This window comes from Candidatus Allofournierella merdipullorum (assembly GCF_048426865.1).
Taxonomy (GTDB): Bacteria; Bacillota; Clostridia; order Oscillospirales; family Ruminococcaceae; genus Allofournierella_A; species Allofournierella_A merdipullorum.
Genome location: NZ_DBFNWJ010000022.1, coordinates 1 through 40660, shown reverse-complemented (window position 1 = coordinate 40660; position 40660 = coordinate 1). Strand labels below are relative to the sequence as shown.

Genomic DNA, 40660 nt, shown 5'->3' with positions numbered 1-40660 from the left:
CAAGAAGAAGTTCGTGGGCGAGAACCCCAACATCCTGGCTCTGCCCCAGACCTTCAAGCTGGCGGCTGTGCATCTGTGCATGAAGGACCCCAGCCAGGACTGCATGGACGAGTACGGCAACCATCCCTGCTGCGGCTGAATTCCATTGAATAAACACAAAAGAGCGGTCCCGGCAAATGCCGGGGCCGCTCTTTTTACTTTGACTCAGCGATCCTTATGGATCCGAATGACAGTTACAGATTTCCCGGGAAGTTCGAAAGGCGTGGTGAAATCGACGACTATACGCCTCACCACCGGCCCAAAACATTCGGAAGCCTCGGGCGTCCTCGGCAACTCCGGCGTGTTTACCAGCGTGGATACGGTGCACACGGCGGAAGAAATACCCGCATCAACGGGGACATGCTGCGGGGCAGCGTCCAGGTTGACCAGCTTCACGATCAGGTCGCCGGTGTGCGAATCTTCGCCGCAAACTGCGAACACGGTCTTTTCATCGAAGAGCTGCTTGCCGTCTGTCCGCATGCAGGTCGTGAGGAAAACGCGGTCGCAGCGGTTGTCACGGAACAGCTTTTTTGCGTAGTAATGGATCGTTTTCCAGGAACGGCAGTTGGTATGGTAATAATAAGGGTTCAACTCACCGTTTACATAGTCCCAGTTTCGCATGAGAGGCCGGCCCGCAAAAACGGGATGCAGCTCGCCGTTTTTCTCCATCATCATAAGGAACAGCGACTCATACAGGATGTCGGACGGCTGGTTGGATTCGATGCCCAGTTCAAGGCACATCAGATCCGGACCGGTGCGGGAATATTCGTCAAAGCGGTCAAAATTTTCGAAGAACCAGTCGCCGGTCTCATAATAGTGTTCGTCGAAAATTTCAACGGTGGAGGGATCCACAAATTCCGAAAGATGAACACGCTTGTTGTCCCAAACAGAGTTGCGACGGTTGCCGATGATGCTGTTGGCAATGATCTTCAACTGCGGATACCGCTCTTTGATAGCGGTGTAAAAAGCGTGGTAATGTTTATAGTACCGGGGGCCGAAATCTTCGTTGCCCACCGAGACATACCGCAAGGGGAACGGAGCAGGATGGCCGCGCTCGGCGCGCTTTCTGCCCCAAACAGAATCAACGGGGCCGATGGCATACTCGATCGCATCCAGACAGTCCTGAATGTAGTCGTTCACGTCCACTTCGGGATGGGTGAAATCAGTGGAGTCTCCCTTTTGGAACACCCATGAGGTACAAACCAGGCCGCTGGGGGCAACGTACATTGCGTCAGCGCCCAGATATTCACACAGCTCATAAAACTCGTGATACCCGATCCCGTTCGACATGTAATGGGGCTGCCATTTGCTCCAGGTGCTCTTGCGTTCGCTGACGTCGGCAAGAGTTTCTTTCCAGTGATACATAGTATCCACATTAACGCCGTGGACGATGCAGCCGCCGGGAAAACGAAGGAACTCCGGCTTGAAATCAAGCATGTTCTGCATGATGTCGCTGCGGAAAACAGATTTTCCGCCGTCCCATGTGTCGCAGGGAAATAGCGAAACAAAAGACACGCGCATAACACCGACTTGCCCGGGAACGATCAAGAAGATGCCGTTGTCAGCGGAGCGCTCTGCCCTGATGACAAAGCGATGACGGCTTTTACCGGCATCGTAATGAACCGTGTGCATTTCGGTGAGAGGGGTCTGACCATCTGCAACGCAGACGGAAAGGAAGCCGCCGGCATCGCAGTTCAAAACCAGATCGACCCGATAAGACATCCCCGCGCGAACGCAGACTCCGAAAAAGCCCTCGTTGGCAACGCCGAACAGGCCGCTTTGCGGCAACTGACGGGTACGGATCTCCATCTCAAAGTTCCGTTCTTTTTCATCGATGGTGACGCGCCGGATGTCGATCCCGTCGGTGTTGAACACACTCCAGCAGTTGAGCTCCGGCAGATACTCCGGCGCTTTGTGCCGCGCTTCGGGGTGGGGAATGTTTTCATACATCCCATTTTTCACGGTCATGCCGGGGGCAAGGCCGGCCTCAGCGAAATTCCGGTTGCGGATCATCTCCGCATACAGGCCGCCATCGCCGATCATCCCGATCTCTTCATAGTGCCAGCCGTAGCAAACGGGCGACACGGCCTTTCCGGCGCTCGTGTCGACGCGCACGGCAGTGGATATCTTCGTGCTCATGAAAGACGCTCCTTTTCGTATGTGTGATGTTGTGTGGAACAGAGAGCATTTGTCCGACAGCACAACAGACGGCAAGGAGTCTGAATTCACTATACTACCTTGACAAAGTTCAGTCAAGAGACCCTTCCTTCTGGGAAGAAATCATACTGCGATATTTGCCGGGCGTCACGCCTTCAAACTTTTTGAACACCCGAATAAACGAAACGTCGTTGGTAAATCCGGATTGAAGTGCAATGGAGGAAAGAGTGTCGTCCGTTGTACGCATCAACTCTTTCGCAAAGGCGATGCGCAAGCCCTGAACGTGGTCCAGCAGGGTGCCGCCAGTAGCCTTTTTGAACACCTTGGAGACATATGCGCTGCTCACGCCGAGCTGGTCTGCCACATACGAGACTCCAAACATCGGATCTTTGAAATTCTGCTGCGTGATTTGTTGAATGCGCTCACTGACGGTTTCCTGCGTGGAGGAGTCCCAGACGAACTGCGAAAGCTGTTCAAATATGGAATAGTAGGTGTTTTCCAACTGATCGATGCTGGAGCAGCTGAGCAGCCGGTCTGAGAAAGCATTCTGCTCCCAGATCTCGCTGCTTTTGCTGCTCATGACAGAGATGGCGGAGATCGTGTGATCGATAAAGCTGAAGACCTTGCACTTGATGAACTGGAGCGGATAGTGGCCGTTCTTCAATTCGTTGAAAATCTGTTGCTGAACAGAAGAGGCCGCGTCCATGTTTTGCTCCACCAGGAAATTGTAGAACTTGTTGAACCAGATCTCGAACATCCGGTCGGCCCGGTCGTCCTGGCTGATTTTCCGCAGGTCAAAATAGGAGAAGAGCCCCGTCAGACCTAAAAAGCGCATGTGATCCAGAACTTTCTGCGTCTCATCGTACGCCACCGACAGCTGGATCAGATTGCGGTGCGGCGCGCTCACGGCAATGCGAAATTCGCCGCTTGTACAGACCTGTGGATAACTGCCGCAAAAATAATCGCACAGAGCAAGACCGCTTTCACCGAAGAACAAAAGCTTAAGGCCATGCACACCGTCGATGGCGTAATATGCATCGGGGGCCTGTGCGTGTCCCGCAATAAATTTTCGAACGGATTCCCGGATGCCCGGCTGATTGGAGTGGATGCAGACGAGCTGGACGCGCCCGTCAGGAAGCGTGAGATTGTATTTCTGCGCATACTCCTGCATCAGGGATTCCGAGAGGATCTCGCCATACAGCAATTTGTTGAACAGGTTGTCACAATACAGAGTGTGATGATTTCGATCCGCCTCGGCAGTGATGGTGCGCATCTTTACCAGCTCATCGATGGAACGTTCCAGATATTCCATGGGAGGAGAAGACGGCGTATCGTTGCCAGCCGCCTTTTTTGCCAGGTGCTGCAGCGGCCTGTAGTTGTGGACAGCGAGGGAGTAACTCAGAATGGCGCCGCCGATCGCAAGCAAAACAAAGCAAACGATGGTAACGGTCTTGCTGGTGGAAAGGATCGGGGCAAATTCGGAGATCGGGGTGGAGGAAACGAAGGTCAGAGGAAATTTTGCGTCGGGAAGAGCATAGAAAACCATATTTTCGGCAGTTGTCATTCCTTCCCCCGCAACAAAGGAGAAAGGAATGTCTTTTGCCTCCGGTGCGGAATAGAACAAGGCATTCCCGTCTGAGTCATACGCGGTGAGCAGGGAAGAGAGACCCGCCCGCGCGGAAGAAAGTGTGGGGTTGACCACAAATCCAAGGACGGCGGAAGGTTCGCGGGACACAACGGAGTCAATGGAATACAAAACAATGGTCTTGTCGCCCATGGTGCCGGAAAAGTGGAGAGGGAACATCGTTCCCGCGTGATGACGAAGCAGGTCATCAAAAAAGCTCATATCCAGGCCGAAGGAGCGGCACCAGGTCTCGGGAGAATATACCGAGGAATCAGTGATGACATAATTTGGGGCAGGAAGATAAAGGAAGATCATGTCCAGATATTCATTTAGGAACTTGTAGCTGCCGAATTTATCGATCACCTGGGGCATACCGTAGCGGATTTCAACAGGAAAATCTCCTTCACAGGCAATGTATGCGCGCAGGGAAGCGTCGGTGGTAAGCTCCTGAGACAGTGTAGACAAAGAGGTGAGCGCCCCTTCGATCGCACTCCGATAAGAAGCGACGGACTGTTTCGCTTCGGATTCGGCATAGACCGAGATGGATCGGATCAGCTGCTGAGACAAAAACAGCATGATGCCGCACAGGAACAAAAGAATCAGAAGATAAGAAAGGAAGAGCTTCCGGAAAAAGGAGCCGCTGCGCTGCATGAGGCGATGGAAGAACATGGAAAACCCTCCCTTGAGTTACGATTTGTAAGTCGGAAAAAAATGAAAAAAAGCAGCAATCCGCATACGAACGAGGAGATTTTTGTGGTTATAATGCACAAAAAATAAGCGAAACGAGGAAAAAACGTAAATTGATGTGCTGCAAAATGGAAAGTACAATAAGCATAGAGCATTTGGTCCGGTTAGTCAACAGACGATGAAAATGAGCTCCCGGGAGCTTACACAAGAAAGGATGTGAGGGGTGGAGAGATCCGTTCGAAAAGCAAACCACAAACGAAAGAGAGAGGGATTGCATAACATGAAAAAATCGAAGAAATTGTTAGCGGCAATGCTGGCGCTTGGTATGGTCGCCACCAGTTTTGCGGGATGCGGCACCGCAGCGCCCTCGTCGGCCGGCACCTCCGGCCAGGGGACCCCGGGAGAGGAATCTCCGAAAGAGATCGTATTCCCGCTGGAAGAAAAAGTCACGCTTACCATGTGGGCTCAGTTCGACCTGAACGCATCCAAGGTGATGAGCGACTACAACGGCAGCCGCACCTTTGAAGAGCTGGAAAAACTGACCAACGTCCATATTGAGTTCATCGCGCCGGCCCAAGGTCAGCAGCAGGAACAGTTCAACCTGATGCTCGCCTCCCGCGAATACCCCGACATGGTGATGGGCGGCGTGCAGTGGTATCAGGGCGGCGGCGATAAAGCCATCGAAGACGGTGTCTTTATGGACCTGACCGACCTGGTGGACAAATATGCCCCCAACTATACGGCGGTGCTGGAGGCAAACCCGGAGGCAATGAAAGAAGTCAAGTCGGATACCGGCAAGATGGCGGCGGTCTACCCCATTATGAAAGAGGACAACCTGTGCTGGCATGGCCCGGTCCTCCGCAAGGACTGGCTGGAAGAGACCGGACTTGACGTACCTCAGACCATTGCCGAGTGGGAAGAAGTCCTGACGGCGATGAAGGAAAACCATCCCGACGCAGTGCCTCTGGTGTTCGATTATGCGGGTCTGCCCAATGTGCGGTTCAAGGACAACGGCACCGACACCTACGGCGTTTTCATTTCGGCCTTTGGCATCGGTCCCAACCTGTACCGCGACGGCGAGACTGTGAAATTTGGCCCGGCGGACGAAAAGTTCGAGGCTTACCTGGAAGTTATGAACCGCTGGTATGAGAAAGGCCTCATCGATAAAGACTTCCCCGCGCGCGACCGTGATGGCATTTCCTCTCTGATCGCGTCCGGCCAGGCCGGCTGCATCGTGGCTTCCATCGACTACGCGAACACGCTGTTCAGCAGCCAGGGGATCGAATTCGTGGCGGCACCCTATCCTGTGATGAACGAAGGCGATACCTGTGAGTATCGCGCAAATGACTGGTGGGCTTCTCCGACCGGAAACGCGGTTTCCGTGACGACACAGTGCGAAAACCCCGAGATTGCCGTGGCGTGGCTGGATTACGCTTTCTCCAAAGAGGGCGAAATGCTCTACAACTTCGGCGTTGAAGGCGAGACCTATACCATGGAGGACGGCCAGCCGGTGTTCACCGATCTGGTGATGAACAATCCGGACGTGCCTCTGGAGAGTGCCATTTTCAAGTACAAGATGCACAACTTCCCCCATCTGCGGTGGGGCGCGAAGTCCAATCCCTCCACGCTGAGAAACGAGAGCATTCTGGAATATAAGCAGGCGTGGACAGATCAGGCGGGAGTGGACATGGTGATGCTGCCGGTCTCTCTGACGGCCGATGAGGCAAAGGAATACAGCAAGATCATGAGTGCGATCGATGTGTATCGCAACGAGATGACTCTGAAATTCATCATGGGCATCGAGCCTCTGGAGAACTTCGACAGCTACCTTGAGCAGCTGGACAAGATGGGCATCAACGATGCTCTGGCCATTCAGCAGGCGGCGTTGGATCGCTTTAACGCACGCTGAGATCCCGATGTAGCCTTGACGGCTGCGCCCAGCGGATGCTGTGCGCAGCCGATGCATCGGAAGAAAAAACAGGAGGTGCCGGTGCGGTGTTCTTGAAAAATTTACAGCGCGACTGGAAAAGAAACAAGTGCATATATTTGATGGCGATTCCCGTGATTCTTTTTTACGCGGTGTTTTGCTATATGCCGATGGCGGGAATTGTGATCGCTTTTCAAGACTTTGAACCGGCCAAGGGAGTCTGGGGAAGCGACTTCGTTTTCCTTGATAACTTCATTGCTTTTTTCACGGATTATCAGTTCCCGCGTATCCTGAAAAACACGCTGCTTTTGAGCGGCGGTTTGATTCTGTTCGGGTTCCCGGTCCCGATCATTTTGGCGCTTCTGATCAATGAGCTGCACTGGAAAAAATACAAGCGCGTCATTCAGACCGTCAGTTATCTGCCCCACTTCATTTCTCTGGTGGTCATCTGCAGCTTGATCACAGAGTTCACCAACAGCGACGGCGTCATCAACCAGGTGCTGGCGATGTTCGGTGTGGAGCCCACCACCTGGCTCATGCGCCCGGAACTGTTCAAGCCGTTGTTCATCGTATCCGACATCTGGCAGCACGCCGGCTGGAGCAGCATCGTCTATCTGGCTGCGCTTTCCGCCATCGATCCGGGCCTGTATGAAGCGGCGACCATCGACGGAGCCGGCCGTTTCAAGCAACTGCTCCATGTTACCCTGCCCGCTCTGATCCCGACCATCACCATTCTGTTTATCATGCGCATCGGCAACGTGATGAGCCTGGGATACGAGAAGGTGATCCTGCTGTACAATTCCACCACGATGGAAACCGCTGACGTGATCGCTTCCTTCGCTTACCGGAAAGGTATTCTGGATATGGATTACGGATTCAGTACCGCAGTGGGCCTGTTCAATTCGGTGGTGAACTTCGGATTCCTGTGGCTGGCAAATACATTCAGCAAAAAAATGACAGAAAACAGCTTGTGGTGAGGTGAGATGGGATGGTAGTGAAACGCAGTGTTCCGGAAAGGATCTTTGACGTATTCAACGTCCTGCTGATGGGCATTCTCGCCGTGATTTTTGCATACCCGATGCTGTATGTCCTGTTTGCTTCCTTCAGTGACCCCGCACAGCTGATCGCGCATACGGGAATCTTGTTCGGACCCAAAGGGTTTTCCTTGGATGGATACCGAATGGTGCTGAAGACCCCCAGCATTTGGACAGGCTATGCAAACACTATTTTTTATGTCTGCGCGGGAACGTTTGTGAACATCATCCTCAGCAGCATGGGCGCGTATGTTTTGTCGCGCAAAGGGTTTGCCTATCGAAGCGTACTTACAAAGGCCATCGTGTTCACAATGTATTTTTCCGGCGGCCTGATCCCCTTTTATCTGACGATCCACAACGTAGGGCTGTACGATACACGCCTGGCACTGATTCTGCCGGTGGCTATCAATACATGGAACCTGATCGTTATGCGCACTTCTTTCTCTCAGATCCCGGAAAGTCTGGAGGAGGCGGCGCGTATCGACGGCGCCAACGATTTTGTCATTCTGTTCCGGGTCTTCATGCCGGTTGCGAAAAGTACACTGGCTGTCATGGTGCTGTTCTATGCGGTCCAGCACTGGAACTCCTGGTTTAACGCCATGATTTTCCTGCAGGATCGGGACAAATTCCCCCTGCAGCTGTTCTTGCGTGAGATACTTTTGTCCGGAAGTATGATGGACGTTACCGCCGGAACCAGTGACGATGTGTCCAATGCACTTACAACTATGATCATCAAGTACTGCACGATCATCGTGTCCACACTTCCGATCCTGTGCGTGTATCCGTTCCTGCAAAAGTACTTTGCGAAGGGCGTTATGATCGGTTCGGTAAAAGAATAAACGAGCAATGCTGCTCAAAGGAAAAGAGCCACAGGCGCGGCTCTTTTCCTTTATAAGGGAGGAAATTATGGTTAGTGAACGGTTTATTCCCAAGGGTGCGGTCTACTTTCCGTCCAGGGCGTTCAACGCATACCAGACATACAGGGATTTTCGGCCGGAGGAGATCCGGCGGGATTTTGGATATGCGGAACAGGCGGGGATCAATGCGATCCGCCTCTTTTTAAGCTACGAGTACTGGCTTGCATTCCCCGAGCAGTTGTGGGAGAAATTCGACACCCTTCTGGAACTTGCCAGGCAGTCAAAGATCCGCGTAATGCCGATCCTTTTTGAAAACTGCGGGCGCCCGTCGTGCCCGGAAAATGCGCAGAACGGACACCCGCTCACGGCGGCATGTATGCAATCGCCGGGAAGGGTCGTCACGGGAGACCCGGCCTTGTGGGAAGGCCCTTTGTCTTTCGTGGACGCTTTCATGAAACGATACGCCGGCGATGACCGTCTTCTGGCCATTGAAGTGATGAACGAACCCAACGAGAACTCCAGCGATCTTCCCTTTGCGCGGCGAATGACGCAGCGGGCATTTGAGCAGAAAAAACAGATCCCGCTCACCATCGGGTGCATCCATCTTTACCACAACCTGTACTTTGCGCAATGGATCGATGTCTATCAGTTCCATGAGAATTTCCCGGGCAGTGTGCAGGAGATGCAGGCGAAGCTGGTGCAGGCGGCTGAGCTGCAAAGAGTCACCGGCAAGCAGGTGTGGCTGACCGAATGGCAGCGGGTCCGCACCGCGGGCCCCGGATGGGACAGCCCCGTGATCCCTCAGGAGGATACGGTGCCCGAACTGTGTTCGCTGGCAGACGCGGTATACGGGAGCGGGATCGGCAACTTTTTCTGGTCGCTGATGCTCAAACCGGCATACCTGCCGGCGCAGCGACCCAATGGGACGTTCAACGGCCTTTTCCACGAGGATGGGAAGGTCTATAGCCTGCAGGACTACCGGGCGGTCTGCCGGCGGCAGGACGCCGAACCGGCAGGGGTGCTGGCGACGAGACCTGCGTGGTTCACAGCGCTTTTGGAGAAAAGCGAAAAGGAACGGTGAAGGATGGACAGGCCCAACATACTTTGGATCTGCACAGATCAGCAGAGATATGACACGTTGGGGTGCACCGGCAACCCCTATGTGGAAACACCGAACCTGGACGAACTGGCCCGTGAAGGGATTTGCTTTCACCATGCATACTGTCAAAGTCCCGTTTGTGCGCCCAGTCGGGCGAGTTTTCTTTCGGGGCGCTATCCGCGTACCGTCCGGGTGCGTCAGAACGGCCAGGATATTCCCCGGGAAGAGGTTCTGGTGAGCCGCATTTTTGCGGACAGCGGATACCACTGCGGGCTGGTGGGCAAATTGCATGTTTCGGCGTGCCACCCCAGCGTGGAACCATTCATGGAGCGCAGGATCGATGATGGCTACAAGGTGTTTCACTGGTCCCATCATCCGGGCAGGGCGGACGAGCGGGCGCTCAACTGGCCAGCCAATGAATACAGGCTCTGGCTGAAGGAAAAAGGGGAAAGATTCACCGCTGTTCCAAGGCCCGAGACAGACCTTGTCTGCGAGGGGATGCCGGAAGCGTATCATCCCACGACCTGGCATGCTGACCGGGCGATCGAGTTTATACAGGCGAACAGAGCGTTTGACGCCCCGTGGTTTCTGTCGGTGAATTTCTATGACCCACACCATCCTTTTGATCCCCCGGCGGAGTATCTGGAACGGGCGCTGAAGCGGTCGATGAAGGCGCCGCTGCCCGGGCCCGGCCCCCGCGCGCCGGCGCCTTCGCCGTTCTTGGAAAACGAGTGGAAAAACGGGGCCTACAACCGACTGAAAGAGTATCGCTGGGAAAACCTCAGCCCGCAGGCTCATCGCTGCCTGAGAGCCGCCTATTGGGCGATGATCGATCTACTGGATCATCAGATCGGCCGCATTCTGGACGCACTGGAGAAAAGCGGACAGATGAAGAACACGATCGTTGTATTTATGTCCGATCACGGCGAAATGCTGGGAGATCACGGCGTGTATCTGAAAGGACCCCATTTTTATGAGTGCAGCGTCCGGGTGCCTCTGATCCTTTCCTGGCGTGGCAAACTGAAACCTGCGGTCAAAGAAAACGCGCTGGTGGAACTGACGGACGTGGCGCCCACCCTGCTGGAACTGGCGGGGCTGGAAGTGCCGGAAGGGATGCAGGGGCGCTCCATGAGGAGCTGGCTGACGGAAAGCTCTGGCGCCGACGAGTTTCGGAACACCGTATACAGCGAATACCTAAACGCCATGTCCTGGCATACCGAGCCCGCCGCCTATGTCACCATGGTCCGGAACGACCGGTATAAGCTGATCTGCCATCACGGCAGAGACCTTGGCGGAGAATTGTATGACCTGCAGGCAGACCCGGAAGAACTGCATAACCTGTGGAACGAGCCCGGGTGCGGAGAAATACGTTTTGCCATGCTCAAAACATTGTGCGACCGCATGGCTTTCGCCTGCGATCCTCTTCCGATACGCAGGGCCGATTTTTAAAGAAGGGAAGGGTGGAAGATGAAGAAGTGCCCCCGCGGCGAATATCCCCGGCCGATGATGGTGCGCGACCACTGGAAAAACCTCAACGGAGCGTGGGAGTTTTCCTTTGACGAGCCGACTTTTGACCGGCAGATCCTTGTGCCGTTTGTCTACCAGTGCCCGAAATCGGGCATCGGCAGGAAGGAAAACCACGAAACGGTCTATTATCGGAAGCGGTTTTCGTGGCATAAAGGGCAAGAAAACAGCCGGGTGCTGATCCATTTCGGCGCGGTGGATTATGAATGCGACGTATGGGTCAACGGGGAACATGTGTGTCACAACACGGGCGGCCACCTGCCCTTTTCTGCCGAGATCACCCGTTGCATAAAAGAGCACAACGAGCTCGTCGTGCGGGTCCGGGACGATCACGCGGACCTGGAAAAACCCAGAGGCAAGCAATGCTGGACGGAAAAGCCCGGCGGCATATTCTATACGCCGTCCACCGGCATCTGGCAAACGGTCTGGCTGGAAGAGGTCCCTGAAGAGTACATAGAATCCGTTCGCTGGGACACGGACTACGACAGCAGGACGGTGCGGCTTTGCTGTAAGACCAGCGCCGCCGGGACGATACAGGCGAAGGTCTCCTTTCAGGGCAGGCACATCTGCACGGTGTCTTCCGATGCAGCAGATAAGGACGGGGAACTCCTGATCTGTCTGAATCACCGTGCGCTGGGCCACTGGAATTTCGAGCGGTACTATGCATGGACGCCGGAACACCCCAATCTCTTCGACGCGGAGATCGAGTTTCTCTCCCGAGAGGGGCAGCGCGACCGCGTGCGCTCCTATTTTGGCGTTCGGACAGTGTCCGTCGAGAACGGGATCTTCTGCCTGAATCACCGGCCCTGCTATCAAAAGCTGATCCTTGACCAGGCATATTGGCCGGAGTCACTGATGACTGCGCCGGAGGATGAGGACTTCTGCAAAGACATCCGCCTGTGCAAAGAGATGGGATTCAACGGAGTAAGGTTGCATCAAAAGGCCGAAGACCCCCGCTTTTTGTATCATGCGGACCGAATGGGGCTCCTTGTCTGGGATGAACTGCCGTCGGCCTATGTCTTTTCGCCGGCGGCGGTGCAGAGAGGATGCGCGGAGTGGACCCGCCAGATCCTTCGGGATGTCAGCCATCCCTGTGTGGTCGCGTGGGTGCCCTTGAATGAGTCCTGGGGCGTGCCGCAGATCGAACATGACCACGCCCAACAGGCATACAGCGTGGCGCTATACAGTATCGCCAAGGCGCTGGACGGAAGCCGTCCGGTGATCTCCAACGACGGATGGGAACACACTCAGTCGGATATGCTGACCGTCCACGATTATCGCGATGCCATGGGCTGCGGCGAAGGAGTGTACGGCCCGAAGGCGACCATCGTTGGGAGAATGCCAGCCGGGCGCAGGCTGTTCGCGAAGGGCTGGCATTACGAAGAACAGCCGATCCTGATTTCGGAGTTCGGCGGCATCGCCTACCAGAGCAGAGAGGCAGAGGGTTGGGGATATTCCCGCGTTCAGTCCGCCCGGGCACTGGAAGCGGGATACCGTGCCTGCGTGGAACCGCTGTTGAAAGAGAGCGCGGTTCAGGGGTTCTGCTACACGCAGCTGACGGATGTGGAGCAGGAGGTCAACGGCCTTTTGACAGACAGGCGGGAGCCGAAGGTACCTGCGGAACGGATACGGGCGATCAACACAGGGGAGAAAGAGGTGAAAAACGATGACTGAAAAACGGATGAAGATGCTGATGGAATTTGCACAGCCCGAAAGCCTCATCCCGCAGAATGTGAAACCGCTGTTTGACGCGTGGCTGCGGGATACCCACATCATCCTTGCCAGGGACGGATACTATTACTGCACCGGCACCACCCGCGCCCCGGGCACAGAGAATGCGAAACTGTACAATGATGGTATACGCATGTGGCGCTCGCCCGACCTCCGGCAGTGGGAGGACATGGGCCTTGTGTGGTCATTCGAAAAAGACGCCACGTGGCAAAACAGGTGGTATGCCCCGGGCGGCGGCGGCCGGGAATGTGAGCCTTTTTCGGATCAGGCTCACCGCGCAGTCTATGCGCCGGAGATCCATCAGATCAATGGTGAGTTTTACATTGCCGCAAGCATGAACTGGCCGCCGCAGGAGCCCGGTGAGGAGGGAAGCTGCACGTTCCTCCTGAAAAGCGCCAGCGGTACCGCGGCGGGACCGTATGTGGATGTGGGCAACGGCCCGCTGACCCACCGCATTGACGCTTCGCTCTTTGAGGACGATGACGGAACGGTGTATTACGTGTGGCAGGATGGCCGCGTGGCAAAAATGAAAAAAGATATGTCCGGGTTTGCTGAGGACCCTCATCGAGTCCCGCAGCAGCGCTTTTCCCCGGAGCCGTACTGCGAGGGCGCGTTTATCTTTAAGGCAAGGGGCAAGTATCACCTGTGCCTTGCCATCTGGACCATGGATGAAGGGGACCATCTGGAATATTCTTTGGGCAGCGTTCCCCAAAAGGTCAGCTATGACTGTGTCATAGCAACAGCAGATTCGGTTTACGGGCCCTATGGGGAGCGCTATACCGCCATCACCGGGGGCGGCCACAACAATTTTTTTGTGGACAAAGACGGCAGACTGTGCGCCACGATGTTCGGCAACCCGGTCAATGAAAGCTATGCGCCTTTCTATGCGAGGCCTGCGGTCATACCGATGGCGTGGAAAGGCGAAAGAGTCTACCCTGCGCGGGGAGAAAACGATGGATAAACGGAGAGATCGGCCCAACATCCTGCTGATCATGACAGATCAGCAGGCGGAACGGATGCGGAAAAGCAGAGGATACCCGCTGGATACGATGCCCTTTCTGGACGCTTTGGCCGGGCAGGGCGTCCAGTTCACCAGCGCCTATACGGCCAATCCCACTTGTATGCCCGCCAGGGTGAGCCTTTTCACCGGCCGCTACCCCAGCTGCCATCAGGTGAAATGCAATGCCGCTGCTCCAGCTGCGTTTTATAGCAAAGACCTGCTGGATGTGGTGAAAGAGGCCGGGTATCGGACAGCGCTCTGCGGGAAAAATCATTCCCACCGGCGTCCTGAAGATTTTGACTTTTGCAGACAGAACACCCATTGGGGCGCGACGGATCCGAAAAGAGAAGGTCCAAGTCAGAAAAGCTTCGATCGCTTCCTGTGCTCGCTGGACAACGGCGTTTCCATGGGGCCTTCGCCGGGCGGCACAGAGGAACAACTGCCCTATCGGAATGTGTCGGATGCGCTGGAGTTCATCGACAGCGCAGACCCTCGGCCGTTCTTCCTGTGGCTTTCCTTTGCGGAGCCGCACAATCCGTATCAGGTGCCGACGCCCTATTTCAACCTTTTCCCTCCCGACTCACTCCCGGCTTCCACGCCGCCGTGTGCAGGAAAGGGCGTGCGGTTTTCCTGGTTGAGGGCACAATGGGAAACACTGTACGGAAAAGAGCGGTGCGATGCAGTCATTCGGCGTTGCCGTTCCAATTACCTGGGCATGCTGCGCCTAATCGATGACCAGATACGGCGCTTGATGGGTGAGATGGAAAAGCGCGGCCTGCAGAACGACACCATCGTCGTTTTTCTGTCTGACCACGGCGATTTCGCCGGTGAGTACGGCCTTGTACGCAAAGGTGCAGACTTGCCGGAAGCGTTGGTGCGCATTCCCATGATCTGGAAAGGCCCCGGCATTGAGGCAAAGGGTGACTATGAAGGCTGTTTTGCCAACATCGTGGACGTGCTGCCCACGCTTTGCGACGCGCTGCGGGTCTCTGTTCCGGCGGGTGTGCAGGGGGAAAGCCTGTGGAGTGTTCTGACCGGGCGGCGAGGTTCCGGCGAGCCGGAAAGCATCGCCTACAGCGAGACAGGATACGGCGGAGACTATTGGAGTGAAGAAGATGAGCTTCCGCCGGTGTGCAGGGGCGTACACAAAGAAGGAGCGTTTGACTGCCTGAATTCGATCACCCAGAGCGGCCAGGTGCGAATGGTGCGCAAGGGTCAATGGAAACTGCAATATGATATGAGGGCGCAGGGGCATTTGTACGACCTGAGCACAGACCCCTTCGAAGAGCATGACCTGTGGTGCGATCCGCGCTTTGAAAAGAACAAATACGAACTGCTGGAAGCGCTTGCTCAAAAATGTCTCGAGCTGACCGACACGCTGCCTGTTCCGCCGGACCGGTTTGCGGTCAAACGGTTCCCTCAAAGTGAAGAAAAAGGAGGAGATGCCAAATGATGGCACAAACAAAGCCCGGCGGGCAAACGCCTTTTCTCGCGGAACAGCCTCATCCGGAAAACCGGCAGGCACGGTGCACAACAGACGGCGGTGCGCCGCTGACGGCTGCGGTGGATGTGGAGGCAAGCTGTTGCTGCGGATGCTTTTGGAAAGAGGAACTTTGGCTGTTCGTTGCGGCACAAAATGCCGCGCAGGAGATACACCAGTATGTGCGGAAGGCAGATGGAACGTTTGTATTCCGAAAGACCCTTGGCTGCATGCCGGCCCCTGTGCGGCAGATGAATGCGTTTTGGAATGAGACGGTTGCAGAAATTCGACTGTTCGTCCTCGCGGACAAAGGATATATCCTTGACGCGGCGGGCAGGGCGATCGCTGTCTTTCCTGTGGACTGCAAAAGTGCTTGTGCGCTGGAAATGAACGGGACGCTCCGGGTCATCTGTGACGGAGACTGGTATTCGCTCAAAGACGGCGGGAAACTGGAATTTGAGCGGGAACTCTCCGTGGCCGCGTACCACATCAATGCAAACCGCTATGACAAGCTGTATGAAACTGGGACGACGCGGCCTGGAGAGATCACGGGAAGCGCGATTCAATGGAAGGGAAAGATCCTCTATACGTGCGGAGCAAGATTTGAGCGCTGTGGGCGAGAAAACATCGACGCATTCCTCTGTGAAGGGGATGAAAAGGGCGAGATTTTCTCACGAAGGTATCTGCTGATCCCAAACGGAGGTTGCGTGAGCCTTTTTACGGACGGCGAAGAAAACTTGTTTGCCGCCTTTGTGGGGTGTACCTCTCACAGCGTGGTGTCCGGAAAACCGGCCGTTGTGCGTCTGGAGCGACAGGAAAGCGGGTTCTTTCGTCCCTGTGCGGGGACTGTTTTTGAAACTTCGCCTGTGGATCTTCTCCGTCCTTCTGACAACGGGGAGCGGGATATACGTGACACTTTCGTTTGTGCTGCGGACGATGGGTGGTATTATCTCACGGGAACAACAGCACGAGAAAACGGGACATCTTGGAAAAACACGGATGGGATAAACCTGTGGCGTTCGAAGGACCTGAAGCGGTGGGAGTTCGTAAAAACGGTATTCGACTACCGGGAACGCCAGGAAGGCTGGCAAAATCAAATTTCCGACAACTGCTGGGCACCGGAAATATGCAAGCACGACGGGACCTACTGGATCACATATTCTCTGGAACCGGGCTGTGGCCTGCTGAAAAGTGTGACCGGCGCACCGGAAGGACCCTATGCCGACATGGGCCGCGTGGTCATGCGGGGAATAGATTCGGGCTTTTTTGTGGATGACGATGGCACCATGTACCTCGTCTGGCAGAATGGGTGGATCGCACCCTTTACGCCGGACGCTAGATCCTTTGCCAAAGACCCGGTCCTTCTGATCCCCGAAGATGGTCGACAGGTGGGATATGAGGGCGCGGGGATCATAAAAGTGGCGGGTAAATATGTGCTTTACGCTGCGGAATGGAATGGGGATATGCGTATCGACGGGACCTATGACATGATGTATTCAGTGGCAGATTCGCTGTACGGCCCCTACTCGCCCAGAAAGGTCCTGGTGCCCCATGGGGGCCACGGATGCTTGTTCTATGACCATGAAGACAGGCTGCGCTTTACTATGTTCGGAAATGACCGCACGGCTCCTTTCAGCCGAAAGGCCGCCATTGGCACGGTGGAGATCCGAATGGAAAACGGGCGGCTGATCTTGCGCCCGCAGTCGGAGCAGACATAACAAGTTCCCCCAAGTGCCGCCCTGTCGATTCCTCCTGACAGAGCGCGCTTCGATCCCTTCGGCTTTGCCGAAGGGATTTTTGTTGAGCTCACCGCGCCGCCTCCCCGCCGCTCTGGGCGGCGCGGTACTGGGTGGGGGTCATGCCGGTGTGCGTTTTGAAAAAGTTCGAAAAATAGCAGACGCTCTTGAAGTCGAAGAGGCTGGCCACCTCCCGGACGGACAGGTCGGTGGTGCGCAGCACCTTTTTTGCCTCCCGCAGCTTCATGCGGCGGAAGTCCGCCATGGGGCTGACGCCGTACTCCGCCCGGTAGAGCTTTTTGGCGTAGGTCACCGAGAGATGGCAGGTCCGCGCCAGCTGTTCAAGGCTCAGGGTGGAGTGGGTGTGGGCCAGCAGGCAGGCGCGCATCTCCTCCGCAGGGCCCGCCGGCTCCCGGTGGGGCAGGATGGCCTCCCGCTCCGCCGGAAGCGCGCCGCCGAACCGGCTGCGGAACAAAAGCAGCATCAGCTCTTCCAGCCGGTTCTTGATGAGCTGCTCGCAGCCGAAGGCGGCGGAGGCTTTGCGCCGCAGGATGCGGCCGTCCTCCGGGTGAGGCGTCACCTCAAAGCTGCGGTGAGTCTCCTCCACGATGCGCTCCATCAGCTCGCGGCACTCGTCGGAGACGGTCATCAGCAGCTCGTCGAACTTCTCCATCAAGGGCGACGCGCACCGGAAGGAGAACACCCACAGCTCCGTCGGACGCTTGCCGTTGCCGTAGAGCACATGGAACTTGCCCGGGCGGAAAAAGGTGATCTGCCCCTGTTTGAGCTCGTAGAAATCGTTCTTTGTGTAGATGTAGGCGCTGCCCAGCGCCGCGTACTGGAACTCCCAGAAATCGTGGCTCTCGCCCTCAAAGGCGTACTGCCGGTCGATCTCCAACCGGGAGGCGTTCACCACCCGGTCGATGCGAATGGCGTCCCGCAGCAGGATATGCCGGTAATCCTCCATGATGCTGTGTCCTTTTTTATAAATTTTTGTGTCCTTATTTGTATTGTAACTCCCGGCGGCGGCAAATACAATAAGAGCAGAGAGCACGGGGGCGCGCCCCCGCGAGAAAGGAGCGGTCACGATGACCCATCGGGAGAATTTTCTGGCGGCCATGCGCCGCCGGCCCTGCGAGCGGGTGCCCTTTCAGTTCTCCTTCTGCGATTCGCTGAAGGAAGAGCTGGTGCGCCGCTGCGGCACCGACGACGTGGTGCAGGCCTTTGACATGCCGGTGCAGTATGTGGAGCTGCCGCCGCCCGCGGTGATGCCAGACTACACCGCCTACCACAAGAACGCCGCCGAACTGAGCTTCATCGACGAGTGGGGCGTGGGGCACAAGCGGGGCAGCGTGGCCCACTTCACCCATTTTTACTCCCCCATGGCGGACTTCACCACCCCCGAGGAGGTGGAGGCCTACCCCTTCCCCGACGTGCTGAACGAGGCCCGGTGGGCGGATGTGGCCCGTCAGGTGGAGAAGGCCCACGGCGAGGGCCGGGCCGCCGCTTATTTCGCGGTGCAGGTGTTCGAGCCGGCCTGGTATCTGCGGGGGCTGGAGAACATGCTGATGGACTTTCTCACCGACGAGGAGATGGCCGCCGCCTGCATGGACAAGATGTGCCGCATCCAGTGCGAGATCGCCCGGCGGGCGGCCCGCTGCGGGGTGGACATGGTGGTGTTCGGCGACGACGTGGGCAGCCAGCGGTCGCTGATGATGAGCCGGGAGGTCTGGCGGCGCTGGGTCAAGCCCGCCACCGCCGCCACCATCGCCGCCGCCAAGGCGGAAAACCCCGACGTCATTGCCATGTACCACTCCGACGGCGTCATCGACGAAATTATCCCCGAACTCATCGAGATCGGGGTGGAAGTGCTCAACCCGGTGCAGCCGGAGTGCATGGACCCGGTGAAGGTGAAGGAACTGTACGGCGACCGGCTGTCCTTTTTGGGCACGGTGGGCACCCAGACGGTGATGCCCTTCGGCACCCCGGGCGAGGTGCGGGACACGGTGCGCCGAATGATCGAGGCGGTGGGCCGGGGCGGCGGGCTGACCATCGCCCCCACCCACATGCTGGAGCCGGAAGTGCCCTGGGAGAACATCGAGGCCTTCCTTTCGGCGGTGAAGGAGTTTGGCGGCGATTGAACGCAAAAAAAGAGAGCATCCCCGGCGGGATGCTCTCTTTTGTTATGCTTTTTGAAGGGCCAGCGGAGCCACCGCGTAGCCGTCCGCCAGCTGCGCCGGGCCGACGGTCACCGGGATGGGCCGGGCAAAGATGGGGCCTTCCGGCACGAAGGAGTGGTACTCGCCGTTCTCGCCGCAGGGGTCCGCGCCCAGCTTTTCCATCTCGGCCAGCAGCTCCTCGGTGAGGAGCCGGCCGGCGAAATCGGCGGGCAGGCGGCGGGTGTCCGTCACCGTGACGATGGGCTTGAACCCGCTGGCAAGGCACTCCTTCGCCAGCCCCAGCCGCTCCTCCTGCCACAGGGGGAAACAGGCCTCCAGGCCCACGGCCCGGCAGCGGTCGCTGCACCAGTCCAGATGGCCCTGGATGTCGATGTCGCCAAAAACGCAGGCGGCGGCCCCCCGCGTCTTTTCTTCGGCCAGCGCCGCCTCAAAGGCGGCGGCATACTCCGGGCCGGTGGTGCGGATGAGCCGCACCGGCACCCCCACCGACCGCTCCACCTCCGCCAGCACCTCGGCGGGGATACCGTGGAACCAGGGGCGGCCCCGGTCCACGTTGTAGGTGATGAGCAGCGCCTGCAGCTTCATACCGCTTCGCTGGGCGCGGTGGATGGCAAGGACGCTGTCCTTGCCGCCGCTGTAGGAGGCCACAAAGGGCAGCCCAGGAAGAACTTTGTTCATTCGGTTCCTCCTTCCAGAATCTCCATCAGCGCGTCCATGTCCAGACTTTTTTCCAGCTCATCGGCCAGCAGGTCGAACTGGGCGGCCTGAAAGTCCTCGGCGCTCATGCCCTCGGGCACAAGGGCGGCCAGCGCGTCGCGGGTGAGGGTGGCCGCCCCGGGCAGGGCGTCCTCGTCCTCCAGCCGCAGTTCCAGATGGGGCACAACGCCCAGCACCGGCACGCCGCACACCTCTTCCAGCATCCGCCGCCCCTCGCCGAAGGAAGCGGCGTCGCCGTAAAAATCGTTGACGATGAGCCCTTTCACCAGCGCCCGTTCCTCCGGGGCCAGCAGGGCCAGGGTGCCGTAGAGCGCCGCAAAGGCCCCGCCCCGGCGGATGTCCGCCACCAGCAGCACCGGGCAGCGGGCGTAGAGGGCAAAGTCCATGTTCACGATGTCGCCGGTGCGCAGGTTCAGCTCCACCGGGCTGCCCGCGCCCTCGGCCACCACCGCTTCAAAGCGCTGTGCCAGCCGGTCGTAGGCCCGGCGGGCCGCTTCGCGGCAGGCGTCCCGGTCAAAGCGGGGCACGGCCGCGCCGTCCACCACCGTCTCGCAGCCGCCGTGGCGGGGGATGAGCAGCACCGGGTTCATGTCCGGCTCGGGGTCAAGGCCGCAGGCCGCCGCCGCGATGGCCTGGCTGCGGGCCATCCGCCGCCCGTCGGGCAGAAGATGGGCGTTGTCGGAGATGTTCTGAGCCTTGAAGGGGGCTACCCGCACCCCCCGCCGGCGCAGAAGCCGGCAAAGGCCGATGACCAGCGTGCTCTTGCCCACGCCGGAGGCGGTGCCCAGCACCATCAGGGTTTTCGCGTTCTGTTCCATGGCGTTCACCGGGCGGGGTAGTTGCGGCTGACATAGGGCACTTCGTCCACCCCTTCCACCTCGTTGAGGTGGAGGGCCAGATAGAAGAAGTAGCCCGAGAGCAGGTTCGCCAGGTCCAGCAGGCGGTCGGGCACTTCGTGGCCCTTTTCCACCCAGCGGTAAATAAGCCGCACCAGCTGCTTGCCCTGCACCCGAAGCAGATGGGCCACGCAGGCGGCCTCGCACCCCTGGATCAGCACGAACAGCTTGCAGCGCTCGCCGCAGCGCTCCTTCCAGCCGGCGGCCAGCTCCAGCAGGTGGGCGCACTCTTCCTCGGTGACGGTGAGGCGGGTGCGCAGGGTGGGGTTCATGTGGTAGATGAGCTCGCACACCCACAGCAGTTCCGCTTTCAGCGCCTCGTCCTTCACCAGCGAGCGCAAAAGGCCGGTGCGGCTGGTCATCTCGTCGGTGAGCAGCTCAAAGTCGCAGCGCAGGTCCTCGCCCGCGTCGCACAAAAAGGGGTAGGCCTCGTAAGGGCTTCGGTACAGACTCATTTCAGTTCCTCCCATCGCGTCAGCGAGCGGCGCATGTAGCCGCCCACGTCCATCTGATACACCCGGTTCAGCGCCGCCGGGTCAAACTCCGCCGCGGGGCCGAAGTACTGCGCCTGCCCCTCCTCCATGAACAGGAAGAGGTCGGCCAGGTCCAGCGCCAGGTTCACGTCGTGGAGCACCCCCACCACGCAGCGGCCCTCCCCGGCGGCCCATTCCTTCAGTTCCTGCACCAGCTCCACCTGGTATTTCAGGTCCAGGTGGTTGGTGGGCTCGTCCAGCAGGATGACCTGGGGGCACTGGGCAAAGGTGCGGGCCAGAAACACCCGCTGCAGCTGCCCGCCCGAAAGCTCGGTCACCTGCCTGTGACGCAGATGGGCCACGCCGGTGCGCTCCATGCACTCCAGGGCGATGCGTTTGTCCTCCGGCCCGGGGCCGGCAAAAGCGCCCCCCGCCTGGTGGGCGTAGCGCCCCATCAGCACCGTCTCATAGACGGAATAGGAAAAATACACGCTGCTGATCTGGCTCAGCAATGCCACGCTCTGGGCCGCCTGCCGGCGGCTCATGGAGGCGAGGTCCCGGCCCGCCACTGACACGCTGCCCTCGTGGGGCAAAAGGCCCGCCAGCGCCCGCAAAAGGGTGGTCTTGCCGCAGCCGTTGGGCCCCAGGATGCACAGCCGCCCGCCGGAGGGCACCTCGAAGGAGAGGTCTTTCACCACCGGCTCGCCGCCGTAGCCGCAGGTGAGATGTTCCGCTTTAAGCACAGGTCACCGCCTCCTTCGCCCGGCAAAATAGATGTAGATGAAAAAGGGCGCGCCGATCAGCGCCGTGATGGAGCCGATGGGGATCTCCCGCGGGGGCACCAGCGTGCGGGCCGCCAGGTCGCACAGCACCATGAACGCCCCGCCGAAGAGGGCCGCCGCCGGGATGACCCGCCGGTGGGCCGCGCCGAAGAACCGCCGCACCACATGGGGGGCGATGAGGTCCACAAAGCCGATGATGCCCACAAAGGCGGTGGCGGTGCCGGTGAGCACCGCGATGGCCACGATGAGCACCCATTTCATCCGCCGCAGGGCAACGCCCATGGCCTGGGCCTGCTCCTCGCCGAAGGTCATCACGTCCATTTCCCGGGAAAAACGCAGGAAGAACAGGGTGCACAAAAGGGTCACAGGCGCCAGCACCGCCACCTGGCTCCACTCCTTGGAGGAAAAGCTGCCCAGCGTCCACAGGCTGATCTGCTGGGCGTAAAGGGGCGACAGGGTGGAAAGCAGGCTCATGATGGCGTTCAGAAACAGCGAGGCCACCATGCCGGTGAGCACGATGGTGGTGTTGGAGAGGCTGCGGTCCAGCCGGGTGGCAAAGCCCACCACCAGCACCACGGTGGCCAGCGCGAAGCACAGGCTCACCACGGGCAGCAGAAAGGCCCCCAAAAGGCCGGAGGACACCCCCGCCACGATGACCAGCGCCGCACCCAGGCCCGCGCCGGCGGAAACGCCCAGGCCGAAGGGGGAGGCCAGGGGGTTGCGCAGCACGGATTGCATCACTGTGCCGCTGACCGCCAGCCCCGCGCCGGTGAGAAAAGCCATCAGCACCCGGGGCAGCCGCATGTTGAACACGAGGCTGGGGTAGACCGGGTCGATGCTCTCGGGCAGAGGCACGCCGAAGAAGAAGTGGGCGAGGATGGCGCACACTTCGTCGGGAGGTATAAAGACGCTGCCGACCCCGACGCCCAATATGAGGGCGACGAGGGCGGCAGCAGCCAGCACCGACATTTTAGCCGCTGTCTTCATGGGTTATTCCGCAGCGAACAGGTCGGGATAGACGGCCTTGGCCATCTGGTCCAGAGCCTTCACGATGTTGTGGTTGGACAGGGAAGAGGCCATGTTGTCGATGTAAAACACCTGCTGGTCCTTCACGGCGCTCATGCCTTCCCAGCCGCTACGGCCCAGGATCTCGGCCACGGGGTCGTCGATGTAGTTCACGTTGGTGAGGATGACGTCGGGGTCGGCGGTCACGATGGTCTCCGCCTCCACGGCCAGCCAGCCTTCCTGGTCGGCCAGCACGTTCTCAGCGCCGATGAGCTCGATCATCTCGTTCAGGAACACGCCGCTGCCGAAGCTGTACATGCTGGGGGCGGCGCCGATCTCAAAGTAGACGCTCTTCTTGTCGGTCACGGTGGCGCCGATGGCGGCGATGCGGTCCAGCTCGGCCTGCATGTCGGCGATCAGGGTGTCGCCTTCGGCGGTCTTGCCCATGGCGGCGGCGATGAAGGCGATGTCCTCCTGGATGGTGGCGATGCTGTTGGCGGTGGGCACGCACAGCACGCAGACGCCCAGGTCGATCAGCTGCTGGTAGGGGTTGGTCTGGTCATATAGGGTCATGTTGGAGACGAACAGCACGTCCGGCTTCAGGGCGGCCAGCTGCTCCATGTCCGGCTGCATCATGTCGAAGGTGGGCACGTCGGCGGGCAGACCCTCCAGACCCACGCTCTGGGCGTCGTAGCCCACAATGAGGTCGCCGCAGCCCAGGGCCACCAGCGTCTCGGCGATGGACGGAGCCAGCACCACAACGGAGCCGATCTCGTCGGGGATGTTCACCTCAGCGCCGCTGGGGTCGGTGGTGGGCTTTTCGGCAGCGGGAGCCGAAACAGCGGAAGAAGGCGCGGAGACGGACGCGGGCGCGGAAGCGGAGCCGGAAGCCGGCTGGGCAGCGCAGCCCGCGACGCTGGCGGCCATGGCCAGCGCGAGGATGAGACTGAGAATCTTTTTCATGGAATTACCTCCTGTTTTTCGGCAAAAACAAATCACCCTTCCACACACGAAAGGGTGACGTTTGCTGAAAAAACAGTCCAATTCATCCATCGTGAAGTGTACCAAAGCAGGCTCAGCGATCCGACTTAGCGCGCACAGCGCGCATCACGGTGGCGGGACCGTGCGGGATTCTCACCCGACTTCTCTGAACAATGCCTGCCCGTTTATGCGAAAGTGTACTTTGATTTTGCTCTCGTTTTGTGTCCGCGGCAAAAATGCCGCGTGCCATCATTATAAAAAGCAGCGGGCCGCAAGTCAAGTGCGCCCCGGCGCTTTTCAGAAGAACATGCATTCGGTGTAGGCCGAAAAGAACACCTTGCTGGAGGCAAGGTCTATGGTCTGGGCCCTGCGCGCCGTCTCCTCGCAGGGAGCGCGCAGGCCGCCGTCCAGCAGCAGCATCGCCGCGCCCCGCAAGGCCGCGTTGCCCAGGATGCGGGTGCGGGGCACCAGTTCTTGGGGGATAAGGCCGATGGCTCCGGCGTTTTTTACGTCCAGATAGCTGCCGAAGCCCCCGGCGATGGAAAGACTTTCCACCCGGTCAAAGTCCAGCCCGGCGGTCTGGGTCAGGGTGACGAGGCCCGCCGCAACGGCGCTCTTGGCCAGCTGCACCGCCCGCACGTCCTTTTGGGTCAGCTGCACCTTGCCGCAGACGGGCGCGGGCTCCGGGTCCAGCAGGCCGCTCTCGTCCAGGACTTCGGTGGCCAGCAGGCAGGCCAGCGCGTCCACCACGCCGCTGCCGCAGATGCCCTCGGCTTCGCCGCCACCCAGCACATGGGCCGCCAGCGCGCCGTTTTCCACCGTGACGTGGTCCACCGCGCCCGCCCGGCCGGGCATGCCCATGGAAAGGCCCGCCCCCTCAAAGGCGGGGCCGGCGGCGGTGGAGCAGCAGGAGAGCTGCTGCCCGTTCCACAAAGCGATCTCGCCGTTGGTGCCGATGTCCGCCAGCAGATGCACGCCGGACCGTTCGGTCAGGCCGGCGGCCAGCAGGGCGGTGGCGGTGTCCGCCCCCACAAAGGCGGAGATGCACCGGGGCAGATACACCGCCGCGCCGGGGCAGCAAAGGCCCAGGTCCGCGCCGGTGAGCGTTTCTCCGAACAGCCGGTCGGCCTCGAAGGGCGCGTGGGCCAGGCAGTCCGGGTCGGAGCCGGTGAGCAGATAGAGCATGGCGGTGTTGCCGGTGATGACAAGGGCGTCCGGCGCGTCGGGGGCAAGGCCCGCCGCCGCGCACATTTCTGCCAGCAGTTCGTTGATGCCCTCCCGCACGGCCCGGGCCAGCTCTTCGCCCTCGCCTTTACGGGAAGCCTCGATGCGGCTGATGACGTCCGCGCCCCAGCGCCGCTGGGGGTTCATTTTGCCGGCCTGGGCCAGCAGCGCGCCGTCCGGGCCGTAGAGGCAGGCGGCCAGGGTGGTGGTGCCGATGTCCACCGCCGCGCCCGCCCGGCGGAACCTGGGCGCGGGGGCGGGAAGGGCCTCGCTCTCGCCCAGGATAAAGGCGGGGGCGTTTGTGCCGGTGAGCACTTCGCAGTCGCCCAGCGCCCGGGCGCAGCAGGCAAGGCGCACGCCGCGGGCCAGCTCGTCGGCCGAAAGGGCGCGCAGCTCCTCGGGGGAGGGCTCGCTCAAAACACCCCGGGCCACCACCCGGCACTTGCCGCAGCGCCCCGCCCCGCCGCAGGGGGTCTCGGGAGCCGCGTGGGCCGGCAGGCAATCGGTCAGCCGCGCGCCGGTCCCGGCGCGGCAGGCTGTGCCGTTGACGGTGATGGTGACCATGCCGCCCTCACTCTCCTTTTCTGAACAGCACCGCCCCGAAGAAGGTGACGGTGTTCTGCCCGTTGATGTACTTCATGCCCGCCGCCTCGGCCAGTTTGGACACGTCCACGCCGTAGGTCTCCAGCGAGGCCAGGGCCAGGTCCGGGTGGCGGCAGGGTTCGTTCGTGCGCTTGGCGCACACCTGGCACACATGGCAGCCTCCGGCCCCCAGCTGCAGCCAGCGGGGGAACGAGCCTTCCCGCAAAATGCCGGTGAGTTTCTGGCTCAGCCGGCTGCTGCGGGCGGCGGCGTCCATCATGCCCTCAAAGTCGAAGCTGTCCTCCAGCGGGTCCACCGTCTGGTAGACCAGCGCAAAGTCGTAGCTTTGGGCCTCGGCCATCATCTCGTCGATGCCGCCCACGTCCGGCGGGCACATCCAGCAGCGGCCGTAGTTGCCGCAGGCGTTGGTGGCGCACACGTCCCGGAAGGCCCAGTCAAAGCGGATGTCCGCCACCGGCACAAAGGCCGCGCGGAACGCGCCCTCTTCCAGCACACGGAGGCGCAGCGCCTCCATCCATTCGCACTTCATCGTGCGTAGAACTCCGCCACCGCGGCAAAGAACGCGTCGATGTTCTCCCAGCGGGAAAGGAGCGGGATGTCACAGCCGGAGGAGATAACGAAGTTGGGGTATTCCCGGCAGGACTCCATCACCTTGTGGGTGGCGGCGCGGATGGATTCGGGGGTGCCGCCCCGGAACTCGCCGGCGGGGTCCACGTTGCCCATGGCCACGGTGTCGGCGGGGATGTGGGGCATCATTTCGGCCATGTCGATGGCGTTGCCGAAGTGGTAGGCGGCGGCCCCGGTGGAGAGGATGGAGTCGATCTGGCGGATGACCGCGCCGCCGCAGTTGTGGTAAATGACCAGGAAGGAGTCATCCTGCACGGCGTCCACGATCTGCTTGATGTAGGGCGCGGAGAACTCCTCCTCCAGGGCGGGGCTCAGCAGGCCGGCCACCGGCTCGGCGATGACCACGCCGTTGGCGCCCGCCTCTTTGAAGGCGCGGCAGTACTCGGTGATGAAGCGGGTGGATTTTTCCAGCAGGATGTGCACCATGTCCGGCTCGTCGTAGCACAGCACCATGGCTTCGGTCACGTCCATCAGGCGCGCGGCCAGAGAGAAGGGGCCGATGACGCCGGCAAAGACCGGGCGGTCGGTGATGCGCTCGGCCGCCTTGCGGATGGCCTCCACGCACAGGCCGGTGCGGCCCGCGCCCACGGCGGGCACTTCCAGCGCCCGGGCCTCCTCCTCGGTGGTGACGATGCTGCCCACCACGGTGGGCACTTCCTCGTCGGAGAAGCGGATCTCGGAGCCGAAGCACTCAGCCTCCACCGAAAGGTCCATCAGGCTCACGCTGGCGGCGGCGTCGGTGCGCTTTGCCACCAGCTCAATGGCCTCGGCCTGGGCCTCGGCGCTGGAGATAAGCTCGCGCACGGTGATTCCCATCAGCTGCACCGCGGGGAAGGAAAGAACGGGCATAGCCTTCTTGACCGGGGCGTCGCGCAGCGCCTCCAGCCAGGCTTTCATATCACGTTTCATGGCAAAGTCCCTCCGGATATCAGGCGGACGCCTTGCAGATGGAAACGGCGGCGTCGGCAGCGGAAGCAGCGTCGGCGGTGTAGCAGTCGGCGCCGATCTGGTCGCAGAAGGTCTGGGTGACGGGCGCGCCGCCCACCATGATCTTCACCTTGTCGTGGATGCCGGCCTCCTCGGTCTTCTTCACCACTTCCTCCATCATGCCCATGGTGGTGGTGAGCAGGGCGGAGCAGCAGATGATCTGGCAGCCCTGGTTGATGGCGGTCTGCACATAGGTCTCGGGAGGCACGTCGGTGCCCAGGTCGATGACTTCCAGGCCCTTGCCCTCCATCATCATCTTCACCAGGTTCTTGCCGATGTCGTGCAGATCGCCCTTCACGGTGCCGATGCACACCTTGCCCACGGCCTCCACGCCCGCCTGGGCCATCAGAGGCTTGAGCAGCGCGGCGCCCATGTTCATGGCGCGGGCAGCCACCAGCACTTCCGGCACAAACACTTCGTTGTTCTTGAACTTCTCGCCGATCACGCCCATGCCGGCCAGAAGGCCCTCGTCCAGGATCTGCTGCACGGGAATGCCCTCGTCGATGGCCTGCTGCACCAGCTCTTTGACGATCTTGGCTTTGCCCTTCTGAAGATTTTCGGAAATGTCGGTCAGAATGCTCATGGATGCTCTCCTCCGTTGTTTGTTTTGGGGCGGCGTTCGGCCGCATCATTCTGAGTATAGGGTAGCATATCCCCGCCGTCCGGCGCTTGTAATCGCCTGCGATTTTTGGTAATATTTTATCAACATCACAAGACGTTCCAAAAGGAGGGCGGCAGCCGTGGAAAAAACCTTTGACCTTACCCTCGCGCGGGAGTGCGCGGCGGCCTTTTCCGCCTCCAACGGGCTGGGGTGCATCGTGTCGGACAAAAAAGGCGCCACCCTCGCGGAATACGGCTATGGCTGCTCCGCCTGCCGCATCTGCCGGCTGGCGGGAAAGCCGGCGGCCCAGTGTGTGCGGGCCCAGAACTACAGCATGGCCGAGGCCGAGCGCTTTGGCGGGCGGTACATTTATTATTGCCCCATGGGGCTGACCTGCTTTGTGTCGCCCCTTCTGGGCGAGCTGGACAGCTGCGCCCGCATCACGGCGGGGCCGTTCCTGATGGTGGAAAAGGAGGACTTCATCGACTGCGAGCTGATGGCCCTGGAAGAGGAGCAGCGGGCCCGGGTGGTGGCGGAGCTGGAGAATGTGCGGGTCATCCCCACGGCCACGGTGAACCAGATGTCCACGCTGCTGTTCATGGCGGTGGGCTTTATGAACAAGGTGTCGGCCTCGGAGCGGATGCGCCAGGTGCAGTCGGCGGACGCCATCCAGGGCCAGATCAACAGCTACATTCTGCAGCTCAAGCAGGAAGAGCAGCCGCCGCCCTATCCCTTCGCGGTGGAAAAGGCCTTTCTGCGCAGCATCCGCCGCTCGGAAAAGGACCAGGCGCGCAGCCTTTTGAACCAGCTTCTGGGCCACATCCTGCTGGCCACCGGCCAGCAGCTGGACACGGTGAAATCCCGGGTGTGCGAGCTGCTGGCTCTCACCGGGCGGGCGGCGGTGGAGGCGGGCGCGGAGAGCGGCGCCACCCTGCGGCTGTGCCACGAGAGCCGCGGCCGCATCGAGCAGGCGGGGGACATCGAGGCCATGTGCGCCGCGCTGAGCGACGCGGTGAACCGCCTGATGGACAGCGTGTTCCGCTACGCGGACATGCGCCACGCCCATGCCATCCATCTGTGCATGCAGCACACCGAGACCCACTATTATGAAAAGGTCACGCTGGAGCAGCTGGCCCAGCGGGTGTTCCTCTCGCCGGCCTACCTGAGCCGGGTGTTCAAGGAGGAGACGGGCACCGCCTTCAACGACTACCTCAACGCCGTGCGCATCGCCAAGGCGCGGCAGCTTTTGCTCCACGAGGACCTGCGCGTCACCGACGTGGCCAGCGCCGTGGGCTTTGATGACCAGAGCTATTTCACCAAGGTGTTCCGCCGTGTCACCGGCATGACGCCGCTGCGCTACCGCACGCGCTACACCCAGGGAGAGGAATAAACAGGATGCTGGACAAACGGGCCAAAGCGTGATACGCTTGCCGCAGGGGTGCTTTAAAACCCTTGCGGCAATTTTTTTGACAAAAAGGAGAATGGCGTATGGAATATTCCGGCAAATCCCCGGTGCGGGTGGACGAATACCCTCTGTTGGACGGCGCGCGCCATCCCTTTGCGGTGATCTGCCCCGGCGGCGGCTACGAAAAAATTTCCGACCCGCTGGAAGGGGAGGACTTTTCCCGGCGGCTGAACGGGTTGGGCTGCGCGGCCTTTGTGGTGCATTATTCCGTGGGGCAGGCGGCCCGCTTTCCCGCCCCGCTGGACGATCTGGCCGCCGCGGTGCGGGGCATTCTGGACCAGGCGGAGGAACTGAACCTGCGGCCGGAGGGCTACTCGGTGTGGGGCGCGTCCGCCGGCGGACATCTGGCGGCCTGCTTCGGCACCGAACGCCTTGGCTGGAAGAAATACGGCCTGCCCCGGCCAGGGGCGCTGGTGCTGTGCTACCCGGTGGTCACGATGGAGGAACCCCTCACCCACACGGGCAGCCGCCAGCGGCTGTTGGGGCCGGACCCCGACCCGGCGCTGACCGCGGCCACCAGTGTGGAGCAGCAGGTCACGGCGGAGTATCCGCCGGTCTGCCTCTGGTGGGGCGAAGCGGACGCCGCCGTGGACCCCGCCAACAGCCGGATGCTTCTGGCGGCGCTGGAGGCGGCGGGGGTGCGCTGTGAGCACGCGTCCTACCCGGGCGTGGGCCACGGAGTGGGCCTGGGCGAAGGCCTGGCCTGCGCAGGCTGGCCCCGGCGGGCGGTGGATTTCTGGCGCAGCGTCATCGGCTGAAAAAATCATTTAAAAAAGTATTGACAGACCCGAAAAATCCTGCTATAATAAGTCACGCTGCACGACAGAGCAGCGTGAATATTCCTCCTTAGCTCAGTCGGTAGAGCGTGCGGCTGTTAACCGCAATGTCGTTGGTTCGAGTCCAACAGGGGGAGCCAAAAAAGAGCACGTCAAACGACGTGCTCTTTTCTTTTTTGTCCGGCAAGCCCGGGACGGCCGCAAAACCAAGGCGAAGTTTGCGCAAAGATGCCGCCGCCCGCCCTGCAAAAAAGCAGCGCCCCGGCCAAAGGGCCGGGGCGCGGCGTATAGCAGTTAAAAATCACTCTTCCCGGTTGCCGAACTCGCTCAGGCGCAGTTCCGGGTTGTGCTCCTCGGCCCAGGTGATGGCCCAGGGCGAGGTGAACAGCAGGAGCTTGTTGCCCTTCAGGTCCTCGATGCGGCGGGTGTCGCTGGTCAGGTCCAGGGTCTTGGGGTCCAGGTCCTCGTTCTCGATCCAGCGGATGTGCTCATAGGGCAGGTTCTGCATGCGGATGTCCACGTTATACTCGTTGTTCAGCCGATACTCCAGAACCTCGAACTGCAGCACGCCCACAACGCCCACGATGACCTCTTCCATGCCGCCGCCCAGCTCCCGGAAGATCTGGATGGCGCCCTCCTGGGCCACCTGCTCCATGCCCTTCACGAACTGTTTGCGCTTCATGGTGTCCACCTGGGTCACCCGGGCGAAGTGCTCGGGGGCAAAGGTGGGGATGCCCGCGTAGCGGATGGTCTCCTTGCCGGTGCACAGGGTGTCGCCGATGGAGAAGATGCCCGGGTCGAACAGGCCGATGATGTCGCCGGCGTAAGCCTCGTCCACGGTGGCCCGGTCCTGGGCCATCAGCTGGGTGGACTGGGCCAGCTTGATCTTCTTGCCCTGCTGCACATGGGTCACTTCCATGCCGCGCTCAAAGCGGCCGGAGCAGATGCGCATGAAGGCGATGCGGTCCCGGTGGGCCTTGTTCATGTTGGCCTGAATTTTAAAGATGAAGCCGGAGAAGGTCTCCTGGGCCGGTTCCACCGGCACGCCGCCGCTGGTGCGGGGCAGGGGGGAGGGGGCCAGCCGCAGGAATTCTTTCAGAAAAGGCTCCACGCCGAAGTTGGTCAGCGCCGAACCGAAGAACACGGGGCTGAGATTGCCGGTGTTCACCGCGTCCATGTCAAAGTCGTAGCTGGCGCCGTCCAGCAGCTCGATGTCCTCGCTGAGCTTCTCGTGCAGCGGGGCGGTGAGCAGCTCGTCCAGACGGGGGTCGCCCAGCTCCGCCTCGATCTTGTCGAGGATCTTCACGCCGTTGGCCTTGCCGTCGCTCTGGAAGGCCAGGATGTGGCGGCTGGCGCGGTCGAACACGCCCTTGAACTCCTTGCCGCAGCCGATGGGCCAGTTCATGGGATAGGTGCGGATGCCCAGGATGTTCTCGATCTCCTCCATCAGGTCAAAGGGGTCCCGGGCCTCCCGGTCCATCTTGTTGATGAAGGTGAAGATGGGGATGTGGCGCAGGGTGCACACCTTGAACAGTTTGATGGTCTGGGCCTCAACGCCCTTGGCCGCGTCCAGCACCATCACCGCCGCGTCGGCGGCCATCAGAGTGCGGTAGGTGTCCTCGGAAAAGTCCTGGTGGCCGGGGGTGTCCAGAATGTTGACGCACCGGCCGTCGTATTCAAACTGCAGCACGCTGCTGGTGACGGAGATACCGCGCTGCTTTTCAATTTCCATCCAGTCGCTCACCGCGTGGCGGGCGCTCTGTTTGCCCTTCACGCTGCCCGCCTGCTGAATGGCCCCGCCGTAGAGCAGCAGCTTCTCGGTAAGGGTGGTCTTGCCGGCGTCGGGGTGGCTGATGATGGCAAAGGTGCGCCTGCGCGCGATCTCCTGCCGCAGATCGGCCATAGTTTCCTTCCTCCTCTGGTTATATGCGGGGCCCGCGGGCCCCGGTGGTTTCGTAAAAAGTCACAACATTTTAATTCTACCCGTTCAAAGGCCGCTTGGCAAGGGGAACGGGGCATTTTCACTCACTTTTTCAGCACAAAACAGGGCAGCGGCGCGGTGGGCGCCCAGTTGGCGAAACGGCAGGCGAGCACCGTGTACTTCGTCAGGGGCAGGGCGGCGAAAAATTCCTCCACCGCTTTTCTTTCTCCGTCGCCGTTGGGCCCGCCGCTGTAAAGGCAGGCCGCCAGAATGCCTCCGGGCTTCAAAATGTCCAGCGCCGCTTCGAGGGCGGGCAGGCTGCTGGCCGGGGTGGTGAAGAGGGCGTGGTCCGCCCCCGGCAGATAGCCGAAGTTGAACACCACGCAGTCGGCGCTGGCCGGCTCGGCAAACTGGGCCAGCCGGGCGTGGTCCGCCTGCACCGCCCGGGCCATGTCGCCAAAGCCCTCTTTTTCCAGCCGGGCGCGGGTGGCCTCCACCGCCTTTTCCTGCACGTCCAGCGCCAGCACCTTCCCCGACGGCCCCGCCAGCCGGCACAGAAAGGCCGTGTCGTTGCCGTTGCCGCAGGTGGCGTCGATGAAAAAGCCCCCGGCGGCAAGGCGCGAGGCCAGAAATTCGTGGGTCAGGCCCACGGCGCTGGGGTCCGGCGCGCGGCGGCGCAGCCAGATGTCCCCGGCGGGGGCAAAGCCGAATTTTTTCAAAAGGGCCGCCGCGGCCTCACTTGCGGGAGGCGGGGCGGTGTGCAGGCTGGAAGTGCCGAAGCCGCCGGTGGCGTGCAGCGCCTGCTTGAGCAGATAGCTGCCGTAGCCCCGGCCCCGCCAGTCCTTGTGGATGAACAGTTCTTCCACCCGGGTGCCGCCGGGGGAGAGAAGCAGACGGCAAACGCCCACCGCCGCCTGTTCCTTATATAATACAAGGGAGAGGCGGTCGCCCTCCCGAAGTTCGTCGATGCGCATGCGCGCCTCCTCTCGGGCGGTTGCGGGAAATGCGGTTTTGTGGTAGCATATCCACGGAACACCCTGTTTTGCGGGATATTCCTATTATAGCGCGAAACCGGGCGATTTCACAATTCTTTCACTCCGGCTTTGAAGGTTTTTCACCTTTGGCCGATATACTATGGTCAGAACGATCACAGAGGGCTTTTTCGAGGGCGTATCCGCCCCGGCCCGCTGTTTGCCCGAAAGGATGAAGGTTTATGGAAAACAAATGGGAATACGATTACTCCGGTCTCTATCAGAACGGATACAACCCCGCGCCCCCCACGCCCGGCGCCCCCTCCGGCCAGATGCCCGGTGACGGCGGCATGCCCGGCGCCCCGGTGGGCGGCGGCGAGCCTCCCCGCAAAAAGCGGGGCACCGGCAAAAAGGTGCTGGCCGGCGTGCTGGCCCTGGTGCTGGTGGCAGCGGTGAGCTTCGGCGGCGGCTTCGCCGGCTACCTGGTGGCCAGCAAGAACGGCGGCCAGGCGGTGATGTATCAGGCCGCGCCCAGCGGCAGCGCCACCTCCACCTCCTCTTCCGCCGGCAGCCTGGCGGATGTGGCCAGCGCGGTGAGCCCCAGCGTTGTGGTGGTCACCACCGAGCAGATCGTCACCAACAACTACTTCTGGGGCGGCCAGCAGGTGCTCAGCGGCGCCGGCAGCGGCGTCATCCTCACCACCGACGGCTACATCGTCACCAACTACCACGTGGTGGAGGGCGCTCAGCAGGTCACCGTGACCCTGCATGACGATTCCACCTACACCGCCACCGTGGTGGGCAGCGACCAGCAGAGCGACATCGCCCTGCTGAAGATCGAGGCCGACGGCCTGACCCCGGCGGTGCTGGGCGATTCCGACAACGTGCAGGTGGGTGAAGTGGTCATCGCCGTGGGCAACCCCATGGGCACCCTGGGCGGCACCGTCACCGACGGCATCGTCTCCGCTCTGAACCGCGACATCACCGTGGAAGGCAACCAGATGACCCTGATGCAGACCAGCGCGGCCATCAGCCCGGGCAACTCCGGCGGCGGCCTGTTCAACACCAACGGGGAACTGATCGGCATCGTGAACGCCAAATACTCCGATGAGGACGCCGAAGGCCTGGGCTTCGCCATTCCGGTGAACACCATGAAGACCGTCGTGCAGGATCTGCTGGAGAACGGCTACGTCACCGGCCGTCCCGCCTTTGGCATCACCGTCATCACCGTCAGCGACGTGCAGACCGCCATGCAGTACGGTGTGAGCAGCCTGGGCGTTTACGTCAACAGCGTTGACGCCGGCTCCGGCGCCGAGGCCGCCGGCATGAAGGCGGGCGACCGCATCGTGAGCATCGGCAGCCAGCTGGTGGAGACCACCGACGACGTGACCAACGCCCTTAAGTCCTACAACGTGGGCGACGTGGTGGAGGTTCAGGTGGACCGCGGCCGCGAGCTCATCACCCTGCAGGTCACTCTGGGCGAAAAGACCGGCGCATAAAATTCATACGAAAGGCCCCGACACATTCGTGTCGGGGCCTTTTTTCTTTGGGCAGGGCGGCGAAAAGGAACAGGGGCCGCGGAAAAAGGTTTGTGCAATAAAGATAAAAAGTATATATTTTCAAAAATATTCTTGATTTTTCGATATTTATGCATTATTATACATTCAAACAAAAAAGCGGCGAGAGAATATACATTGCGAACAGGCCGCGAAAGGGGAGCTTTGCATGCGACGACGAGGCGGAAAGGACGAATATTTATAAATACGCTTCACCCGGGCCGTCCCCCGGCCCCAAGAAAGAAACGAGGTAAAACATGCATTGCAAAAAGATGATCGGCGCGCTCTGCGCCGGCCTGATGGCGCTGTCCGCCGTGGGCTGCGCCTCCACCCCCGCTTCCACCACCACCCCCGTCTCCGCCTCCGCCGACAACATGAGCACCGGCTCCGGCTTTTCCGTCAGCGTCAAGGTGCCCGACGATTTTGAGGGCGAGCTGAACGGCCGCTGCCTGGTGGCCTTCGCCACCGACACCAGCGAGGCTCAGCCCTACGAGCAGATCGACCTCTACGGCGTGCCGGTGTTCGGCAAGATGGTCTACGGCCTTGAAGCCGGCGACACCATCGAGTTCACCGTAGACGACGAGGAGATCATCGGCTTCCCCTTTGAGCTGGGGGAGCTGCCCGCCCAGGAGTTCTCGGTGCAGGCCTTCTTCATCAAGTACACCAAGTACGAGCGCAGCAACAGCTCCACCATCTGGGGCATGGAGGACATGGGCGGCGGCGGAGACTTCCTCTCCAACCCCGGCAACTACTACAGCGACGTGCAGACCGCCCAGGTGGACGTGACCGCTGACCAGACCATCCAGCTGACCCTCAGCGAGATGCTGCCCCTGCCCGAACTGGAGGAGGGACAGGTGGCCCAGCAGGGCAACTATGAGGACACCGAGCAGGTGAAGTACGTCAAGATCAAGAGCGAGATCATGAGCGAGTTCTGGGGCAGCGACGTCTACATCGGCGCGAATGTGCTGCTGCCTCATAACTACGACCCCGAAAAGGCCTATCCCACCCTTTACTATCAGGGCCACTTCCCCGGCGGCAGCGCGCCTTTGAGCTACGGCACCAACGAGGAGTTCACCGCCTGGTGGGACAGCGGCGAAGCGCCTCAGATGGTGGTCATCACCTTCCGTGACGCCAATATGTTCTACGACACCTCCTACTCTGTGAACAGCGAGAACCTTGGCCCCTGGGGCGACGCCATCCAGCAGGAGCTCATCCCCTACCTGGAAGAGACCTTCAACCTCATCCCCGAATCCTGGGCGCGTCTTTTGTCCGGCGGCTCCACCGGCGGCTGGGAGAGCCTGGCCATGCAGGTGTTCAACCCCGACTTCTACGGCGGCACCTGGAGCCTGTGCCCCGACTCTGTGACCTTTGAGCACTATCAGGTGGTCAACCTCTACGAGGACGACAACGCCTACTACACCGACAACGGCTGGTACAAGGTGGCCCGCCCGGGCAGCGTTGGGCTGGACGGCAACATCAAGTACGCCATGAAGGACGAGAACCTCTACGAGGCCGCGGTGGGCGGCCTGCAGTGCCAGAGCCTGGGCCAGTGGGCCATCTGGGAGGCGGTCTACGGCCCCATGGGCGAGGACGGCTACCCCGAGCGTGTCTATGACCCCCTCACCGGCGACATCAACAAGGACGTGGTGGAGTACTGGGGCGAGCACTATGACCTGACCAAGTACCTGCAGGCCAACTGGTCCGAGATCGGCGAGCAGCTGGTGGGCAAGATCCACATCCGCGGCGGCGACATGGACGCCTACTACCTCAACCAGGCCCAGTACGTCCTGGGCGACTGGCTGGAGACCACCACCGACCCCTACTACGACGGCTACAGCATCACCTTCCCCCGCAAGGGCCACACCGGCAACATCACCAACCAGGAGCTGCTGACCGAGATGGCCGAGCATATGGAGAAGTACGGCCCGTCCAATGTGGACGATATCCTCTTCGGCTGATACCCCCCAAACAAGCAAAAAACATCCCCGGCACCGCTGTGCCGGGGATGTTTTTATACAAACTGGAATATTTTAAAAAGATAATACCAAAATAAGGGAGAAATCAGCGGTCCCAGTCCTCAAAATCCTTGAGGTACACCGATGCGCTGCGGCTCATTTCCCGGGAAAAATCGCTCTCGTACTTGCGGGCGGCGAAGGCGCGCACCCAGGCGTCGAAGTCGAAGGCGGGCTTTTCGTCCGCTGCGGCCCGGGCGTTGAGTGCGGCCCGGTGGGCTTCGGGAGAGTGCTCCGTGTAGGTGTTCTCGCACACCACATACTCCGCGGGCAAGCGGGCAGGCTTGCGCCGGGCCTTCTGCTGGTCTGTGGGGCGGCCGAACACCACCATGGCGGCGGGCACCACGGCGGGGGGCAGGGCCAGCGCCTGGCGCATGGCCTCGCACTGTTCAATGACGTCTCCGATGTAGCAGCTGCCGATGCCAAGGCTTTCCGCGGCGGTCACGGCGTTCTGGGCGGCGATGACCGCGTCGGCGGCAGCCAGCAGCAGGTCGCCGGGGCCGGGGGCGCGAGGGTCCAGGCCCGCCGCCCGGTAACACTGGTTCCAGCGGCGGCAGTCCGCCAGAAACACCAGCACCAGCGGCGCGGCGGCAATGAAGGGCTGGTGGTCGCACAGATCGGCCAGCCGCTCCTTCAATGCCTGGTCGGTCACATCGATGATGGTGTAAAGCTGCTGGCAGCCCGCGGTGGGCGCGTCGAAGGCGGCCTGCAGAATGGCCTGCTTCTCTTCGGCCGTCACCGGTTCGCCGGTGTACACCCGCACGCTTTTGCGCGCCGCCAACTGGCGCAGAACTTCGTTCATGGACAATCCCTCCTTATTATTTTCATTATAATGCGCCGCCGCTGCACGGGTCAACGGGGCGTGGGAAAGGGGCCCCGCCCCTCTTTGCTGTTTCGTCAAAATGCGCTGCCCGCTGCGGGGTATCATGGCCGTGCGGGCGGTGCCCGACACTATTTTTCCCAATCAATGAGGAACAAGTCGTTGGGCGTGCAGTCCAGCAGCTGGCAAAGGGTCTCGATGCGCTCCAGCTTGATGGAAGAAGTCTCGTTATTGACCATGCGGCTGAAGTTCTGATAACTCATGCCCAGCTGTTTGTAGAGCCAGTATTTCGTTTTGCCCTTCTTTTCCAGCAGGGGCAGAATGTTCAACGTCACCATTGCGCCTTGCCTCACACAAACAATTCCTCATAGGCCACGCCCAAAATCTCCCGCAATGCCCGCAGTTCGTCGGGGTAGATGTGCCGCTGGCCCACCTCGATTTTTGCCAGTGCGCTGCGGGTCACGTCGCACCCGCACACCTGCAGCCGGGCGGCCAGCTGCTCCTGGGAAAAGCCCTTTTTCATGCGCAGGGCGCGAATGTTCTGCCCCAGCGCCCGCTCGTATTCCGCGTTCATTGCCAACACCCCTCGCACTTATATTGGTGCAGTATGTGTTGATTTTAGGAGGCTTAAAAGATAAAATTGCACTTATATAAGTGCAATCGAAAGAGGAGCGGGCCAAATGAAGGAAAATTTCAAAGAAAAAACCTGCTGCTTCACCGGCCACCGGGTCATTCCGACCCGGGCGCTGCCGAGGCTGGTGGAAGAATTGGAACAAACACTGCGGCGGCTCATCGGCGAGGGGGTGCGCTATTTTGGGGCGGGGGGTGCGCTGGGATTCGACACCCTGGCCGCTGGGACGGTGCTGCGGTTGAAAGGGGAGTATCCCGACGTGCGCCTCATCCTGGTGCTGCCCTGCCGGGACCAGACCCGGGGCTGGAAAGAGGCGGATGTGCGCCGATATCGGGATATCCTGAGCCGGGCGGACAAGGTGGTCTACACCGCCGAGCGCTATTCTCCCGGCTGCATGCACCGGCGCAACCGCCATCTGGTGGAAAACAGTTCCGTCTGCGTGGCCTACTGCACCCGCGAGACCGGCGGCAGCGCCTACACGGCGGAGTACGCCCGGCAGCGTGGGCTTCGCCTTGTGCTGCTGGGGGCCGGGGAGTAAACGCCCCTTGCGCCGGCGGCCCTTCTTCCTTATAATGAGGGGGAATGAACCGCCCCGCGGGGCGGTGTGAAAAGGAGACAGCCATGAAACTCATCAGCTGGAACGTGAACGGCCTGCGGGCTGTTTTGAAAAAGGATTTTGCCGCCTCCTTCGCGGCGCTGAACGCCGACGTGTTCTGTGTGCAGGAGACCAAATGCCAGCCCGGCGAGGCGGACTTTGAGCCCGAGGGCTACACTTCGTATTTTTACAGCGCTGAGAAAAAGGGCTATTCCGGCACCGCCTGCTGGAGCCGGGTGCAGCCCCTCTCTGTGAGCTACGGCATCGGCGTGGAGGAGCACAGCCACGAGGGCCGGGCCATCACGCTGGAATTCGAGGGCTTTTATCTGGTGAACGTCTATGTGCCCAACGCCCAGGAGGGCCTGGCCCGCATCGATTACCGCATGCGCTGGGAGGACGACCTGCGGGCGTACCTGTTGGCGCTGGACGCGAAAAAGCCGGTGGTGCTCTGCGGCGATCTGAACGTGGCCCACAACGAAATTGATTTGAAGAACCCCGGCCCCAACCGGGGCAACGCGGGCTTCTCCGACCAGGAGCGGGCCAAGATGACCGAGCTGCTGGCGGCGGGCTTCGCCGACACCTTCCGGGAGAAGTACCCCGACCTCACCGGGGCCTACAGCTGGTGGAGCTACCGCTTCAACGCCCGCAAGAACAACGCGGGGTGGCGCATCGACTACTTCGTGGTCAGCCGCCGGTTGATGGACAAGGTGAAGGTGGCGGCCATCCATCCTGAAATTTTCGGCTCCGACCACTGCCCCGTGGAGCTTGAACTGGACCTGTAAATGCCCGAAAAGCCTTGCGCGTCGGGGCATTATACTGTATAGTTGATACCGTGCCCCCCCTGCGGGCGCGAAACGCGAGTTGAAAAGGAGAAAACGCATGAAAGCGATCATGGATGTATTGCGGGGCGTGGCCATCGGCGTGGCCAATATCATCCCCGGCGTGTCCGGCGGCACCATGGCGGTGTCCATGGGCGTGTACGACAAGATCATCGGCGCGGTGAGCGGCCTGTTCAAGCACTTCAAGCAGAGCATCCTCACCCTGCTGCCCCTGGGTGTGGGCATGGGCGTGGGCATCGTGGCCTTCGGCTACGCCCTGCGCTATCTGCTGGCTGAGCACACCCTGGCCACCTGCCTCACCTTCGTGGGCCTCATCCTGGGCGGCCTGCCCATCCTGTGGGTGCGCTTTAAAGACAGCTACGCCAAAAAGGCCCGCAAGGGCGTGCCTGCCGGCGAGGCCGTCTGCTTCATCGCCCTGCTGGCCTTCGGCGTGGGCATGGCCCTGCTGCAGGGCGGCGACGAGGCGGTCAAGACCCTCACCCTCACCCCCGGCACCGCTCTGTTGCTGGCGGCCCTGGGCCTCATCGCCAGCGCCACCATGGTCATCCCCGGCGTGTCCGGCAGCATGGTGCTGATGGTGCTGGGCTACTACAACACCATCCTGGACCTGGTCACCGGCTGTGTGGACGGCCTCGTGGCGGGCGACTTCGCCCTCATCCTCCACAACGTCAGCCTGCTGCTGCCCTTCGGCGTGGGCGTGGCGCTGGGCATCTTCGCCATCGCCAAGATCATCGAGTACCTCTTTGCCCACTTCCCCAGCCAGACTTTCGCGGGCATCATCGGGCTCATTTTGTCCAGCCCCTTCGCGGTGCTCTACTCCTCCGGCGCGCTGGCCAGCTTCACCGTTCCCGGCCTCATCGTGGGCCTGGTGCTGGGCGCCGCCGGCGCCTGGGTCACCCTGCTGATGGGCAAGGCCGACCCGGAATGACCCCTGTTTCACCCATGGCGCCGCCCCCTTGCGGGGCGGTTTTTTTGTATCGCGCCGGGAAACGCGCCGGGTCGGCCGACCATACAATAGCGGCCAATGGACTGCTGATTGTATGGTTTGAATGTATGCATTTTGTATAAAAAATACCTCGTTTTTGTTTAAAAAATATAAAAAC

The 40660-nt window shown here is 60.8% G+C and carries 35 protein-coding genes, 1 tRNA gene and 1 riboswitch; of the genes, 18 read left to right on the top strand and 18 right to left on the bottom strand.

Annotation, left to right across the window (positions count from 1 at the left end):
• Nucleotides 1-204: 204 nt before the first annotated feature.
• Both ACMNAY_RS03870 and ACMNAY_RS03865 read right to left on the bottom strand, forming a co-directional pair.
• Complete coding sequence (locus tag ACMNAY_RS03870; protein WP_418718457.1) at nucleotides 205-2178, bottom strand: hypothetical protein; 1974 nt, start codon at nucleotides 2176-2178, stop codon at nucleotides 205-207.
• Between the two features lie 109 nt (nucleotides 2179-2287).
• A complete protein-coding gene (locus tag ACMNAY_RS03865) occupies nucleotides 2288-4489 on the bottom strand; it encodes a helix-turn-helix transcriptional regulator (RefSeq protein ID WP_418718456.1) in 2202 nt (733 codons plus the stop codon).
• A 475-nt stretch (nucleotides 4490-4964) separates the two neighbouring features.
• Between ACMNAY_RS03865 and ACMNAY_RS03860 the strand changes: the two genes are divergently transcribed.
• Genes ACMNAY_RS03860 through ACMNAY_RS03820 form a run of 9 tightly spaced genes read left to right on the top strand, consistent with a single transcriptional unit; the run spans nucleotide 4965 to nucleotide 16877 of the window.
• Nucleotides 4965-6416 carry an extracellular solute-binding protein gene (locus tag ACMNAY_RS03860; RefSeq protein WP_418718455.1) on the top strand — a complete coding sequence of 484 codons (1452 nt, stop codon included), beginning with the start codon at nucleotides 4965-4967 and terminating at the stop codon, nucleotides 6414-6416.
• A gap of 35 nt (nucleotides 6417-6451) precedes the next feature.
• Nucleotides 6452-7411, top strand: coding sequence for an ABC transporter permease (locus tag ACMNAY_RS03855; RefSeq protein ID WP_394977818.1), 960 nt, complete (start codon nucleotides 6452-6454; stop codon nucleotides 7409-7411).
• Between the two features lie 11 nt (nucleotides 7412-7422).
• Entirely contained in the window at nucleotides 7423-8307 is an 885-nt protein-coding gene (locus ACMNAY_RS03850) for a carbohydrate ABC transporter permease (protein WP_394977821.1), read from the top strand.
• A 7-nt stretch (nucleotides 8308-8314) separates the two neighbouring features.
• On the top strand, nucleotides 8315-9406 hold the full coding sequence (locus ACMNAY_RS03845; protein ID WP_418718454.1) for a hypothetical protein: 1092 nt from the start codon (nucleotides 8315-8317) through the stop codon (nucleotides 9404-9406).
• Between the two features lie 3 nt (nucleotides 9407-9409).
• A complete protein-coding gene (locus ACMNAY_RS03840; protein ID WP_418718453.1) occupies nucleotides 9410-10873 on the top strand; it encodes a sulfatase in 1464 nt (487 codons plus the stop codon).
• An 18-nt stretch (nucleotides 10874-10891) separates the two neighbouring features.
• The gene (locus tag ACMNAY_RS03835) at nucleotides 10892-12622 is read left to right on the top strand and encodes a glycoside hydrolase family 2 protein (RefSeq protein ID WP_418718452.1); all 1731 of its coding nucleotides are present in this window, start codon (nucleotides 10892-10894) and stop codon (nucleotides 12620-12622) included.
• Nucleotides 12615-13640: a family 43 glycosylhydrolase gene (locus ACMNAY_RS03830; RefSeq protein WP_418718451.1), complete on the top strand. Its 1026-nt coding sequence runs from the start codon at nucleotides 12615-12617 to the stop codon at nucleotides 13638-13640. Before ACMNAY_RS03835 ends, ACMNAY_RS03830 begins: the two co-directional genes overlap by 8 nt.
• Nucleotides 13633-15132 carry a sulfatase gene (locus tag ACMNAY_RS03825; RefSeq protein WP_418718450.1) on the top strand — a complete coding sequence of 500 codons (1500 nt, stop codon included), beginning with the start codon at nucleotides 13633-13635 and terminating at the stop codon, nucleotides 15130-15132. Before ACMNAY_RS03830 ends, ACMNAY_RS03825 begins: the two co-directional genes overlap by 8 nt.
• Nucleotides 15129-16877 (top strand): family 43 glycosylhydrolase, encoded by a 1749-nt coding sequence (locus tag ACMNAY_RS03820; RefSeq protein WP_418718449.1) that lies wholly within the window; start codon nucleotides 15129-15131, stop codon nucleotides 16875-16877. Before ACMNAY_RS03825 ends, ACMNAY_RS03820 begins: the two co-directional genes overlap by 4 nt.
• An 88-nt stretch (nucleotides 16878-16965) precedes the next feature.
• Here ACMNAY_RS03820 and ACMNAY_RS03815 read toward each other — a convergent pair whose 3' ends face one another.
• Nucleotides 16966-17862, bottom strand: coding sequence for a helix-turn-helix domain-containing protein (locus ACMNAY_RS03815; RefSeq protein ID WP_418718448.1), 897 nt, complete (start codon nucleotides 17860-17862; stop codon nucleotides 16966-16968).
• A gap of 121 nt (nucleotides 17863-17983) precedes the next feature.
• Here ACMNAY_RS03815 and ACMNAY_RS03810 point away from each other — a divergent pair, with 121 nt between their 5' ends.
• Entirely contained in the window at nucleotides 17984-19036 is a 1053-nt protein-coding gene (locus ACMNAY_RS03810) for a uroporphyrinogen decarboxylase family protein (protein WP_418718447.1), read from the top strand.
• Nucleotides 19037-19078: 42 nt separating this feature from the next.
• Here ACMNAY_RS03810 and ACMNAY_RS03805 read toward each other — a convergent pair whose 3' ends face one another.
• From ACMNAY_RS03805 to ACMNAY_RS03760, 10 genes are all read right to left on the bottom strand, one after another.
• Nucleotides 19079-19753, bottom strand: a complete 675-nt coding sequence (locus ACMNAY_RS03805) for an ATP-binding protein (RefSeq protein WP_418718446.1) — start codon at nucleotides 19751-19753, stop codon at nucleotides 19079-19081.
• The gene (locus tag ACMNAY_RS03800) at nucleotides 19750-20610 is read right to left on the bottom strand and encodes a cobyric acid synthase (RefSeq protein WP_418718445.1); all 861 of its coding nucleotides are present in this window, start codon (nucleotides 20608-20610) and stop codon (nucleotides 19750-19752) included. The genes ACMNAY_RS03805 and ACMNAY_RS03800 overlap by 4 nt, the downstream gene beginning before the upstream one ends.
• Nucleotides 20611-20615: 5 nt before the next feature.
• A complete protein-coding gene (locus ACMNAY_RS03795) occupies nucleotides 20616-21143 on the bottom strand; it encodes a hypothetical protein (protein ID WP_418718444.1) in 528 nt (175 codons plus the stop codon).
• Nucleotides 21140-21904: an ABC transporter ATP-binding protein gene (locus ACMNAY_RS03790; RefSeq protein ID WP_418718443.1), complete on the bottom strand. Its 765-nt coding sequence runs from the start codon at nucleotides 21902-21904 to the stop codon at nucleotides 21140-21142. The genes ACMNAY_RS03795 and ACMNAY_RS03790 overlap by 4 nt, the downstream gene beginning before the upstream one ends.
• Before the next feature lie 3 nt (nucleotides 21905-21907).
• Nucleotides 21908-22930 (bottom strand): FecCD family ABC transporter permease, encoded by a 1023-nt coding sequence (locus ACMNAY_RS03785; RefSeq protein WP_418718442.1) that lies wholly within the window; start codon nucleotides 22928-22930, stop codon nucleotides 21908-21910.
• Nucleotides 22931-22933: 3 nt separating this feature from the next.
• Entirely contained in the window at nucleotides 22934-23911 is a 978-nt protein-coding gene (locus ACMNAY_RS03780) for an ABC transporter substrate-binding protein (RefSeq protein ID WP_418718441.1), read from the bottom strand.
• A gap of 70 nt (nucleotides 23912-23981) precedes the next feature.
• A riboswitch (adenosylcobalamin (AdoCbl) riboswitch) is annotated at nucleotides 23982-24124 on the bottom strand.
• Nucleotides 24125-24226: 102 nt separating this feature from the next.
• A complete protein-coding gene (locus ACMNAY_RS03775) occupies nucleotides 24227-25717 on the bottom strand; it encodes an ASKHA domain-containing protein (RefSeq protein ID WP_418718440.1) in 1491 nt (496 codons plus the stop codon).
• A gap of 7 nt (nucleotides 25718-25724) precedes the next feature.
• The gene (locus tag ACMNAY_RS03770; protein ID WP_418718439.1) at nucleotides 25725-26285 is read right to left on the bottom strand and encodes a DUF2284 domain-containing protein; all 561 of its coding nucleotides are present in this window, start codon (nucleotides 26283-26285) and stop codon (nucleotides 25725-25727) included.
• Nucleotides 26282-27292: a uroporphyrinogen decarboxylase family protein gene (locus ACMNAY_RS03765; RefSeq protein ID WP_418718438.1), complete on the bottom strand. Its 1011-nt coding sequence runs from the start codon at nucleotides 27290-27292 to the stop codon at nucleotides 26282-26284. Before ACMNAY_RS03765 ends, ACMNAY_RS03770 begins: the two co-directional genes overlap by 4 nt.
• A 19-nt stretch (nucleotides 27293-27311) precedes the next feature.
• Nucleotides 27312-27953 carry a corrinoid protein gene (locus tag ACMNAY_RS03760; protein ID WP_418718437.1) on the bottom strand — a complete coding sequence of 214 codons (642 nt, stop codon included), beginning with the start codon at nucleotides 27951-27953 and terminating at the stop codon, nucleotides 27312-27314.
• Nucleotides 27954-28110: 157 nt separating this feature from the next.
• Here ACMNAY_RS03760 and ACMNAY_RS03755 point away from each other — a divergent pair, with 157 nt between their 5' ends.
• From ACMNAY_RS03755 to ACMNAY_RS03745, 3 genes are all read left to right on the top strand, one after another.
• Nucleotides 28111-29361, top strand: coding sequence for a helix-turn-helix domain-containing protein (locus tag ACMNAY_RS03755; protein ID WP_418718436.1), 1251 nt, complete (start codon nucleotides 28111-28113; stop codon nucleotides 29359-29361).
• Between the two features lie 98 nt (nucleotides 29362-29459).
• A complete protein-coding gene (locus tag ACMNAY_RS03750) occupies nucleotides 29460-30194 on the top strand; it encodes an alpha/beta hydrolase (RefSeq protein WP_418718435.1) in 735 nt (244 codons plus the stop codon).
• A gap of 82 nt (nucleotides 30195-30276) precedes the next feature.
• A tRNA-Asn gene (locus ACMNAY_RS03745) sits at nucleotides 30277-30352 on the top strand.
• A gap of 161 nt (nucleotides 30353-30513) precedes the next feature.
• Here the strand turns inward: ACMNAY_RS03745 and ACMNAY_RS03740 are convergent.
• Both ACMNAY_RS03740 and ACMNAY_RS03735 read right to left on the bottom strand, forming a co-directional pair.
• Nucleotides 30514-32115, bottom strand: a complete 1602-nt coding sequence (locus tag ACMNAY_RS03740) for a peptide chain release factor 3 (protein ID WP_394977856.1) — start codon at nucleotides 32113-32115, stop codon at nucleotides 30514-30516.
• A gap of 122 nt (nucleotides 32116-32237) precedes the next feature.
• On the bottom strand, nucleotides 32238-33158 hold the full coding sequence (locus ACMNAY_RS03735) for a GNAT family N-acetyltransferase (RefSeq protein ID WP_418718458.1): 921 nt from the start codon (nucleotides 33156-33158) through the stop codon (nucleotides 32238-32240).
• Between the two features lie 188 nt (nucleotides 33159-33346).
• Here ACMNAY_RS03735 and ACMNAY_RS03730 point away from each other — a divergent pair, with 188 nt between their 5' ends.
• Complete coding sequence (locus tag ACMNAY_RS03730; protein ID WP_418718434.1) at nucleotides 33347-34603, top strand: S1C family serine protease; 1257 nt, start codon at nucleotides 33347-33349, stop codon at nucleotides 34601-34603.
• 314 nt (nucleotides 34604-34917) lie between these two features.
• Nucleotides 34918-36618: an alpha/beta hydrolase-fold protein gene (locus tag ACMNAY_RS03725; RefSeq protein ID WP_418718433.1), complete on the top strand. Its 1701-nt coding sequence runs from the start codon at nucleotides 34918-34920 to the stop codon at nucleotides 36616-36618.
• A gap of 103 nt (nucleotides 36619-36721) precedes the next feature.
• Here the strand turns inward: ACMNAY_RS03725 and ACMNAY_RS03720 are convergent, their stop codons facing one another.
• The 3 genes from ACMNAY_RS03720 to ACMNAY_RS03710 all read right to left on the bottom strand — a co-directional run bounded on the left by ACMNAY_RS03720 (nucleotide 36722) and on the right by ACMNAY_RS03710 (nucleotide 38066).
• Nucleotides 36722-37474 (bottom strand): nitroreductase family protein, encoded by a 753-nt coding sequence (locus tag ACMNAY_RS03720; RefSeq protein ID WP_418718432.1) that lies wholly within the window; start codon nucleotides 37472-37474, stop codon nucleotides 36722-36724.
• A gap of 149 nt (nucleotides 37475-37623) precedes the next feature.
• On the bottom strand, nucleotides 37624-37830 hold the full coding sequence (locus ACMNAY_RS03715; protein WP_394977864.1) for a helix-turn-helix domain-containing protein: 207 nt from the start codon (nucleotides 37828-37830) through the stop codon (nucleotides 37624-37626).
• A gap of 11 nt (nucleotides 37831-37841) precedes the next feature.
• Nucleotides 37842-38066, bottom strand: a complete 225-nt coding sequence (locus ACMNAY_RS03710; protein WP_394977866.1) for a helix-turn-helix domain-containing protein — start codon at nucleotides 38064-38066, stop codon at nucleotides 37842-37844.
• A 106-nt stretch (nucleotides 38067-38172) separates the two neighbouring features.
• Between ACMNAY_RS03710 and ACMNAY_RS03705 the strand changes: the two genes are divergently transcribed.
• The 3 genes from ACMNAY_RS03705 to ACMNAY_RS03695 all read left to right on the top strand — a co-directional run bounded on the left by ACMNAY_RS03705 (nucleotide 38173) and on the right by ACMNAY_RS03695 (nucleotide 40485).
• On the top strand, nucleotides 38173-38661 hold the full coding sequence (locus ACMNAY_RS03705; RefSeq protein ID WP_418718431.1) for an SLOG family protein: 489 nt from the start codon (nucleotides 38173-38175) through the stop codon (nucleotides 38659-38661).
• 83 nt (nucleotides 38662-38744) lie between these two features.
• Nucleotides 38745-39500 carry an exodeoxyribonuclease III gene (locus tag ACMNAY_RS03700; protein ID WP_418718430.1) on the top strand — a complete coding sequence of 252 codons (756 nt, stop codon included), beginning with the start codon at nucleotides 38745-38747 and terminating at the stop codon, nucleotides 39498-39500.
• 97 nt (nucleotides 39501-39597) lie between these two features.
• Nucleotides 39598-40485, top strand: a complete 888-nt coding sequence (locus ACMNAY_RS03695; RefSeq protein WP_394977872.1) for a DUF368 domain-containing protein — start codon at nucleotides 39598-39600, stop codon at nucleotides 40483-40485.
• Nucleotides 40486-40660: the final 175 nt, after the last annotated feature.

What these genes read in the sequence shown, in the direction of transcription:
- ACMNAY_RS03870 (WP_418718457.1), bottom strand. Translation starts at nt 2,178, where the DNA reads ATGAGCACGAAGATATCCACTGCCGTGCGCGTCGACACGAGCGCCGGA.
- ACMNAY_RS03865 (WP_418718456.1), bottom strand. Translation starts at nt 4,489, where the DNA reads ATGTTCTTCCATCGCCTCATGCAGCGCAGCGGCTCCTTTTTCCGGAAG.
- ACMNAY_RS03860 (WP_418718455.1), top strand. Translation starts at nt 4,965, where the DNA reads ATGTGGGCTCAGTTCGACCTGAACGCATCCAAGGTGATGAGCGACTAC.
- ACMNAY_RS03855 (WP_394977818.1), top strand. Translation starts at nt 6,452, where the DNA reads ATGCTGTGCGCAGCCGATGCATCGGAAGAAAAAACAGGAGGTGCCGGT.
- ACMNAY_RS03850 (WP_394977821.1), top strand. Translation starts at nt 7,423, where the DNA reads ATGGTAGTGAAACGCAGTGTTCCGGAAAGGATCTTTGACGTATTCAAC.
- ACMNAY_RS03845 (WP_418718454.1), top strand. Translation starts at nt 8,315, where the DNA reads ATGCTGCTCAAAGGAAAAGAGCCACAGGCGCGGCTCTTTTCCTTTATA.
- ACMNAY_RS03840 (WP_418718453.1), top strand. Translation starts at nt 9,410, where the DNA reads ATGGACAGGCCCAACATACTTTGGATCTGCACAGATCAGCAGAGATAT.
- ACMNAY_RS03835 (WP_418718452.1), top strand. Translation starts at nt 10,892, where the DNA reads ATGAAGAAGTGCCCCCGCGGCGAATATCCCCGGCCGATGATGGTGCGC.
- ACMNAY_RS03830 (WP_418718451.1), top strand. Translation starts at nt 12,615, where the DNA reads ATGACTGAAAAACGGATGAAGATGCTGATGGAATTTGCACAGCCCGAA.
- ACMNAY_RS03825 (WP_418718450.1), top strand. Translation starts at nt 13,633, where the DNA reads ATGGATAAACGGAGAGATCGGCCCAACATCCTGCTGATCATGACAGAT.
- ACMNAY_RS03820 (WP_418718449.1), top strand. Translation starts at nt 15,129, where the DNA reads ATGATGGCACAAACAAAGCCCGGCGGGCAAACGCCTTTTCTCGCGGAA.
- ACMNAY_RS03815 (WP_418718448.1), bottom strand. Translation starts at nt 17,862, where the DNA reads ATGGAGGATTACCGGCATATCCTGCTGCGGGACGCCATTCGCATCGAC.
- ACMNAY_RS03810 (WP_418718447.1), top strand. Translation starts at nt 17,984, where the DNA reads ATGACCCATCGGGAGAATTTTCTGGCGGCCATGCGCCGCCGGCCCTGC.
- ACMNAY_RS03805 (WP_418718446.1), bottom strand. Translation starts at nt 19,753, where the DNA reads ATGAACAAAGTTCTTCCTGGGCTGCCCTTTGTGGCCTCCTACAGCGGC.
- ACMNAY_RS03800 (WP_418718445.1), bottom strand. Translation starts at nt 20,610, where the DNA reads ATGGAACAGAACGCGAAAACCCTGATGGTGCTGGGCACCGCCTCCGGC.
- ACMNAY_RS03795 (WP_418718444.1), bottom strand. Translation starts at nt 21,143, where the DNA reads ATGAGTCTGTACCGAAGCCCTTACGAGGCCTACCCCTTTTTGTGCGAC.
- ACMNAY_RS03785 (WP_418718442.1), bottom strand. Translation starts at nt 22,930, where the DNA reads ATGAAGACAGCGGCTAAAATGTCGGTGCTGGCTGCTGCCGCCCTCGTC.
- ACMNAY_RS03780 (WP_418718441.1), bottom strand. Translation starts at nt 23,911, where the DNA reads ATGAAAAAGATTCTCAGTCTCATCCTCGCGCTGGCCATGGCCGCCAGC.
- ACMNAY_RS03775 (WP_418718440.1), bottom strand. Translation starts at nt 25,717, where the DNA reads ATGGTCACCATCACCGTCAACGGCACAGCCTGCCGCGCCGGGACCGGC.
- ACMNAY_RS03770 (WP_418718439.1), bottom strand. Translation starts at nt 26,285, where the DNA reads ATGAAGTGCGAATGGATGGAGGCGCTGCGCCTCCGTGTGCTGGAAGAG.
- ACMNAY_RS03765 (WP_418718438.1), bottom strand. Translation starts at nt 27,292, where the DNA reads ATGAAACGTGATATGAAAGCCTGGCTGGAGGCGCTGCGCGACGCCCCG.
- ACMNAY_RS03760 (WP_418718437.1), bottom strand. Translation starts at nt 27,953, where the DNA reads ATGAGCATTCTGACCGACATTTCCGAAAATCTTCAGAAGGGCAAAGCC.
- ACMNAY_RS03750 (WP_418718435.1), top strand. Translation starts at nt 29,460, where the DNA reads ATGGAATATTCCGGCAAATCCCCGGTGCGGGTGGACGAATACCCTCTG.
- ACMNAY_RS03740 (WP_394977856.1), bottom strand. Translation starts at nt 32,115, where the DNA reads ATGGCCGATCTGCGGCAGGAGATCGCGCGCAGGCGCACCTTTGCCATC.
- ACMNAY_RS03730 (WP_418718434.1), top strand. Translation starts at nt 33,347, where the DNA reads ATGGAAAACAAATGGGAATACGATTACTCCGGTCTCTATCAGAACGGA.
- ACMNAY_RS03725 (WP_418718433.1), top strand. Translation starts at nt 34,918, where the DNA reads ATGCATTGCAAAAAGATGATCGGCGCGCTCTGCGCCGGCCTGATGGCG.
- ACMNAY_RS03720 (WP_418718432.1), bottom strand. Translation starts at nt 37,474, where the DNA reads ATGAACGAAGTTCTGCGCCAGTTGGCGGCGCGCAAAAGCGTGCGGGTG.
- ACMNAY_RS03715 (WP_394977864.1), bottom strand. Translation starts at nt 37,830, where the DNA reads ATGGTGACGTTGAACATTCTGCCCCTGCTGGAAAAGAAGGGCAAAACG.
- ACMNAY_RS03710 (WP_394977866.1), bottom strand. Translation starts at nt 38,066, where the DNA reads ATGAACGCGGAATACGAGCGGGCGCTGGGGCAGAACATTCGCGCCCTG.
- ACMNAY_RS03705 (WP_418718431.1), top strand. Translation starts at nt 38,173, where the DNA reads ATGAAGGAAAATTTCAAAGAAAAAACCTGCTGCTTCACCGGCCACCGG.
- ACMNAY_RS03700 (WP_418718430.1), top strand. Translation starts at nt 38,745, where the DNA reads ATGAAACTCATCAGCTGGAACGTGAACGGCCTGCGGGCTGTTTTGAAA.
- ACMNAY_RS03695 (WP_394977872.1), top strand. Translation starts at nt 39,598, where the DNA reads ATGAAAGCGATCATGGATGTATTGCGGGGCGTGGCCATCGGCGTGGCC.